General features: G+C 71.6%; 49 protein-coding genes (1 of these 49 running past the window's edge). 27 read left to right on the top strand and 22 right to left on the bottom strand.

Translation table 11 applies throughout. The annotated features are described in order from the left end of the window. From ACFUN8_RS01205 to ACFUN8_RS01195, 3 genes are all read left to right on the top strand, one after another. On the top strand, positions 1–966 hold the 3' portion of the coding sequence (locus tag ACFUN8_RS01205; protein WP_383629861.1) for a cytochrome P450. Its footprint begins 393 nt before the window's first position; only the last 966 of its 1,359 coding nucleotides appear in the window; its start codon lies beyond the left edge, outside the window; the stop codon is at positions 964–966. Further along, entirely contained in the window at positions 963–1,937 is a 975-nt protein-coding gene (locus ACFUN8_RS01200) for a terpene synthase family protein (RefSeq protein ID WP_383629859.1), read from the top strand. Before ACFUN8_RS01205 ends, ACFUN8_RS01200 begins: the two co-directional genes overlap by 4 nt. A 102-nt stretch (positions 1,938–2,039) precedes the next feature. Then, on the top strand, positions 2,040–3,041 hold the full coding sequence (locus tag ACFUN8_RS01195; protein ID WP_383629857.1) for an ArsR/SmtB family transcription factor: 1,002 nt from the start codon (positions 2,040–2,042) through the stop codon (positions 3,039–3,041). A 44-nt stretch (positions 3,042–3,085) separates the two neighbouring features. On the opposite strand, the gene ACFUN8_RS01190 is transcribed toward ACFUN8_RS01195, so the two are convergent. Continuing rightward, the gene (locus ACFUN8_RS01190) at positions 3,086–4,483 is read right to left on the bottom strand and encodes an N-acetylmuramoyl-L-alanine amidase (protein WP_383629855.1); all 1,398 of its coding nucleotides are present in this window, start codon (positions 4,481–4,483) and stop codon (positions 3,086–3,088) included. Between the two features lie 344 nt (positions 4,484–4,827). On the opposite strand from ACFUN8_RS01190, the gene ACFUN8_RS01185 reads away from it, so the two are divergent. Further along, a complete protein-coding gene (locus ACFUN8_RS01185; protein WP_383629853.1) occupies positions 4,828–5,661 on the top strand; it encodes a M23 family metallopeptidase in 834 nt (277 codons plus the stop codon). A gap of 35 nt (positions 5,662–5,696) precedes the next feature. On the opposite strand, the gene ACFUN8_RS01180 is transcribed toward ACFUN8_RS01185, so the two are convergent. The 4 genes from ACFUN8_RS01180 to ACFUN8_RS01165 all read right to left on the bottom strand — a co-directional run bounded on the left by ACFUN8_RS01180 (position 5,697) and on the right by ACFUN8_RS01165 (position 8,376). Continuing rightward, positions 5,697–5,918 (bottom strand): hypothetical protein, encoded by a 222-nt coding sequence (locus ACFUN8_RS01180; RefSeq protein WP_383629851.1) that lies wholly within the window; start codon positions 5,916–5,918, stop codon positions 5,697–5,699. Between the two features lie 136 nt (positions 5,919–6,054). Then, on the bottom strand, positions 6,055–6,675 hold the full coding sequence (locus ACFUN8_RS01175) for a GPP34 family phosphoprotein (RefSeq protein WP_383629849.1): 621 nt from the start codon (positions 6,673–6,675) through the stop codon (positions 6,055–6,057). A 118-nt stretch (positions 6,676–6,793) separates the two neighbouring features. Then, entirely contained in the window at positions 6,794–7,276 is a 483-nt protein-coding gene (locus tag ACFUN8_RS01170) for a DUF456 domain-containing protein (RefSeq protein WP_383629847.1), read from the bottom strand. A gap of 86 nt (positions 7,277–7,362) precedes the next feature. Next, a complete protein-coding gene (locus ACFUN8_RS01165) occupies positions 7,363–8,376 on the bottom strand; it encodes a helix-turn-helix domain-containing protein (RefSeq protein ID WP_383629845.1) in 1,014 nt (337 codons plus the stop codon). Positions 8,377–8,839: 463 nt separating this feature from the next. On the opposite strand from ACFUN8_RS01165, the gene ACFUN8_RS01160 reads away from it, so the two are divergent. Then, entirely contained in the window at positions 8,840–10,423 is a 1,584-nt protein-coding gene (locus ACFUN8_RS01160; protein ID WP_383629843.1) for a protein phosphatase 2C domain-containing protein, read from the top strand. A 98-nt stretch (positions 10,424–10,521) separates the two neighbouring features. Beyond that, positions 10,522–12,270 carry a pyruvate dehydrogenase gene (locus tag ACFUN8_RS01155; RefSeq protein WP_383629841.1) on the top strand — a complete coding sequence of 583 codons (1,749 nt, stop codon included), beginning with the start codon at positions 10,522–10,524 and terminating at the stop codon, positions 12,268–12,270. 17 nt (positions 12,271–12,287) lie between these two features. On the opposite strand, the gene ACFUN8_RS01150 is transcribed toward ACFUN8_RS01155, so the two are convergent. Continuing rightward, a complete protein-coding gene (locus tag ACFUN8_RS01150; protein WP_383629839.1) occupies positions 12,288–15,461 on the bottom strand; it encodes an alpha-mannosidase in 3,174 nt (1,057 codons plus the stop codon). Between the two features lie 219 nt (positions 15,462–15,680). Here ACFUN8_RS01150 and ACFUN8_RS01145 point away from each other — a divergent pair, with 219 nt between their 5' ends. Then, positions 15,681–16,100: an ATP-binding protein gene (locus tag ACFUN8_RS01145; RefSeq protein ID WP_383629837.1), complete on the top strand. Its 420-nt coding sequence runs from the start codon at positions 15,681–15,683 to the stop codon at positions 16,098–16,100. Between the two features lie 140 nt (positions 16,101–16,240). Here ACFUN8_RS01145 and ACFUN8_RS01140 read toward each other — a convergent pair whose 3' ends face one another. Both ACFUN8_RS01140 and ACFUN8_RS01135 read right to left on the bottom strand, forming a co-directional pair. Next, positions 16,241–17,320 carry a DUF2637 domain-containing protein gene (locus tag ACFUN8_RS01140; protein WP_383629835.1) on the bottom strand — a complete coding sequence of 360 codons (1,080 nt, stop codon included), beginning with the start codon at positions 17,318–17,320 and terminating at the stop codon, positions 16,241–16,243. Between the two features lie 225 nt (positions 17,321–17,545). Next, entirely contained in the window at positions 17,546–18,397 is an 852-nt protein-coding gene (locus tag ACFUN8_RS01135) for a (2Fe-2S)-binding protein (protein WP_383629833.1), read from the bottom strand. 167 nt (positions 18,398–18,564) lie between these two features. On the opposite strand from ACFUN8_RS01135, the gene ACFUN8_RS01130 reads away from it, so the two are divergent. After that, positions 18,565–19,380: a GntR family transcriptional regulator gene (locus tag ACFUN8_RS01130; RefSeq protein WP_383629831.1), complete on the top strand. Its 816-nt coding sequence runs from the start codon at positions 18,565–18,567 to the stop codon at positions 19,378–19,380. Positions 19,381–19,456: 76 nt separating this feature from the next. Here ACFUN8_RS01130 and ACFUN8_RS01125 read toward each other — a convergent pair whose 3' ends face one another. Further along, positions 19,457–20,215 (bottom strand): hypothetical protein, encoded by a 759-nt coding sequence (locus tag ACFUN8_RS01125; protein WP_382560686.1) that lies wholly within the window; start codon positions 20,213–20,215, stop codon positions 19,457–19,459. A 369-nt stretch (positions 20,216–20,584) separates the two neighbouring features. After that, positions 20,585–22,333 carry a PucR family transcriptional regulator gene (locus ACFUN8_RS01120; protein WP_383629828.1) on the bottom strand — a complete coding sequence of 583 codons (1,749 nt, stop codon included), beginning with the start codon at positions 22,331–22,333 and terminating at the stop codon, positions 20,585–20,587. A 319-nt stretch (positions 22,334–22,652) separates the two neighbouring features. Here ACFUN8_RS01120 and ACFUN8_RS01115 point away from each other — a divergent pair, with 319 nt between their 5' ends. The 5 genes from ACFUN8_RS01115 to ACFUN8_RS01095 all read left to right on the top strand — a co-directional run bounded on the left by ACFUN8_RS01115 (position 22,653) and on the right by ACFUN8_RS01095 (position 29,461). Beyond that, entirely contained in the window at positions 22,653–23,543 is an 891-nt protein-coding gene (locus tag ACFUN8_RS01115; protein ID WP_383629826.1) for an FAD binding domain-containing protein, read from the top strand. A gap of 2 nt (positions 23,544–23,545) precedes the next feature. Beyond that, on the top strand, positions 23,546–24,151 hold the full coding sequence (locus tag ACFUN8_RS01110) for a (2Fe-2S)-binding protein (protein ID WP_383629824.1): 606 nt from the start codon (positions 23,546–23,548) through the stop codon (positions 24,149–24,151). A gap of 2 nt (positions 24,152–24,153) precedes the next feature. Next, on the top strand, positions 24,154–26,538 hold the full coding sequence (locus ACFUN8_RS01105) for a xanthine dehydrogenase family protein molybdopterin-binding subunit (protein ID WP_383629822.1): 2,385 nt from the start codon (positions 24,154–24,156) through the stop codon (positions 26,536–26,538). A 205-nt stretch (positions 26,539–26,743) separates the two neighbouring features. Then, positions 26,744–28,204 (top strand): NCS2 family permease, encoded by a 1,461-nt coding sequence (locus ACFUN8_RS01100; protein WP_383629820.1) that lies wholly within the window; start codon positions 26,744–26,746, stop codon positions 28,202–28,204. Between the two features lie 105 nt (positions 28,205–28,309). Next, complete coding sequence (locus tag ACFUN8_RS01095; RefSeq protein WP_383629818.1) at positions 28,310–29,461, top strand: XdhC family protein; 1,152 nt, start codon at positions 28,310–28,312, stop codon at positions 29,459–29,461. Between the two features lie 3 nt (positions 29,462–29,464). On the opposite strand, the gene ACFUN8_RS01090 is transcribed toward ACFUN8_RS01095, so the two are convergent. Beyond that, positions 29,465–30,985: a serine hydrolase domain-containing protein gene (locus ACFUN8_RS01090; RefSeq protein WP_383629816.1), complete on the bottom strand. Its 1,521-nt coding sequence runs from the start codon at positions 30,983–30,985 to the stop codon at positions 29,465–29,467. 109 nt (positions 30,986–31,094) lie between these two features. On the opposite strand from ACFUN8_RS01090, the gene ACFUN8_RS01085 reads away from it, so the two are divergent. Next, positions 31,095–32,315, top strand: coding sequence for a sensor domain-containing protein (locus tag ACFUN8_RS01085; RefSeq protein WP_383629814.1), 1,221 nt, complete (start codon positions 31,095–31,097; stop codon positions 32,313–32,315). Next, the gene (locus ACFUN8_RS01080) at positions 32,306–32,953 is read left to right on the top strand and encodes a response regulator (RefSeq protein ID WP_383629812.1); all 648 of its coding nucleotides are present in this window, start codon (positions 32,306–32,308) and stop codon (positions 32,951–32,953) included. The genes ACFUN8_RS01085 and ACFUN8_RS01080 overlap by 10 nt, the downstream gene beginning before the upstream one ends. Before the next feature lie 25 nt (positions 32,954–32,978). On the opposite strand, the gene ACFUN8_RS01075 is transcribed toward ACFUN8_RS01080, so the two are convergent. After that, the gene (locus tag ACFUN8_RS01075) at positions 32,979–33,389 is read right to left on the bottom strand and encodes a hypothetical protein (protein ID WP_383629810.1); all 411 of its coding nucleotides are present in this window, start codon (positions 33,387–33,389) and stop codon (positions 32,979–32,981) included. A gap of 131 nt (positions 33,390–33,520) precedes the next feature. Here ACFUN8_RS01075 and ACFUN8_RS01070 point away from each other — a divergent pair, with 131 nt between their 5' ends. Further along, entirely contained in the window at positions 33,521–35,323 is a 1,803-nt protein-coding gene (locus tag ACFUN8_RS01070; RefSeq protein ID WP_383629808.1) for a glycoside hydrolase family 9 protein, read from the top strand. Positions 35,324–35,343: 20 nt separating this feature from the next. On the opposite strand, the gene ACFUN8_RS01065 is transcribed toward ACFUN8_RS01070, so the two are convergent. After that, positions 35,344–36,378: a LacI family DNA-binding transcriptional regulator gene (locus tag ACFUN8_RS01065; protein WP_383629806.1), complete on the bottom strand. Its 1,035-nt coding sequence runs from the start codon at positions 36,376–36,378 to the stop codon at positions 35,344–35,346. 213 nt (positions 36,379–36,591) lie between these two features. Here ACFUN8_RS01065 and ACFUN8_RS01060 point away from each other — a divergent pair, with 213 nt between their 5' ends. Next, entirely contained in the window at positions 36,592–37,365 is a 774-nt protein-coding gene (locus ACFUN8_RS01060) for a VOC family protein (protein ID WP_383629804.1), read from the top strand. Between the two features lie 65 nt (positions 37,366–37,430). Beyond that, positions 37,431–38,600 (top strand): winged helix DNA-binding domain-containing protein, encoded by a 1,170-nt coding sequence (locus ACFUN8_RS01055; protein ID WP_383629802.1) that lies wholly within the window; start codon positions 37,431–37,433, stop codon positions 38,598–38,600. Positions 38,601–38,662: 62 nt separating this feature from the next. Here the strand turns inward: ACFUN8_RS01055 and lysA are convergent, their stop codons facing one another. The 3 genes from lysA to ACFUN8_RS01040 all read right to left on the bottom strand — a co-directional run bounded on the left by lysA (position 38,663) and on the right by ACFUN8_RS01040 (position 41,392). Beyond that, complete coding sequence (gene lysA / locus ACFUN8_RS01050) at positions 38,663–39,994, bottom strand: diaminopimelate decarboxylase (protein ID WP_383629800.1); 1,332 nt, start codon at positions 39,992–39,994, stop codon at positions 38,663–38,665. Continuing rightward, positions 39,991–40,401, bottom strand: coding sequence for an SAV_915 family protein (locus tag ACFUN8_RS01045; protein WP_383629798.1), 411 nt, complete (start codon positions 40,399–40,401; stop codon positions 39,991–39,993). The genes lysA and ACFUN8_RS01045 overlap by 4 nt, the downstream gene beginning before the upstream one ends. Before the next feature lie 169 nt (positions 40,402–40,570). Next, the gene (locus tag ACFUN8_RS01040) at positions 40,571–41,392 is read right to left on the bottom strand and encodes a response regulator transcription factor (RefSeq protein WP_383630067.1); all 822 of its coding nucleotides are present in this window, start codon (positions 41,390–41,392) and stop codon (positions 40,571–40,573) included. A gap of 154 nt (positions 41,393–41,546) precedes the next feature. Between ACFUN8_RS01040 and ACFUN8_RS01035 the strand changes: the two genes are divergently transcribed. Beyond that, complete coding sequence (locus tag ACFUN8_RS01035; RefSeq protein ID WP_383629796.1) at positions 41,547–43,238, top strand: AMP-binding protein; 1,692 nt, start codon at positions 41,547–41,549, stop codon at positions 43,236–43,238. Positions 43,239–43,261: 23 nt separating this feature from the next. Here the strand turns inward: ACFUN8_RS01035 and ACFUN8_RS01030 are convergent, their stop codons facing one another. Next, positions 43,262–43,777 carry a GNAT family N-acetyltransferase gene (locus ACFUN8_RS01030; protein ID WP_383629794.1) on the bottom strand — a complete coding sequence of 172 codons (516 nt, stop codon included), beginning with the start codon at positions 43,775–43,777 and terminating at the stop codon, positions 43,262–43,264. A gap of 45 nt (positions 43,778–43,822) precedes the next feature. Further along, positions 43,823–44,470, bottom strand: coding sequence for a hypothetical protein (locus ACFUN8_RS01025; RefSeq protein ID WP_383629792.1), 648 nt, complete (start codon positions 44,468–44,470; stop codon positions 43,823–43,825). Positions 44,471–44,659: 189 nt separating this feature from the next. Here ACFUN8_RS01025 and gcl point away from each other — a divergent pair, with 189 nt between their 5' ends. Then, entirely contained in the window at positions 44,660–46,435 is a 1,776-nt protein-coding gene (gene gcl / locus ACFUN8_RS01020; protein WP_383629790.1) for a glyoxylate carboligase, read from the top strand. An 83-nt stretch (positions 46,436–46,518) separates the two neighbouring features. Here gcl and ACFUN8_RS01015 read toward each other — a convergent pair whose 3' ends face one another. The 4 genes from ACFUN8_RS01015 to ACFUN8_RS01000 form a co-directional block, all read right to left on the bottom strand. Next, complete coding sequence (locus ACFUN8_RS01015) at positions 46,519–46,839, bottom strand: hypothetical protein (protein ID WP_383629788.1); 321 nt, start codon at positions 46,837–46,839, stop codon at positions 46,519–46,521. A 383-nt stretch (positions 46,840–47,222) separates the two neighbouring features. After that, positions 47,223–48,680, bottom strand: coding sequence for a catalase (locus tag ACFUN8_RS01010; protein WP_383629786.1), 1,458 nt, complete (start codon positions 48,678–48,680; stop codon positions 47,223–47,225). Between the two features lie 152 nt (positions 48,681–48,832). After that, entirely contained in the window at positions 48,833–49,723 is an 891-nt protein-coding gene (locus ACFUN8_RS01005) for a 2-hydroxy-3-oxopropionate reductase (RefSeq protein ID WP_383629784.1), read from the bottom strand. 72 nt (positions 49,724–49,795) lie between these two features. After that, the gene (locus ACFUN8_RS01000) at positions 49,796–50,662 is read right to left on the bottom strand and encodes a TIM barrel protein (RefSeq protein WP_383629782.1); all 867 of its coding nucleotides are present in this window, start codon (positions 50,660–50,662) and stop codon (positions 49,796–49,798) included. Between the two features lie 137 nt (positions 50,663–50,799). On the opposite strand from ACFUN8_RS01000, the gene ACFUN8_RS00995 reads away from it, so the two are divergent. The 7 genes from ACFUN8_RS00995 to ACFUN8_RS00965 all read left to right on the top strand — a co-directional run bounded on the left by ACFUN8_RS00995 (position 50,800) and on the right by ACFUN8_RS00965 (position 57,012). Beyond that, positions 50,800–51,051 (top strand): hypothetical protein, encoded by a 252-nt coding sequence (locus ACFUN8_RS00995; protein ID WP_383629780.1) that lies wholly within the window; start codon positions 50,800–50,802, stop codon positions 51,049–51,051. Between the two features lie 68 nt (positions 51,052–51,119). Continuing rightward, on the top strand, positions 51,120–51,515 hold the full coding sequence (locus tag ACFUN8_RS00990) for a helix-turn-helix domain-containing protein (RefSeq protein ID WP_383630065.1): 396 nt from the start codon (positions 51,120–51,122) through the stop codon (positions 51,513–51,515). Positions 51,516–51,633: 118 nt separating this feature from the next. Next, complete coding sequence (uraD, locus tag ACFUN8_RS00985; protein ID WP_383629778.1) at positions 51,634–52,158, top strand: 2-oxo-4-hydroxy-4-carboxy-5-ureidoimidazoline decarboxylase; 525 nt, start codon at positions 51,634–51,636, stop codon at positions 52,156–52,158. 13 nt (positions 52,159–52,171) lie between these two features. Continuing rightward, positions 52,172–52,570, top strand: a complete 399-nt coding sequence (gene uraH / locus ACFUN8_RS00980) for a hydroxyisourate hydrolase (RefSeq protein ID WP_383629776.1) — start codon at positions 52,172–52,174, stop codon at positions 52,568–52,570. A gap of 3 nt (positions 52,571–52,573) precedes the next feature. Beyond that, entirely contained in the window at positions 52,574–53,497 is a 924-nt protein-coding gene (gene pucL, locus ACFUN8_RS00975; RefSeq protein WP_383629774.1) for a factor-independent urate hydroxylase, read from the top strand. 345 nt (positions 53,498–53,842) lie between these two features. Further along, the gene (locus ACFUN8_RS00970) at positions 53,843–55,219 is read left to right on the top strand and encodes an 8-oxoguanine deaminase (protein ID WP_383629771.1); all 1,377 of its coding nucleotides are present in this window, start codon (positions 53,843–53,845) and stop codon (positions 55,217–55,219) included. A 311-nt stretch (positions 55,220–55,530) separates the two neighbouring features. Then, positions 55,531–57,012 carry a nucleobase:cation symporter-2 family protein gene (locus ACFUN8_RS00965; RefSeq protein ID WP_383629769.1) on the top strand — a complete coding sequence of 494 codons (1,482 nt, stop codon included), beginning with the start codon at positions 55,531–55,533 and terminating at the stop codon, positions 57,010–57,012. Positions 57,013–57,104: the final 92 nt, after the last annotated feature.

Raw genomic sequence — 57,104 nt, 5'->3', positions numbered from 1 at the left:
GGCGGAGCCCCGATCGACCTGAAGACCGAGATGCAGCTCATGACCCAGGGCGTCGTCATGTCGGCCCTGTTCTCCTCGACGCCCCGGCGTGCTCCCGCCCACCAGATCCTCAACAGCGTCGACACCGTCTTCAGGACCGCCCTCCAGCGTGCCCTGCTGCCCGTCTCCGCCCTGGAGCGACTGCCCACCCGGGGCAATCGGAAGGCCCGGGCGGCCGGCGTCGCGCTGCGCAGCGCGGTCGCCGAGATCATCGCCGAACACCGGGCGCACCCCGACGCGTACGACGACATCGTCTCGCTGCTGCTGACCGCCAGGGACGAGACCGGCGCGACACTGCCCGACGACGAGATCCTCGCGGAGGTCACCGGACTGCTCGCCGCGGGCTCCGAGACCACCGCCGTCGTCCTCGCCTGGCTCTTCCACGAACTGGGCCGAAACCCCGAGCTGGAGCGCCAACTCCACGAGGAGGTCGACTCCGTCCTCGCCGAAGGTCCGCTCACCGCCGAGCGCGTTCCCCGCCTCGTCCTCACCCGCAGACTCGTCAGCGAGACCCTGCGGCTGTACAGCCCCGCCTGGCTCGTGACCCGGCAGGCCATCTCGGACGTGAGACTCGGCGAGTTCCTGCTGCCGGCCGGCTCGGACGTGATCTGGAGCGCCTACGCCGTACACCGGGATCCCGCCCTCTACCCCGATCCGCTGCGCTTCGACCCCGACCGCTGGCTGCCGGACCGCCCCCAGCCGCCCAAGGGCGCCTTCATCCCCTTCGGTTCCGGCAAACGCATGTGCATGGGCGACGCGTTCGCCTGGACGGAGGCGACCATCATCACCGCGCTGGTCGCGTCCCGCTGGCGGCTTCGGCCGACACCCGGCACCGTACGCCCGGTCGGAGCGATCACCACGCACCCCTCGTCCCTGCGCATGGTGCCCGAACTCAGACAGCACACCCTCGCGGGGAAGGCCCGATGAACGACGCGACCCGCACGACCGCGCCCACCCTGCCGATGCCCGACCTGCGGGACTCCTTCCCCGGTCCCTTCCCGGCGAGCCCGTACGCCGACGACATCGAGCGGCACGCCACCGGATGGCTCCGGACGTTCCCGCTCGTCGGCCCGCCGCGCAAACTGGCCGCCCTGGCGAACATCACCGGCCAGGGGATGGCCCGCACCTTCCCGACGGCCGACCGGGACGGCCTGTTCCTCTGCGCCGACCTCTTCCTGTGGCTCACCGCGTTCGACGACACGCACGGCGAGGCGGAGGGGGCCCGCGACCCGGCCCGCCTGGTCCGCACGATCAGTGAGTACGTCCACGTCCTCGCCGGCCACGACGAGCCACCGGGCGGACCGAGCGCCTTCGGCGCCGCGCTGCGCGACGTCCTGGCCCGGTTCGGCGAACGGGCCACTCCCACCCAGTACCTGCGGCTCACCGCGGACCTGCGGGACAACCTCATGGGCGTCCTCTGGGAGGCGCACCACCTCGACAGGCCGGACCACGTCACCCTGTCCGACTACCGCGCGATGCGTCCGCACACCGTCTTCATACGGACCCTGACGACCACGGCCGAGGTCGCCCTCGGGTACGAACTGACCGACCCGGAAAGGTCCTCGGCGCCGGTCCGGGAACTCCAGGCGGCCGTCGCGGACTTCGCCGGCTGGATCAACGACCTCGCCTCGTACGCGAAGGAGACCGCCCACGACGGGTCGGGCTCGCTCAACCTGCTGTCACTCCTGATGCGGGAGCGCGGGTGCGACCTCGAAGAGGCGTACCGGCTCGCTTCCCGCATGTGCGAACAGCGGGCCGCCGTGGCCGCCGCCCGCATCGCCGAACTGACGGTCGGCGCGGGCCCGCTCGCCGCCCACGCGGGGGCCCTCGGGTCCATCGTGTCCTCCTACGTCTGGCACATCGACCACTCCCGCTACCGCACGCCGGACCGCGCCTAGGTCCTGTCGTCCGGAGCACACCGTGCTCGACCGCAATCACTCCGCAACCCGGCCCCGCTACAATCCGGGCCTGAACGCACAGGCTTTCCGGGGGAGTCCAACGTGCTGCGAGTCGATCTCCGTGGACGGGAGCTGAACCGGCTGCGCGTGGCGGACGGGGCCGACGCTCTGTGGGAGGCCGCGCTCAGCCTGCATCTGCTCCAGAACCAGCATGTCCCACCGGCCTTCGCGCCTTGGCGGCGCGAGGTCCGCACGGCCCTGGAGCGGGCCGGACTCGCCTCGGCGGTACGGGAGTTGATGCTGCTCTGCCCCTCGGCGGAGTACTTCCCCGACTTCCTCACCCCCGGCCGCGGCGAGCTGGACCTCGACATCGGTGTGGACCAGTTGCTGTCAACTCCCCGTCGGCGCCTGGTCGCCGAACTCGCGCGACTCTACGCGCGGAGACCCGGTCCGGTACCGGCCACCGTACGGCGGCTGGCCGACGGTGATGTGGAGGCGCTGCGCTGGCTCGGGGCGACGCTGCGGCGCTACTACTCGGTCGCCGTGGTGCCCTATCTGCCCGCCATCCGGGCCCAGGCCGCGGCCGACCGCGCCCGCCGCGCCGAGGCCGCCCTGAGCGGGGGATCGGAGGGGCTGCTGGCCAGTTACGAGGAGATGCCCGGCTGGCGCTGCGAGGAGGGGATCCTGCGCACGCCGTACCCGGTCAGCCGTGAACTCCTGTTGTCCGGGCAGACGTTGACCCTGGTGCCGGGCTTCTTCTGTGTCGGTACGCCGCTGGCCCTGGTGGACGACGAGCTGCCCCCGGTGCTGGTCCACCCGCTCTCCCCGGCACCCGGCTGGCTGGCGCGCCACCGGCAGGGTGAGGCGACGCCACCGGTGGCCCAGCTGATCGGCACCTCGCGCGCCCGGCTGCTCGAACTGCTCGACCGGCCGATGACGACGACGGGTCTGGCGGGGGCGCTGCGGATGGCTCCCTCGACGGCGAGCCGGCACGCCTCCGTACTCCGCGAGGCGGGCCTGCTCACCTCGCACCGGCACGGCAACCGGATGATGCACCACCGCACCCAGCTGGGCAAGGCCCTGTTGGACGGCCCCGCCCCCTGAGGCGGTGATGCATTACTGACGGAGTGTCAACTATCGCTGCGTACTCAACAGTTGGGCACGCCCGGCAGCCACGCGTCCGAGACATCGATGAAGATGTTCGAGATGTAGCCGCCGTAGTCCGGCAGATAGGACCAGGCGTCGTTGCTGTACCCCTGGTAGTTGACCAGCTGGCCGCGCTTCTGGCACTGGACCTTGACGGTCGTCGGTCCCGCCAGGCTGGCGACCTGCGCCGAGGTGGTCGTCGTGTCCTGACGGATGCTCACGCCGGTGCCCCACGTCGGGAACGAGGTGCCGGGGCCGGGGCCCGGGTCACCGCTGCCGCCGTTGACGAGCGACATGTAGTAGGTCCAGTTCCAGTTCGCCCCGGGGTCGGTGTGGTCGTTGCCCGGCACCTCGCTGTGGCCGACGACGCCCGTACGGGTGCGCGGGATGCCGTACTTCGCGGTGAGGTGGCGCGTCAGCGCGGCCGACGAGCGGTACATCGAGTCGGTGAACCAGGACGGGTCGGCGACGAAGCCCTCGTGCTCGATGCCGATGGAGCTGGCGTTGGCCGAGCGCGCGTGCCACGCGGTGTTGGCGTCCCGGACCATCTGGGTGACCTGGCCGTCCGAGGACCGGATCACATAGTGCGCGCTGACCTGCGACGACGGGTTCTGGAACCAGCTGATGGAGCCGGCGTACGACCCCTGGGTGACATGCACGACGACCTTGTTGATCGCCGCCGTACGTCCGGTCTGGTAGTTCGACGTGCTCGCCGGGACCCAGAGCGCCGCCGGGTAGTCGTCGCTCAGCACGCCGAGGTCCGAGGCGATGCTCGCGTACTTGCCGCGGTCCGGCGTCACCTTGCGGGCCTTGACGAGGACCTGCTCGTTCCCGGCGGCCTGCGCGCGTAGACCCTTGTTGAGCAGGTCGTACGCGGTGTCCGCGTACAGCCGCGCCGTACGGTCGTTCGTCGCGGCGCCGTACTCGGCGGCGACCGGGTACCACTCGGCGAGCGAGTCGCGGTCGGTGGCGTCCAGGCCCTGCTCGTCGGCGACGGCGCGCAGCACGGCGGCGGCGCCGCGGATGTTGGCCGCGGTGTCCTTCTTGAGGTCGGTCACGGACTCGCCGGTGAGCTTCGCGGCCCGCTCCAGCGTCTTGTGCTTCGGCTGGCTGACCAGGTGCATCACACCGTAGCCGTTCGCCTGACTCGGTCTGCCGCCGTGACCGTCGAGGTGCGTCTCGCCGTAGCCGACGGCGACGAGCAGATCACGGGGTACGTCGAACTCGGCGGCGGCCGCCGAGAACGCGGTGTTCATGGCGCCGGATCCGGCGTCCGGGGCGCCGCCGCCGCCGGGGTACGGCGCGGCGGTCGCCGGCTGGCCGGTGAGGGCCAGCGTCGCGGCGACCAGGGTGCCGAGGAGCGCGGCCTGGCCGCGCTTCCAGCCTGTCGTCAAGGTCATCGATCTTCTCTCCGCTCTGTGGTGCGCGGGTCCGGGACCTACGCGCACAAGTGGGGGCAAGGCGGGGTGAGGAGCTGTCAACCACTCCTCCGCAGAGGTGACTTGTGCAGTTGTACGGGTGTGGCGGGTGGGGGTGGGGCGAGGCACGACGCACTCTGCCGCACGGGCGGCGTCCGACGCCATGGTGGTGTGCCGACTTGTCAGGAGCAAGACATTTCATCTCCGACGAAAGGCGCTGCCCGGTCGTTGTGAGGAGGAGCGCCCCTCGCTACTTTTGCCGGGTCTCGCAGCGGTCGACGGCTCGCCGCCCGATCGCCTGCATTCCCCCACACCCGGGAGCACTCGTGACCCGTCTCAGACGCCTATCGACCACATTCGCCGGTGCGCTCCTCGTACTCGTCGGGATTCTGACGGTACCCGCCGGAGCAGCCGAAACGGCCGAAGCGGGCGCCTCCGACACGGCCGCCGCGGCCGCGGGGCCCAACTTCAAGGCCCCCTACCCGTGCGGCCAGCGGTGGACCTACAGCCACCACTCCGCCGAGGTCCGCCGCGCGCTGGACTTCGTCCGCGCGGACGGCGGCACCACCAACGGAACCCCGGCCCTCGCGTCGGCCGCCGGCACCGCGACCCGGCACAGCCAGCCGAGCGGCGCCGGCAACTACATCTCCATCGACCACGGCGGCGGCTGGCAGACGTACTACTTCCACCTCGGCTCCTTCTCGGTGGCCAGCGGACAGTTCGTCAACCAGGGTCAGCAGATCGGCACCACGGGCTCCAGCGGCAACTCCTCCGGCCCCCATCTGCACTACGAGCAGCTGCTCAACGGTGTCGGGCAGAACATCGTCATCAACGGCGGCGGCCTCCCCTACCCGGGCAGCTACAACCAGCAGTACCTCACCAGTGACAACGGCTGTGGCGGAGGCGGCGGCGGCACCCCCTTCTCCACCTGGGGCACCGGTGTCAGCGTCCGCGCGGACGCCCGGCTGAACGCCGCCGTCGTGACCCGGCTGGCCGGTCCCACCAACGTCCATGTCCTCTGCCAGAAGCAGGGCGACACCGTGAACGCCGAGGGATACAGCAACAACTGGTGGAGCAAGCTGCGCGACCAGGGCGGCTTCATCTCCAACATCTACATCGACCACCCCGCGGCGCAACTCCCCGGCGTACCGATCTGCTGACGGCACCTCGGTAGGGCACGAGCAGGACCGGCGGCTCAGGTGGGCAGACCCCACCGGGCCGCCGGAGCGTTCGGCCGGACCGGCCGGACGCGGAGGTCCGGCCGGTCACCGGCCGCGGTGATCAGCGCCGCGTCGCCCTTGCCCAGGGGGATCCGCACGGACCCGTCGGCCGTCTCCTCGCAGGGGAGCGCCGCCGGCGAGGACGTCTCGTCGGGACGGGGTCGTTGCCATTGGTGCCTCCCGGGCAGGTGATTCATCCGAGCTATCCCTGGACGGAAGGTAGGGGTGAGGCTGAGGCGCGTCAATGCAGGAGGAGAGATCCGATGTGTAGGGAGAGGTGGGGGCCTCTCCGCGAGGGCGGCCCGGTCTGTCCGGCAGGCCGTCGGGGCGGCGTCACGGACCCCGCCAGACGTTGTCGAAGGCCGCCTGCTCGATGGAACGCTTCTGCCGTTCCGCCTCCAGGTCCCTCAGCGCGTCATGGACGGCGTCCAGCACCGTCGCCACCGCCTCGTCGGCCACCTCGTCGGCCACCTCGGGGGCACCCTCGGGCGGCTCGTCGCGGATTCCGACAGCGGCACCGAGTGTGGCGAGGACCGGCTCGTCCGCCGTCCAGCGTTCGAGCGCCGAGCGGCGCGCGGGGGTATCGGCGGGCACGGTGCGGCCGGTCACGAAGGGCAGCCGGCGGAAACGGCGTTGCTGGGTGATCAGCCCCTCCGACCCGAGGGCCGTGAGGTAGACGTCCGCCAGGCCGCGGCCCCTGCGCCACAGCCAGTCCTCGATCGTCTCGAACGGCTCCTGCCGGGCGAGCGACGCCGACGCCTCGTCCAGCAGACGCTCGCCGACCGCCCGGTTGTCGCCCGGCACGACGTACTCGTCCCGCAGCCTCGCGGCCCGCGCCTCCAAGAGGTCGATCAGCTCGGCGCCGGCGAGCGCGAGCGACAGATCGCCCCGGCCCGGAGGGCGATCGGACGCCACCTCCAAGGCAATGATCAACAAGTCCCGCGGTGTGTTCATCAACGTCTCCACATGGGATGCGCGGTCGCACCACCGGCTTCCAGCGTACGGAGCGCGGGCCGCGGCGGCATCCCGCGCCGCCCAGCGGGGCACGGTCGTGCGCGACCGGCCGGCGGGTTCAGCCCCAGACCGTCGCGCCCAGCCACGCGCCCGCCACCAGCAGACAGCAGAACAGCTCGACCAGCACCGGATAGCCCGCCGACCGCATCACCGCGCGCGTCGACGCCCAGCCGTCCCGGTGGCTGCCCAGCCGTACGCGCTCCACCGCGTAGATCCCGCCGACGAAACCCACGACCGCGCCCACCACCGGCACCACGAAGAAACCCACGATCCCCGCGAGCCCGCCGGCCAGCAGCGTGCGCCGCCGCGTCCCTGTCTCGCGCGTCCGCCGGGACGGCAGCAGCGGTCTGAGAGCCTGGCTGAGCAGCAGTACGGCCGTGGAGCCGATCAGCACCGCCCAGGCCGTGCCCGAGGTGTCGCTCAGCGCCCACCAGACCACGGCGGCCCAGACGATGGCGGGGCCGGGCACCCCGGGAATCAGCACACCGATGACGCCCAGCAGCATGACCAGACCCACCAGCACGAGCTGCCACACGTCCATCTGCCAAGAGTGCAGGATCCCCGTCGAAGCGGCACGCGGGGCGGGGAGTGAGGTGGGGAGCGGGGTGGGGATGGGAATCCGGTCCCTTACTCCCGCAGGTCGCGGGCCACCCAGCCCTTCTCGTACGCGTGCCAGCCCAGTTGGAGCCGCGTCGTCACGCCCGCCAGTTCCATCAGGCCCTTCACCCGGCGCTGCACCGTCCGCAGTCCCAGATCCAGCTGTTTGGCGACACTCGCGTCCGTCATCCCCGCGAGCAGCAGCGAGAGCACCTCCAGATCGGTCTCGCCCGGCCCGTCGACCGCGTCCTCCAGCACCGCCGCCTCGTCGTCCCGGCCGTCCACGCCCGGGAACAGCCGCAGGGGCAGCGCGTCGCGCCAGACCGCCTCGAAGAGCCCCGACAGCGACTCCAACAGCCCACTCGCGTGCACCACCAGGGCCGCCGGCTCCGCGTCGCCCGCCGTCAGCGGCACCATCGCCAGCGCCCGGTCGGCGATCATCAGCTTCGTCGGCACCCGGTCCACGACCCGTACCTGCTCGTCACGGCCCAGGGCCGCCGACACCTCGTTGATCCCGTCGGGCAGCGACAGCACCTCGCGTTCGATCACCACGCGGTAGCGGACGCCCCGCGTCACCACCCGCTCCTCGGACTCGTTGTCCGTCCCCGTCACCACCACCGGCCTGCCGGTCACCAGCGCGCGGATCTCCTCCGTCGCCCCGAGCTGAAGTTGGTGGAAACGGTGCGCCACCGCGCTCGCACCCGTCACCACCTCGACCAGATCGTGCACGGCGGGACCCGCCGACTCGGCGCGGTACTCCTCGGCCAGCAGTACGGCGGCCAGCTCCGCCCGCTCCAGCTCGTGGCGCTGCTGGGTGAGCAGCGCGCCCAGCGCCACCGCCGGCGGCGCGGCCACCCAGCGCCCGGTCCTGGCCGACGACTGCGCGGCCAGGCCCTGTTGCTCCAGCCGGCGCAGCGCGCGTTCGGTGTCCTGCTCGGGTATCGCGAGCCGATGCGCGAGATCGGCGGCCTCGGCGGCGCCGAGCGCCACCAGCGCGCGATACGCGGACTCCTGTCTCTCGTCGAGACCTATTGCTCCCAGCACCCCTGCACCCCTCCCCGGACACACGTATCAAAACCGGCGAACCGTGGCGGATACCGGCCACGGCGTAAACCCGCCGCCCACATCATCCCCGTACCACGCGTCACTCTGCCAATGTGGCGACATTGCCGGATCAACAGGCCGCAGGGATATGCCTCGGTGTCATTGGTGTGAGCCCGGCTCCTTATGCCGGATAAGCTGACTACCCGGACGTTCCCGTCGAACCCCGACGAGTCGCTACGATTCGAATCGGCGTACGGTCGTCGTACGGCCGGTCTCCGGCCCGGAATCTTGGTCGGCGCACCTGGTGCGCTCCGGCCAGCCGAACGTCCGCCGGGCGTCCTTCCCGTGGGGGGTGGGGCCGCCCGGCGGACTCTGGCCACGCGGCGGTGACGTCATCCCGCCATGCCTCTTATTTTTCGGGCTGTCCCGTTTTCTGACGCCCCGTGCGGTCGACAATAGGAGCATGAGCCAGCAGGGGGACCGGCCCGCCACCACCGACGACTGGTGGGGCCGGCTGTACGACGAGTCCGCACCCGACACCGGTCCGGCCGAGACGCCGGACGACACGATCGACGACCGTTTCGACTCGGCGGCGGACACTCTCGGCGGGAACGACGTGCCGTCGCCGAGGCAGTACGGGCACGTGATCGACGTGGACGACGAAGACGACGCGGGTGAGGACGACGAGGACGTGGGGGCCGCCGACGGTGGGCCCCTCTCGCGACCGCTGGCCTGGTGGGAGGCGCGCGGCGCGCACCCGGTGATCCAGGCGCCGGGCCCGGCGCCGGAGCCCTCACCCGCACCCGGGCCCGCGTTCGTATCGCCCCCGCCCCCTCCGCCGCCCACGATGGCCGACACCCCCCTCACACCCCGGCCACGGGCGCCGTGGGAGCCGCCGCCCGCCGCGTTCGACCCCACCGACGCCGCGGCGCTGCCGGACGCCGTCGCCGATCCGGCGCCCCGGGACCCGCGCACCACCGACCACAAGCCGACGCCCCCGGCCCCGCCTCCGACCAGCCCCACACCCGCGCCCGCTGCCGCCGTCCGTCTCGGTCACGTCGGTGACAGCCCGCCCACCTACGACGCGGAGCCCACCGCCCTGCCCGCCGCCGACGCCGACGGACTCGACCAGCTCGTCGCCGACACCGCCCTCGACGGCGCCCAGTACGGCACGTACACCCTCCGCGCCGCCTCCATGCGCGGCGACTCGGCGCGCTACCGGGGCGAGCCCCGCAGGGACGCCCTGCTCACCGCCCGCTTCGGTGCGGGACCGGGCGCCCTCGTCCTGGTGGCCGTGGCCACCGGCGCCCGCGCCACCGAGGGCGCCCACCTGTCCGCCGCCGACGCCTGCCGCTGGATCGGCGGCGCCGTCGGCCGCAGCCACAGCAGGCTGGCCGAGGACATAAGAGCCGGCCGCCGGGGCGACCTGAAGTCCGGTCTGCACCGGCTCACCGACCGTACGTACGGCAAGCTGCGCGCCCGCGCGGCCGAGTTGGGCCGCGACCCGGAGGACTACACCGCGAGCCTGCGCTGTCTGCTGCTCTCCGCCGACCCCGACTGCCGGACCCGCGTCTTCTTCGGCGTCGGCGGCGGGGGCCTGTTCCGGCTGAGGGACGGCGCCTGGCAGGACCTGGAGCCGCTGGTCCCCGAGCCCTCCGACATCCGGGGCGAACCGGTCCTCGGCTTCGGCTCCCCGCCCGCCGGGGCTCTCGCCGAGGCCGCCGCCGAACAGACCGCCGAGGGCGACCGCCTCACGATGGATCTGGAGATCACCAAACCGCCGGGGCCGGTCGTGGAGGATCCCGTACCGCCTCCGCCCGAGCCGTTCCGCTTCCGCGCCTCGGTCGCCCGGCCGGGGGACACGCTCCTGCTGACCAGCGTCGGGCTGGCCGAGCCGCTCCGCGGCGTACCGGCCCTGGGCGACGAACTGGCCGCGCGCTGGGCCTCCGGCGAGCCGCCGGGGCTCGCCACGTATCTGGCGGACGTCGGACTGCGGGCGAAGGGGTACGCCGACGACCGGACGGCCGTCGGGGTCTGGGAGGCGTAACAGCGCGGGGCATGGGTTGATGGACAGCGGGTACCGGACGGGACCCCGGGCCGAGGGTGGCCCGCACGGATCCCCGGACAGCAGAAGGGCGCGCTTCCATGGCCAAGCAGAACGTGGCGGAGCAGTTCGTCGACATCCTCGCCCGCGCGGGTGTCCAGCGGCTGTACGGGGTCGTCGGCGACAGCCTCAACCCCGTCGTGGACGCCATCCGGCGCAACGCGGCCATCGACTGGGTCCAGGTCAGGCACGAGGAGGCGGCGGCCTTCGCGGCGGGCGCCGAGGCGCAGGTCACCGGCAAGCTCGCCGCCTGCGCCGGGTCCTGCGGCCCCGGCAATCTGCATCTGATCAACGGTCTGTACGACGCGCACCGCTCCATGGCCCCGGTCCTCGCGCTCGCCTCGCACATCCCGACGGCCGAGATCGGCCTCGGCTACTTCCAGGAGACGCACCCGGAGCGGCTGTTCGAGGAGTGCAGCCACTACAACGAGATGATCTCCAGCCCGCAGCAGATGCCCCGGCTCGTCCAGACGGCCATCCAGCACGCGGTCGGCCGGGGCGGCGTCAGCGTGGTGACGCTGCCCGGTGACATCGCCTCCCAGCCGGCTCCCACCAGGGCGATCGAGCACGCCCTGGTGACCTCCAGGCCGACGGTGCGGCCCGGCGACCTGGAGATCGACAAGCTGGTCTCGATGATCGACGAGGCGGACCGGGTCACGCTCTTCTGCGGCAGCGGCACGGCCGGGGCGCACGCCGAGGTCATGGAGTTCGCCGAGCGGATCAAGTCCCCGATCGGCCACGCCCTGCGCGGCAAGGAGTGGATCCAGTACGACAACAAGTTCGACGTCGGCATGAGCGGACTGCTCGGTTACGGCGCCGCGTACGAGGCCACCCACGAGTGCGATCTGCTCATCCTGCTCGGCACCGACTTCCCGTACAACGCCTTCCTCCCCGACGGCACCGACGTCAAGATCGTCCAGGTCGACGTCCGGCCCGAACGGCTCGGCCGCCGCTCGCAGTTGGACCTCGCGGTCTGGGGCGACGTACGCGAGACGCTGCGCTGTCTGACGCCGCGCGTACGGATGAAGAACGACCGCCGCTTCCTGGACAAGATGCTCAAGAAGCACGCCGACGCGCTCGAAGGCGTCGTCAAGGCGTACACCCGCAAGGTCGACAAGCACGTCCCGATCCACCCCGAGTACGTCGCGTCCGTGCTGGACGAAGTGGCCGACGACGACGCGGTCTTCACCGTCGACACCGGCATGTGCAACGTCTGGGCCGCCCGCTATCTGTCCCCCAACGGCCGCCGCCGTGTGATCGGTTCGTTCAGCCACGGCTCGATGGCCAACGCCATGCCGCAGGCGATCGGCGCGCAGTTCGTCGACCGCGGGCGCCAGGTCGTCTCCATGTCGGGCGACGGCGGATTCAGCATGCTGATGGGCGACTTCCTCACCCTCGTCCAGTACGAACTGCCGGTGAAGATCGTCCTGTTCAACAACTCCTCCCTCGGCATGGTCGAGTTGGAGATGATGGTGGCCGGTCTGCCGGCGTACGGCACGACGAACCACAACCCCGACTTCGCCGCCATCGCCCGCGCCGCCGGGGCGTTCGGCGTCCGGGTCGAGAAGCCCAAACAGCTCGCGGGAGCGCTCAAGGACGCCTTCAAGCACCAGGGTCCCGCGCTGGTCGACGTGGTCACCGACCCGAACGCCCTGTCCATGCCGCCGAAGATCAGCGCCGACATGGTCCAGGGCTTCGCGCTCTCCGCCGGGAAGATCGTGCTGGACGGTGGGGTGGGCCGCATGGTCCAGATGGCACGCTCCAACCTGCGTAACGTGCCGCGACCCTGACCCCCCGCCCGCCGGTCCTACGCCGGCGTGAACCGCAGCGTCAGGATCTGGAACGGCCGCAGCGCGACCCGCAGACCGTCCGCCCCCGTCCCCGCCTCGTGCAGCGGACGCTCCAACAGATCGGTGACCTGGGCCGATACGACGGGGAAGCCGGTCCGCAGCAGGCCCGACGCGCGGTTGCCGGCCGACTCGTAGAGCCGTACCACCACATCGCCGCTACGGTCCTCGGCCAGCTTCACCGACTCCACCGTGATCGCCGGATGGTCGACGGCGACCAGCGGCGCCGACGGGGGAGCGGCGGCGACCCGCAGCGGCAGATTGAGCGCCAGGCCCTCACGGACCGCGTCGGTCACCTCGGCGCCGGGCGCCAGCGCGTAGCTGAACCTGTGCGTGCCCAGGTCCGTCTCCGGGTCCGGGCTGTGCGGGGCCCGCAGCAGCGTCAGCCGTACCGTCGTCCCCAGCCCCTCGCCGTGCGCGCTGCGCGTCACGTCGTGGCCGTACGTCGAGTCGTTGACCACCGCCACGCCGTACCCGGGCTCGGCGACCCGCAGCCAGCGGTGCGCGCAGATCTCGAACCGGGCCGCGTCCCAACTGGTGTTGGTGTGCGTGGCGCGGTGCACATGGCCGAACTGGATCTCGGCGGTGGACCGTTCGGCGTGCACGTCCAGCGGGAACGCCGCCTTCAGGACCTTCTCCGACTCCTGCCAGTCGACCTCCGTGACGACGTCCACACGCCGGCTGCCGGCCGCGAGCCGGATCTCCTGCACGATCCACGACGAGCCGAACGTACGGACCACCCGGACCGTCGCCCGCAGCGGACCCTGCTCGACCAACTGCACCGACTCCGCCTTCGTGAGGTCGGTGTGCCGGTTCCGGTAGTGCCGGTCGATGTCCCACGCGTCCCAGTGGTTGGGGTGGTCCGGGTGCAGCTGGAGCAGATTGCCCCGGCTGCCCGGCGCCAGCACCTCTCGGTCCGCCGTCAGATCGCGTACGGAGCTGAGCAGGCCGTCGCGGTCGACGGTGACCCGCAGCAGCCCGTTGTCGAGGGTGACCACGTCCGAGCCCTCGGCGCGCGTCGTGACGCCCGTGGTCCCGTCCGCCGGCTCGGCGGCGGCCAGCGTCGTCACGCCCAGCGCGGGCACGCGTACGGCGACGGCCGAGCGGCCGTGGCTGTTCAGCGCCTGCACCGCGCTGCCCTCGGGGATGTCGGCCGTGTCGGCCTCGACGATCTCGGTCCGTTCGTACGGCGAGGCGTTGAGCACCGCCGCACCGCCACCCGCACCGCTGTCACCCGCACCGCTGTCACTCGCCCCGCTGTCACCCGTGCCGCCACTCGTACCGCCGCCGAGCGCCGCGACGGCCGCCGCCGTGATCGCCGTCAGCTCCTCCCGTACCGCCGCGTAGGTGTCCCGCGCCTCCCGGTGCACCCACGCGATGGACGAGCCCGGCAGGATGTCGTGGAACTGGTGCAGCAGCACCGTCTTCCACAGCCGGTCCAGCTCCTCGTACGGATACGCGTACGACGGCGTCCGCAGCGCGGCGACCGTCGCCCACAACTCGGCCTCCCGCAGGAGGTGTTCACTGCGCCGGTTGCCCTGCTTGGTCTTCGCCTGCGTCGTGTACGTCGCCCGGTGCAGCTCCAGATACAGCTCGCCCGACCAGACCGGGGCCTTCTCCCCGTACTCCTCCTGGGCGGCGGCGAAGAACGCGGCGGGCTTCTCGATCTCCACGCGCGGCGAGCCCTCCAGGGACTTCAGCCGGCGCGCCTTCTCCAGCATCTCGCGGGTGGGACCACCACCGCCGTCGCCCCAGCCGAACGGGACCAGCGAGCGCGACGCCCGGCCCTTGTCGGCGAAGTTCCGCTCGGCGTGGGCCAGTTCGGACGCGTGGAACTGCGCGTTGTAGGTGTCGACCGGCGGGAAGTGTGTGAAGACCCTGGTGCCGTCGATGCCCTCCCACCAGAAGGTGTGGTGCGGCATCTTGTTGGACTGGTTCCACGACAGCTTCTGCGTGAGGAACCACTTCACCCCCGCCAGCTTGGCCAGTTGGGGGAACGCGGCCGTGTAGCCGAAGGAGTCCGGCAGCCAGATCTCCTCCGTCTCGACCCCCAACTCCTCCCGGAAGAAGCGCATTCCGTGCACGAGCTGCCGGGCCAGCGCCTCGCCGCCCGGCATGTTGGCGTCCGACTCCACCCACATCGAGCCCACCGGCGCCCAATTGCCGTCCGCCACGGCCTTCTTGATGCGCTCCCAGATGTGCGGCTGGTGCTCCTTGACCCATGCGTACTGCTGGGCCTGCGAACAGGCGAAGACCAGCTCCGGATACTCCTCGGCGAGCGCGGTGACGTTGGCGAACGTCCGCGACGCCTTCCGTACGGTCTCGCGCAGCGGCCACAGCCACGCCGAGTCGATGTGCGCGTGCCCGGCCGCCGAGACACGGTGCGCGCTGGGCGCGGCCGGACTCGCCAGGACCTCCGCCAGCTCGGCGCGGGCCGCCACCGCCGTACCCGCCACGTCGTGCAGGTCCAGCGCGTCCAGCATGTTCTCCAGGGCGCGCAGGATCTCGTGCCGCCGCGACCGGTCGACGGGCAGCTCCGCCATCAGCTCGGACAGCACCTCGATGTCGAGCACCAGATGCCACACGTTCTCGTCCAGCACCGCGATGTCGGCGGCGGCGAACGTGTACAGCGGGCTGTCACCGGCGGTCGTCACGTCCCCGAGAGCCGACGGCGTGAAGTCGCCCGGCATCGACGGGTTGGCCGCCGCCTCCAGGAGCAGATGGACCGCCTCGCCGCCGGTGGCGGGCGCGCCGACAGGGACGTGCCGGTTACGCGGGTGCACCCCCTTGATGGGCACACCGGCCGCGTCGTACACCATCCCCTCGGCCTGGAAGCCGGGCCCCTCGCCGGTGAAGCCCGGGTCGATCACGACCTCCACGCGCCGCCCGGCGTACTCGTGGGGGACGGTGCCCTCCAGCCGGAACCAGCTCGTGGACCAGGGCGGACCCCAGGGCGTACCGGTCTCGAACGGCGCGTACGTGCCCTGCAGAGCCTGCCCCACGGGCACCGGCTCGCCCGGCACCTCCCAGACCGAGAGGGCGAGCGGCGTCCTCGCCGCGTACTGCGCGGGCCGGATGAACTGGCGCAGGGCGCGGTCCAGACGTCCCTCCACCAGGGTGCGATCGTCGTGCATCAAGGCTCCTCAGGTCTACGGCTCAGCCTTCCGGAACGGCAGACTCCAGGTGTCCGGCCGATCTCGCAACCCCTCACTTCCCATGACGTGCGCCGGGCACTCGCTGTCACCATCCCGGATCGTCATGAGTGGCCGGTGGTGTGTGGGGCATGCATCTCGGGGAGAGCGTTCAAGAGAGGAAGCTCGTTCAAGCAATAGCGGCATGGGGGGACAGGAGACATGAAAGGCACGGGGGAGCAGGCGCGGCTGCTGCGCAAGCAGTTGCTCCGCAGAGTGGAGAGCGCCGATCTCACGGCGGTGCCGGAGGTGAGGCACGCGCTGCGCGAGCTGCTGAGCCACTGGCGAGCACGTGAATCGGCGGAGGTGGCGGAGCTGCTCACGAGCGAGCTGGTGACCAACGCGCTGGTGCACACGGAGTACGGGGCCGTGGTCAAGGCCACCGTCGCCGACTCCCAACTACGGGTGGAAGTACGGGACTTCGTCGAAGCGCCGCCGACGCCGAACGAGCCGACCGAGGACGACGGGACGCACGGACGGGGGCTGGTGCTGGTGCAGGGACTGGCCGACGCCTGGGGCGTACGGGCGCAGGGGCTGGGCAAGATGGTCTGGTTCGAGCTGAACGCCGGGACGGCCGCCTGAGCGATACCCGCGCCCTTGACCCACGCCCCCAACCACGCCCCCGATCCACGCCGTTGACCTGCGCCGTTGACCTGCGTCCTTGGGACGGCGAACCGGCGCGACGGTCTCCCGTCACGCCGGTCGCGTGTACATCTCGGTACTCAGCCGAACTGCTGCTCAAGGTCCTTGAGTTTGCGCTCCAGGGAGTCGAGCCGCGGCAGCGCCTGTGTGTCGTCCTCGGCGGTCAGGTCGACGGTGCGGCCCTCGGAACCCTTCACTGCCTGAAGGGAGGGCCGTGATCGTACGGGCAACTCGTCCGGCTCGCGGAGCGCGGGTATGACAGGCTCCGGCGCCGCCGGGCCCACCGCCGGCGGCGAACCGCTCCCGCCGCCCACGGCCGGTACGGCCGCCGCCCCCGCCATCTCGATCTGGCGGCCACGGCCACGCCCCCAGGCCCGGTGCTGCCGGTTGAGCGCCTTGATCCTCGCCCGGCCCAGCTTCTCCTGCTCGCGCCGCTGGTGCTTGTTCTGCGCCTTCTGCCTGCGGTCGTCACGTACCTCGTCGACCGCCTCGTCCAGCGTGCGTACGCCTTCGAGAAGCATCAGCGACCAGGCGCCGAACGTCTCACGGGGCGCCCGCAGCCAGCGGACGATCCGGATCTGCGGCAACGGACGGGGCACCAGGCCCTGTTCACGCAGCGCGGCACGCCGGGTCTGCTTCAGTGCCCGGTCGAAGAGCACGGCGGCCGAGAGCGACATGCCGGCGAAGAACTGCGGCGCTCCCGCGTGTTCCAGACCGCGCGGCGCGTGCACCCAGTTGAACCAGGCGGCGGCCCCGGCGAACGTCCACACCAGCAGCCGCGAGCCGAGAGCCGCGTCGCCGTGGCTGGCCTCGCGCACGGCCAGTACGGAGCAGAACATCGCCGCCCCGTCGAGGCCGAACGGGACGAGATACTCCCAGCCGCCCGTGAGGTTGAGGTTTTGCCGGCCGAAGCCGACGAGCCCGTGGAAGGAGAGCGCGGCGGCCACCGCGGCGCAGCAGAACAGCAGCACGTAGGAGGCGGTCCCGTAGACCGCTTCCTTCCGTCTGCGGCGTTCCTCGCTGCGTTCCCAGGAGTCCTCGGCCGCGGTCTTGACGCCGGCGCGCTTGCCGCGCGCGATCATTGCCACCGCCGCCAGGACCCCGACGAGCATCACGCCGCCCGGAAGCAGCCAGTTGAGCGTTATGTCGGTCAGTCGCATGCGGTGTCCCTTGCATCGCAGTGGGGCGTTTCGGGCGCCATATTGGCCGAACCGCGACCGTGCTCAGAGGGTTTCGGGACAAGAGAACGCCAACGAGGCGCAAGGACACGCGAATAGGGGCGATCTGCTCGAACGGACGCATGGAGAGGGCGAGTTGCGTTCGATTTCTGACCACCCCGATGCCACCTGGACGGGTGGCATGGTTCGACGAACCCCGCGGGAGCGTCAGTTGCTGTTTGCGGTCAGCCGGCGGACCCGGTCGGAGTCGCACGTACGCGGGCAGGTCACGCACGTGTCCTCGGGCCGCAGCGTGTAGAAGAGGCAGCAGCTCGCCCGGTCCCTGGTGGGCAGCGATTCGCCGCCGGGGCCGCGCAGTTCGCGGAAGCCCGCCGTACCGACGTACGGCTTCGTGGTGCCCGGCAGCAGCAGTTCGAGCTCGGCCATCGCGCGCCGCTCCTCGCCCAGCAGATGCGCGACGTACCAGAGGCCCTCGACGATCTCGTCCGTCGCCATGCCCCACAGGGCGTGGTTGCGGCGCCGCATACGCGGCCCGAAGCCGGCCAGCACCGGGCCGAGATGCTCGGCCACCGCCGACCGCACCTCCGCGCGCAGGGCCTCCTCGTCCGGGACGACCCTGGCGCCGGGCAGCGCGGCGGCCGGGTCGTCGGGCAGACAGGCGAACTCGTCGACGCGCACGGCCATCCGGCCCCGCGCCCGCTGGAAGGAGACGTGTTCGACGGGCACCCGCGGCACCCGGCGGCTCACGAACCACGGCACGGTGATCAACAGGCAGGCGGGCCAGGCGTAGCGGTGCAGTCCGAAGGTCGCGACCACGTCCGGGCGGGCCCGCTGTCCGTAGTCGCGGACCACCTGCGCGTCGTCCCAGGCGAGATAGGTGTCGACGGCGGGGCCGCCCGCCGCGAGGTCGGTGGCGCCGACCCAGCCGTCGCCCGTGGCCGGCCGCTCACTGCCCGTCAGCTCGTCGATGCCCAGCGAGGGGAACACCTCGGTCAGTCGCCGGTAGGCATCGGCGACCGGTGAGGTGAACCGGCCGGGCAGCAGAGCGTGCGCAGACATTCGTGGGGACCACCGAATCGCGATCGTTTGAAGGTGAGGCTTACCTTACCCGACACGATAGATGTTTGAACTGTCACCCTGTCCGCCTATGGTGCTCCGGGGGCTCGGTTCGCGCGAGCCGAGCCGGGATGAGCTGGCCGAACGCGGCAATCGGAGGAGGAGGCGCGGTGGAGCAGGGCAGAGCGCACGACGACGCCTCGGCGCCCTCCGGCACCCGGGATCAGGCGCCCTCACCCGTTCGGACGCAGGTCGGCGGCACCCCACGGGTACCCGAGCAGGCACGCGGGGAGCACACCCACGACGCGGCTCGCCCCGCGCCCGCTGCGTCCGCCACCCCCTCCGAGCCGGGCGTACGCCGTACGGTGCGTCGTCACTCTGTGCGCCGCCAGATCCTCGACGCGCTCCGTACCGCCCTCGTCAGCGGCGAGCTGGTGCCCGGCGAGGTCTACTCCGGCCCCGTACTCGGCGAGCGCTTCGGCGTGTCCGCCACCCCCGTGCGCGAGGCGATGCAGCAGCTCGTCCTGGAAGGCGCCGTCGAGGTCGTGCCCAACCGCGGCTTCCGGGTCACCGAGCGCACCGCCCGCGACCTGGCGGAGCTGGCCGAGGTACGCGCGCTGATCGAGGTCCCGGTGATGCTCGGACTGGCCCGTACCGTCGCCGCCGAGCGCTGGGCGGAACTGCGCCCGCTGGCCGAGGCGACCGTCACGGCGGCGGCGGGCGGCGACCTCGCCGCCTACGCCGACCACGACCGCGCCTTCCACGGCGCCCTCCTCGGCCTCTCCGGCAACCGGCAACTGGTCATGGTCGCCGCCGACCTGCACCGCCGCGCGCAGTGGCCGCTCGCCGGTGCCCCGAGGGCGATCAGGGCCGCGCTCGTCGCGGACGCCGCCGAGCACTCCGCCCTGCTGGACGCGCTGATCGCGGGGGATCTGCCGGTCGTGCGCACGCTCGCACGGGAGCACTTCATGGGCGGCGCGGGCTGACCGCTCAGCCCTGGCGCGCGGCACGTGTCCCCGGCTTCGGTGTCGCGCGCTTCCTCGCCGCGTGCGTCCGGAAGGCTCAGGCCGCCGTGCTCGGTGCGAGTTGTGCGGCCAGCCAGGTCGGGACGCCGTCCAGCAGGCGGAACAGCCGTCCCGCCTCCGCCCGCAGCCGGGTCGCCTCCGGTTCCGGTTCCGCGTCGGCCAGGGCCGCGAGGGCCGGAGCCGTGCCGACCAGATAGCCCAGCTCCTCGCGGATCCGCAGCGACTCCCCGAAGCCGTGCCGGGCCTCCGCCAACTCGCCCTCGCGCAGGGCGAGTCCGGCCAGATGGCGCCAGGTGAAGGAGAGCAGCAGGGTCTGTCCGTGCGCGGTGGCGCCCGCGTGGGCGCGGCGGTAGGCGGCGAGGGCCGACTGCGGGGAGTCCGAGAGGTGTTCGGCGATCAGGCCGCGGCGGAAGTCGAGCAGCGGCCGGCCGAGCGCCGTCGGTGTGAGCAGCGCGGCGGCCCTGCCGAGCGCGGCACGCGCCTCGTCGGCGCGGTCCCGTACGCCGAGGATCGTGGCCGCGTACGCGAGATGACCGCGCTCGCTGGCGGCGCCGCCCCGTTCGTCGTCCTCCCGGGCGGTGGCCTCCGCGACCCGGAGGGCGTCCTCGGCCTCGGGCCAGCCGTCCCCGGTGAACAGACAGCGCTCCACCAGCAGTGACGCTCGCTGGAGGGAGGGCGCGGCTCCCGGATGGGGTGCGAGCAGGGCGGCAGCGTCGGTCCAACAGCCGCGCGAGCGCAACCGCCATACCGCGGTCTGGAGTGGGTCGTCCCCGGCAGTGGATCCGGAACCAGACATGGCGGTATCCGCCACATTGCCCTCCCCGAGCGCGCCATTGTGCTGTTGAGTTCTCCCGCATCTCAGCACGGATCGGCACGCCGGGCCAATAGCTCAGGTGAAAAAATTCACAATGCCTTGGTCAACAAGGGGTCGACAACGGGCCGTTCGATGCTCCGTCAGGGCCTCCCAAAGCCCCCTCCGAGAGGCCGGTCGGGACCACCGTCACCCGGCCTGACCAGCGGGAGTCATCCTCCGGCGGACGGTGGGGAGTTCCCGGCGACGGCGGCCACGGGCCGGTCCACGTCGAACAGTTGGATCTCGTGGTGACCGCCACGGGTGACGGCGGTCAACCTGGCACGGGGTGACGGCCCGACGCCGCCCGCGCCCTCAGCTCATCCGGAGCGCCAGGAAGAAGTCCAGCTTGTCCTCCAGGCGGGACAGGTCGCGGCCCGTCAGCTGTTCGATACGGCCCACCCGGTACCGCAGCGTGTTCACATGCAGATGCAGTCGGGCCGCGCAGCGGGTCCAGGAGCCGTCGCAGTCGAGGAAGGACTCCAGCGTCGGGACCAGCTCGGCGCGGTGCCGGCGGTCGTAGTCCCGCAGCGGGTCGAGCAGCCGCGCGGTGAACGCGCGTCGTACGTCGTCCGGGACGAACGGCAGCAGCAGTACGTGCGAGGCCAGCTCGTGGTGCCCGGCCGCGCACACCCGGCCGGGGCGGGCCGCGGCCACCCGGCGGGCGTGGCGCGCCTCCTCCAGCGCGCCCCGCAGACCGTCCGCCGACCGCACGGCGGCGCTGACGCCCAGGGTCAGCCGGCCGTCGTCGGCGAGTCCGGCGGCCAGCGGTTCGCGTACGGCCGCCAGCAGCACGTCCGCCTGGAGACCCGCGTCCGCCGCCTTCTCCGCCGCCTTCTCCGCCGCCTTCGGATCCGTCCCGCCCTCGCCCGCGTCCTCGCCCTCCGCGTCAGCCGCGGGAGGCACCGGCGCCGGCATCGGTACCAGCGCGATCGCCTCGCCGCCCGTGTGCGCCACCGCGATCCGGTCGCCGGACTCCATGCCCGCCGCCGCCGGATCGACCAGGATCTCCTCAAGCAGCGACTGCGCGACCGCCCCCGCCTCGACCGCGCCGCCCTCGCCCTCCCAGTCGACCCGCGCCACCACGATCTGCCAGTGCGGGGCCGCCCCCTGGCCGGGCAGCAGCACCGGCGCCGCGACCCGCAGCCGCGCCGCGATCTCGGCGGGCGGGGCGCCCGTCTGGACGAGTTCCAGGATCTCCTGGGCGAGCCGGCGCCGTACCGTACGCGCCGCGTCCCGCCGGTCCCGTTCGACCGCGATCAACTGGGTGACGCCCTGGAGGAGATCCAGCCGGGGCGCGCCCCACTCACCGGCGTCCGCCTCGACGGCCAGCAGCCAGTCGGACAGGACGCTCTCCCGTACGTCCCGGGCCGGCCCGCCGGGCGGCGCGGCACGGCCCGGACCGCGTACCGGGAACAGCGAGTACGTCGTCCCGCCCAGAGCCACCCGGTGCGGCGCCCGCCGCCCGCCGCGCGTCGCCGTCAGATGCTCCGCGGCCAGCGCCGCGCCGGCCGCGGCGGACAGTGGCTCACCCGCGCCGGCGACCCGCCGCCCGGTGGGCGAGAGGACCCAGGCCCGCATGTCGAGGTCCGTACCGAGCAGGTCCAGTACGACCTCAGGACCGCCGCCGGTCGGGCCCGACGTCATCAGCCTGCGGTGCCGGTCGACGACGGCGGCCAGATCCCCGGCCCGCTCGCCGGACACCTGCCGCACCACGTACTCGGTGATCGACGCGAACGCGACGGTCTCGTTCACCGCGAAGAGCGGCAGCCGGTGCCGCGCGCACGCCCTGACCAGGTCGTCCGGGATCGCGCCCAGCTCCGCCTCACCGGCCGCGAGCCCCGCGACGCCGGCGCCCGCGATGAGCCGTACGAAAGGCTCGGAGTCCTCGGGGGTACGCCGCCACGCCAGACCGGTCAGGACCAGCTCACCGCCCGACAGATAGCGGCTCGGGTCCCGCAGGTCGGTGGTCATCACGCCGCGTACGGTCCGGTCCAGCTCGTCCTGGCCGCCGAGCAGCCGCAGGCCCAGCGCGTCGGTCTCCAGCAGTGCGCGCAGCCGCATCTCGTCGCCGCCGATCTGTGTCGTCGTTCGGGCTCGTGTCCCGGCTCGTGTCCCGGCTCGTCGTCCGGGTGGGCAAGGTGGGTGTGCGGCGTTCCGCGAGCGTCCGCCGCGGCGCCATTTGTTCGAATCTACAAGACCCGGAAGCCGCCCAGCCAACTCCTTCATGGTTTCGGTGACTGCACCGGACGGAGCACGGCCCGGTGTACTTGGGCCACGCAGCGTTAACAGCTAGTGAACAACCGCATGAGAAAAAGAAGCCGAGACTCCGGCCGTCCCCGGGCTCCAGTGAACGACCGATCACGAATGAAGAGAGCCACTCATGGACTTCCTTCGCCCCGCAGGCTGGGAGGAGGCGCTCGCCGCCAAGGCCGAGCACCCCACCGCCGTCCCCATCGCGGGTGGCACCGATGTCATGGTCGAGATCAACTTCGACCACCGGCGGCCCGAGTACCTCATGGACCTGAACCGCATCGGCGAACTGCGCGAATGGGCGGTCGGCGAGGAGCACGTCCGGCTGGGCGCCTCCGTCCCGTACACCGAGATCATGGAACACCTGCGGACCGAGCTGCCCGGACTGGCGCTCGCCTCGCACACCGTCGGCTCGCCCCAGATCCGCAATCGCGGCTCCGTCGGCGGCAACCTCGGCGCGGCCTCGCCCGCCGGGGACGCGCACCCCGCGCTGCTGTCCGCCGGCGCCGAGGTGGAGGTCGAATCGGTACGCGGCGTCCGCCGCATCCCCGTCGAGGAGTTCTACACGGGCGTGAAGCGCAACGCGCTGGCCCCGGACGAGCTGATCAAGTCCGTCCTCATCAAGAAGGCGTCCGGGCCGCAGCAGTTCTCCAAGGTCGGCACGCGCAACGCGATGGTCATCGCGGTCTGCGCGTTCGGCATCGCCCTGCACCCCGACTCCCGCACCGTGAAGACCGGCATCGGCTCCGCCGCGCCCACCCCGCTGCGGGCCCGCGCCGCCGAGGACTTCCTCGACGCGGCGCTGGAGGAGGGCGGCTTCTGGGACAACGGCAAGGTCATCACCCCCTCGATCGCCAAGCAGTTCGCCGACCTCGCGGCCGGCGCCTGCAACCCGATCGACGACGTGCGCGGCACCGCCAAGTACCGCCGCCACGCGGTGGGCATCATGGCCCGCCGCACGCTCGGCTGGACCTGGGAGCAGTACCGGGGCAACCGCAACACGCTTGAAGGAGCTGCATAACGATGCGCGTGAACTTCACGGTCAACGGCCGTCCGCAGGAGGCCGACGACGTCTGGGAGGGCGAGTCCCTGCTCTACGTCCTGCGTGAGCGCATGGGCCTGCCCGGCTCGAAGAACGCCTGCGAGCAGGGTGAATGCGGCTCCTGCACGGTCCGCCTCGACGGTGTGCCCGTCTGCGCGTGTCTCGTCGCGGCCGGCCAGGTCGAGGGCCGCGACGTGGTCACCGTCGAGGGTCTGGCCGACTACTCCAAGCACCGCGCCGACGCCCACCCCGGCGCCGGCTGCGCCCCCGCCGACGGCTGCGGTACGAGCGTCCAGCAGGCCCGGCAGTGGCAGGCCAAGGGTGCGCAGGGCACCGACTCCCAGACCGGCGAGGGCGGCGAACTCTCCGCCATCCAGGAGGCGTTCATCGACGCGGGCGCCGTCCAGTGCGGCTTCTGCACCCCCGGACTCCTGGTCACCGCCGACGAGATGCTGGAGCGCAACCCCTCGCCGTCCGACGCGGACATCCGCGAGGCGCTCTCCGGCAACCTCTGCCGCTGCACCGGCTACGAGAAGATCCTCGACGCGGTCCGCCTCGCGGCCGCCCGGCAGTCCGAGGCGGTCTGACCATGGCAACCACCGGTACACCCACGAACATCACCCAGGGCTCCACCACCAAGGGCGGCATCGGCGAGTCCACACTCCGCCCCGACGGCACCCTCAAGGTCACCGGCGAGTTCGCGTACTCCTCGGACATGTGGCACGAGGACATGCTCTGGGGCCACACCCTGCGCAGCACCGTCGCGCACGCCGAGATCCGCTCCATCGACACGGCCGAGGCGCTGGCCACCCCCGGCGTCTACGCCGTCCTCACCTACGACGACCTGCCGACCGAGGTGAAGCGGTACGGCCTGGAGTTCCAGGACACTCCCGTCCTCGCCCACGGCAAGGTCCGCCACCACGGCGAGCCCGTCGCGATCGTCGCCGCCGATCACCCCGAGACCGCGCGCCGCGCCGCCGCCAAGATCCGTATCGACTACGTCGACCTGCCGGTCGTCACGGACGAGGCGTCCGCCACGGCCGAGGGCGCGCCGCTGATCCACGAGAACCGCGACGACCACCACGCCGGCCATGTGTCGCACCCGAACATCGTGCACCGCCAGCCCATCGTGCGCGGCGACGCCGCGGCGGCCGCGGAGCGCGCCGACGTGATCGTCTCCGGCGACTACGTCTTCGGCATGCAGGACCAGGCGTTCCTCGGCCCGGAGTCCGGCCTCGCCGTGCCGGGCGAGGACGGCGGCGTCGACCTGTACGTCGCCACGCAGTGGCTGCACTCGGACCTCCGCCAGATCGCGCCCGTCCTCGGCCTGCCCGAGGACAAGGTCCGTATGACGCTCTCCGGCGTCGGCGGCGCCTTCGGCGGCCGTGAGGACCTGTCGATGCAGATCCACGCCTGCCTCCTCGCGCTCCGCACCGGCAAGCCCGTCAAGATCGTCTACAACCGCTTCGAGTCCTTCTTCGGGCACGTCCACCGCCACCCCGCGAAGCTCTGGTACGAGCACGGGGCCACCAAGGACGGCAAGCTCACCCATCTGAAGTGCCGGATCGTGCTGGACGGCGGCGCGTACGCCTCCGCGTCCCCTGCCGTCGTCGGCAACGCCTCGTCGCTCTCCGTCGGCCCCTACGTCGTCGAGGACGTCGACATCGAGGCCCTGGCGCTCTACACCAACAACCCGCCGTGCGGCGCGATGCGCGGCTTCGGAGCCGTACAGGCGTGCTTCGCCTACGAGGCGCAGATGGACAAGCTCGCCGCCGCACTCGACATGGACCCGGTGGAGTTCCGCCGCCTCAACGCCATGGAGCAGGGCACCCTCCTGCCGACCGGCCAGCGCGTCGACTCGCCCGCCCCCGTCGCCGAGTTGCTGCGCCGCGTCAAGGCGCGCCCGCTGCCGCCGGAGCAGCAGTGGCTCACGGCGGGCGAGGCCGCCGACGTACGGGCGCTGCCCGGCGGGCTCTCCAACACCACGCACGGCGAAGGTGTCGTACGGGGCGTGGGCTACGCGGTCGGCATCAAGAACGTCGGCTTCTCCGAGGGCTTCGACGACTACTCCACCGCCCGTGTGCGGATGGAGGTCATCAACGGCGAGCCGGTCGCCACCGTGCACACCGCGATGGCGGAGGTCGGCCAGGGCGGCGTCACCGTCCACGCGCAGATCGCCCGCACCGAACTGGGCGTCGCGCAGGTGACGATCCAGCCCGCCGACACCCGTGTGGGGTCCGCCGGTTCGACGTCCGCGTCCCGTCAGACGTATGTCACGGGCGGCGCGGTCAAGAACACCTGCGAGCACGTCCGCGAGCGGGTCCTGGAGATCGGCCGCGCCAAGTTCGGTACGTACCATCCCGCCTGGGCCACGGCCGAGCTGCTGCTGGAGAACGGCAAGGTCGTCACCGACGGCGGCGAGGTCCTGGCCGCTCTGGTGGACGTCCTGGAGGGCGAGTCGGTCGACCTCGAACGTGAGTGGCGCCACCGCCCCACCGAGGCGTTCGACCTGCGTACGGGGCAGGGCAACGGCCATGTCCAGTACTCGTTCGCCGCGCACCGCGCGGTGGTCGAGGTCGACACGGAGCTGGGCCTGGTCAAGGTGATCGAGCTGGCCGTCGCCCAGGACGTCGGCAAGGCGCTCAACCCGCTCTCCGTCCTCGGCCAGATCCAGGGTGGCACCACCCAGGGCCTGGGCGTGGCGGTCATGGAGGAGATCATCGTCGACCCGAAGACCGCGAAGGTGCGCAACCCGTCCTTCACGGACTATCTGATCCCCACCATCCTCGACACGCCGACGATCCCCGTCGATGTGCTCGAACTGGCCGACGAGCACGCGCCGTACGGGCTGCGTGGCATCGGCGAGGCCCCGACCCTGTCGTCGACTCCCGCCGTGCTCGCGGCGATCCGGAACGCGACGGGTCTGGAACTGAACAGGACACCGGTACGGCCGGAGCACCTCACCGGCACATGACCGGCCCGCTCCGGGCGGCGCTGTTCCCCACCGCCCGGAGCCCGTCACCGCCGCACCGCTCGCGGCGGCGAGGCACCACCACGTCAGTCAGGAAAACCCAGTTCGCCTCGGGCCGTCCCCCGGGTCGTGCAGCCCACGCACCATCCCAAATCCCGCATCTGAAATCACCACGCGGGTGCCCCTGTGAACCTTGGGAGTAGGCACCATGACCCAGCAGTCCGTGGAGCCCAGGACAACCGCCGAGGACGCCGGCTCAGGCTCGCGTCCCCCGGCCGGAAGGTCCTGGCTCGACCGGTATTTCCACATATCCCAGCGGGGATCCACCGTCGCGCGTGAAGTGCGCGGCGGCGTCACGACCTTCATGGCCATGGCGTACATCCTGCTGCTCAACCCGCTCATCCTGGGCGGCAAGGACGTCGCGGGCAATGCGCTCAGCCAGCCCGCGCTGATCACCGCCACCGTCGTCGCCGCGGCCGTCACCACGCTGCTGATGGGCTTCGTCGGCAAGGTGCCGCTGGCCCTCGCCGCCGGGCTCTCCGTCTCCGGCGTGATCTCCACGCAGGTCGCGCCCAACATGACGTGGCCGCAGGCCATGGGCATGTGTGTGATGTACGGCGTCGTGATCATGCTGCTGGTCGTCACCGGCCTGCGCGAGATGATCATGAACGCCATCCCGCTCGCGCTCAAGCACGCGATCACCATGGGCATCGGCACCTTCATCGCGCTGATCGGACTCGTCAAGGCGGGCTTCGTGCACGCCTCCCAGGGCGGCGGACCCGTCACCCTGGGCCCGGCCGGTGAACTGGCCGGCTGGCCCGTCCTGATCTTCGCCGCCACCCTCCTGCTGATCTTCATGCTCCAGGCCCGCGACGTGCCCGGCGCGATCCTGATCGGCATCGTCGTCGGCACGGTCGTCGCCGCCGTACTGAACGCCACCGGCGTCGTCGGCGCCAAGGCGTGGGCGAGCGGACCGCCCGAACTGACCGGCAGCGCCGTCTCCATGCCGGACTTCTCGCTCTTCGGGGACGTCGAGTTCGGCGGCTGGGGCGAGGTCGGCGCGATGACCGTCGGCATGATCGTCTTCACGCTCGTGCTGGCCGGCTTCTTCGACGCGATGGCCACCATCATCGGCGTCGGTACGGAGGCCAAGCTCGCCGACGACAAGGGCCGGATGCCCGGTCTGTCGAAGGCGCTGTTCATCGACGGCGCGGGCGGGGTCGTCGGCGGTGTCGCGGGCGGCTCCGGCCAGACCGTGTTCGTGGAGTCCGCGACCGGAGTCGGCGAGGGGGCCCGTACGGGCTTCGCCTCCGTCGTCACCGGCCTCTTCTTCGCCGCGTGCCTGTTCTTCAGCCCGATCACCCAGATCGTCCCCGGCGAGGTCGCGGCGGCCGCCCTGGTGGTCATCGGCGCGATGATGATGCAGAACGCCAGGCATGTGGACTGGAACGACCGGGCCGTCGCCGTACCGGTCTTCCTGACCGTCGTGATCATGCCGTTCACCTACCAGATCACCGCCGGGGTCGCCGCAGGCGTCATCTCCTACGTCGCCATCAGGATCGCCCAGGGGAAGGCCAGGGAGATCGGCGCGTTCATGTGGGGACTGACCGTGATCTTCCTCGTCTTCTTCGCGCTCCACCCGATCGAGGGCTGGCTCGGCGTGAGCTGACCCCGCCAGGCCCCGCCAGGCCCGCCAGGCCCCGCCCGGGCCCGCCGGCGCCGACGCGCCGCGACCCTCCGCACATCCGATACTGAGAGACCAGAGGAGGCCGACATGCTGGACATCGCCGAAGAACTGAACCGGTGGGTCGAGCAGGGACGTGACTTCGCCGTGGCCACCGTCGTGGCCGTCGGCGGCAGCGCGCCCCGGCAGCCGGGCGCCGCCCTCGCCGTGGACAGCGAGGGCACGGCGATCGGCTCGGTCTCCGGCGGATGTGTGGAGGGCGCGGTCTACGACCTGTGCCGGGAGTCCCTGGACGACGGCCGGACCGTCCTGAAGACCTTCGGCTACAGCGACGAGGACGCCTTCGCCGTGGGCCTGACCTGCGGCGGAGTCATCGACATCCTCGTCACCCCGGTACGCGCGGACTCTCCCGGCCGGGAAGTGTTCCGCGCCGCGCTGTCCGCCGCCGCCGGAGGGGAGGCGGCGGCCGTCGCCCGGCTCACCGACGGTCCGGCGGAGCTGCGGGGCCGGGCCCTCCTCGTACGCCCCGGGGGAGCGTACGAGGGGACGCTGGGCGGCCACCCGGCGCTGGACGACACGGCGGCGGGCGAGGCCCGCGCCCTGCTGGACGCGGGCCGTACCGGCACCGTCACGATCGGCGAGGACGGCTCGCGCTGCGGGCAGCCGCTGACGCTGTTCGTCGAGTCGAGCGTGCCCGCCCCGCGCATGATCGTCTTCGGCGCGATCGACTTCGCGTCCGCCCTGGTCAGGGTGGGGAAGTTCCTCGGTTACCACGTCACGGTATGTGACGCCCGCCCCGTGTTCGCCACCCGCGTCCGCTTCCCGGACGCCGACGAGATCGTCGTGGACTGGCCGCACCGCTACCTGGGGTCGGCGGAGACCGACGGGCGTACGGTGCTCTGCGTCCTGACCCACGACGCCAAGTTCGACGTCCCCCTGCTGGAACTCGCCCTCAAACTGCCCGTCGCCTACGTCGGCGCCATGGGCTCACGGCGCACGCACCTGGACCGCAACGAGCGGCTGCGCGGCGTCGGCGTCACCGAACTGGAACTGGCGAGGCTCCGCAGCCCCATCGGCCTGGACCTGGGCGCGCGTACGCCGGAGGAGACCGCCCTGTCGATCGCGGCGGAGATCGTCGCGAACCGGCGCGGCGGCACCGGCGTCTCCCTGACCGGCGCGCACACCCCGATCCACCACGACGGGAACCGGGCCCCCGCGCGCCGTATCGGCTCGGTCGCCTGAGCGTTACGAGGCGGCTGCCCGGCGCCGCCGGACCAGCCCACGGGTCAGGTGCGCACCCCGTACCGCGAGCACCACGGCCGAGGCCAGGGCCGCCGCCGCGACACACACGTACAGCGCGGGCCACACGTACAGCACCTGGTCGAGCGTGCCCTCGCGCCGCATCAGCAACCCCACCAGCTCCGGGAGCAACGGGAAGAGGGCGACCAGCCCCGCGTACGGCAGAGCCCGGGGAACCGCACGCCACAGCGGGCGCCCGGCCGCACGCCGCGCCCAGCCCGCCGCCCGTACGGTGCCGAGCGTGCCCAGCCCCAGGGCGAGCAGGGTGAGCGCGGCCAGGACATGGTCGGCGGTCATGGTGAACGGTTTCTCGATCTCCGGCGGGCGCCCCTCGGCCAGCTCACGCAGGCCGTCCGCGATCCCCGCGCTGTCGTCGCCGGAGATCATGCCGGTGTCGCTGACGACGGCGATGCCGATCCTCCGCTCCGGCAGCAGGATCTGGATGGCGTTCTGGGTCAGCAGCTCACCGGTGTGCCGGATCTCCCGCGGCCCGTCTCCTCCCTCCGCCTCGCCGAGCGACCAGCCCATCGCGTACTCCTCGCCCTTCGGCGGCGTGTGCGTGGTGGCCACGCTCCGGGCCGAGGCGACGCGTCGCCCGTCCGCGCCGACACCGCCGTTGTTCTGCGCGATCAGCCAGCGCGCGAGATCGTCGGCGGTGGTGACGACCCCGTGCCCGCCCGCCGTGAACCAGCGCGGATGCGCGCGCTCGATCACACGGCCGTAGGCCCGTACGTACCCCCGCGCGTCCTCGGGCATGTCGGTCGTGGAATCGACGGAGCGCGAGTCCGCCATCCGCAGGGGTGCGAACACGTGCGTGCGGAGGCGGTCGGCGAACGGCTCCCCTGTGACGACCTCCACCAGCCGGGCCGCGACGAAGTAGTTCGGGTTGTGGTAGCTCCACCGGGTCCCCGGCTCGGCGGCGAGACGCGCGCCGCGCATCCGCGCGACCGCTCCCTTCAGCGTGTGCGCCTGCGGCAGCGTCAGATCGGGAAACGCCGAATCGGCCATGCCGGACGTCTGGTTGAGCAACTGCCGGACGGTGATCCGCTCCGCGCGCCCGTCGGCCATGGTGAATTCCGGCAGGTAGACGCGGACCGGCCGGTCGAGGTCGACCTTCCCCGCCTCGACGAGCTGCATGACGGCGAGCGCGGTCATGGACTTGGAGAGCGAGGCCACGGGCACCGGGGTCCGCCCGGTCATCGTCAGCCCGCCGGCGGTGTGCCCGTATCCGGCGGTGTGGACGACGTCGTCGCCCCGGGTCACGGCCACCACGGCACCCGGCAGGCCGGTCTCGTCCAGATAGTCGTTCAGGAAGCGGTCTATCGCGGCGGGCGTGAGGGACGCGGACACCGGTTCGGCGAAGGCGGCGGGCGGTTCGGCGACGGCGGCGGGCGAGAGGCCCGCCAGCGCCGCGACGGCGAGGCCGAGCGCCGGTATCAGGGCCTTCTTCTTCGTTCTGATCCACATGCCGCTCATCCCACCGCCGGCCGGGGGTCCGGCACATTGGCGTGCGTGGGAGTACGAAGGTAGTGCTGGTCCTACTGTCCGGACCGCGGCCCCCGGCTACGGTCGGTGTGTGCAGCACACAACAGCCTGGCGGGCCGTCTCCCGGAGCCCGTGGAAGTTCCTCACCTCGGCCTGGCCCTGGCGGTCGTTCCTCTACCTCCTCACCGGCGGTCTCTTCGGCGCGCTCGTCCTGGTGGTCCTGCTGGCGATGACCCTCGCCGGTGTCGTCTCGCTCGTCGTGGGCGTCGGAGCCGTCCTCCTGCTCGGGGTGAGCCTGTCCGGCATCGTCGTCAGCCGGGTCGAGCGCCGGCGGGTGCGGCTGATGGACCCCGACCCGCTCCCGGACCCGCACCGCCCGCCGGCCGGACCCGGACTGCGCGGCTGGCTGGCCACGCGGCTGCGGGAGCCCGCCACCTGGCGTGAACTGGGCTTCACCGCCGCGTCGTTGGCCGCGATGTGGTGGATGGACGTGCTGGTACTGGGACTCTCGCTCGCCGTCCCGGTGCTGCTCGCCACCTCACCCCTCGACGATCCGGGCGCCTGGCCGCTGGTGGTCGTCGCGGTGCTCCTGGTGCCCGTCGCGCCGTACACCATCACCGTCTGGGCCGCGGCGCGGGCCGCCATGACCCGGGCGATCCTCGCGCCCCGCGACGGTGAACTCGGCCGTCGGCTGACCGAGGTCCGGGCCTCGCGGGCCCGGCTGGTCGGCTCCTTCGACGCGGAGCGCCGCCGGATCGAGCGGGACCTGCACGACGGCGCCCAGCAGCGGCTCGTCTCGCTCAACGTCCGGCTCGGCATGGCCCGGCTGGACACGGAGCCGGGCTCGTCCCTCGCCCGGCAGCTCGACGCCGCGCAGGAGCAGGTCGCCCTGGCCGTCGACGAGTTGCGCGAGCTGAGCCGGGGCGTGCACCCCAAGGCGCTGACCGACCACGGACTGCCCGAGGCCGTCGGCAATCTCACCGCCCGCTCCGCCCTGCCGGTCACCGTCGACATCCGGCTGCCGCACCGCCCGCCCGCCGCCGTGGAGACGGCCGCGTACTTCGTCGTCGCCGAATCCCTCGCCAACGCGACCAAGCACAGCGCGGCCACCCGCGCGGAGGTGCACGCCCGGCTGCACGCCGACGTACTGACGCTCAGCATCACCGACAACGGTGTGGGCGGCGCCGATCCGGCGGCCGGGACCGGGCTGGTCGGCCTCGCCGACCGGATAGCGGCGGCCGACGGCCGACTCCGGATCTCCAGCCCCGCGGGCGGACCGACCCTGCTCCACGTGGAGATCCCATGTCGCTGACCATCGTGCTCGCCGAGGACTCCCCACTGATGCGGGACGGCCTGGTCGGCGTGCTGACCCGGTTCGGCCACCGGCTCGCCGCCGAGGTCGGCGACGCGAACAGCCTGGTCACGGCGGTCCGTACGCACCGGCCCGACATCGTCGTCACCGACATCCGCATGCCACCGGACCACTCGGACGACGGCCTGCGCGCCGCGGTCGCCCTGCGCCGCGAACATCCCGCGCTGCCCGTCCTGGTGCTCAGCCAGTACGTCGAACAGTCCTACGCCGCCCGGCTGCTCGACCTCGGCAGCGACGGCGGCGTCGGCTATCTCCTCAAGGACCGGGTCAGCGCGGTCACGGAATTCGTCGACGCGGTCACCCGCGTCGCCGCCGGCGAGACGGTGGTCGACCCGGAGGTCGTACGCCAACTCCTGCACCGGCGGCAGGATCCGCTCCGGCGGCTCACCCCCCGGGAGCGCGAAGTGCTCTCCCTCATGGCGGAGGGGCGCGCGAACGCGGCGATCGCGCGCCACTTGTACGTGACGGAGGCGGCGGTCAACAAGCACGTCAGCGCCATCCTCCAGAAACTGGACCTCCACGTGGACGGCGAGGGCCACCGCCGCGTACTCGCCGTCCTGGCGTATCTGCGCGCCTGATCCACGCGGGTCCGCGACAGCCCGTTCAGACCGTCGAGGCCGTCGGGCGCGGGCGTTCCCTCCGTAGCGCGACCCACATGGCGCCGCCGCCCAGTACGCCCGCGGCGACGTACATCCGGCGCAGCTCCGGTGACGCGCCGAGCGAGCAGAGCAGGATCGCCGCACAGCTGAGGACCACGACGGCCCACCTCCGCCGGATCCCTCCCCACGCACCCCTGATGCCCTCGCGAGTGCGTACGGCGACCACCAGCGCCCCCGCGAGCAGCGCCAGCGCGGCGCCCGCCGCCGCGGTGCCCAGGCGCGGCCAGGCGCCGTCCGGTGCGAGACCGGCGACGGTGAGGGCGGCGGCGACGAGCAGCCCCGACACGGGCGGCAGCCAGGTGGGGCGGTGGGCGGGGGCGGGTCGGGAGTTCATATCGGCCAGGATTTCAGCCACTTTCCGGAATCTCAAATGCCATCGGTGAGTGAAAGGCACAGGTCACCGGGGTGTCGATCCTATTTGCCGCGAATCATCCGTTACGTTCTGCGCGACCCGATCCCAGGTGTGCCGTACGGAGGAGTCGACCTGTGCGTACGTCCCTGTTCTTCCCGCTGTCGCTCGCCCTGGTCGCCGCCGTGGTGCCCGCCGAGCCCGGCCCCCGGCCCGCCGATTCCGGTCCCGGCCCCGTCCTCGTCAACCAGATCGGTTACGCCACCGGCGCCGACAAGATCGCGACCGTCGTCGCGGCGGCCACCAAGCCCCTCACGTGGCGGCTCAAGGACGACAAGGGCCGCACGGTCGCCTCCGGCGCCACCCGTGTCGTCGGTGCCGACAAGGCGTCCGGCGACCATGTCCACCAGGCCGACTTCTCGCGGGCCACCGGACAGGGGGTCCGGCGGCTCACGGTCGCGGGCGTCGGTACCAGCGTGGCGTTCACCGTCACCCGTAAGCCGCTCTACCCGGACCTCGGACGCGAGGCCATGCAGTACTTCTACTTCCACCGCATGGGCACCCCGGTCGAGGCCGAGTACCTCCAGCACGCCGCCCACGCGCACGCCGCGCTGCACCCCGGTGACACGTCCGTTCCCTGCTACAAGAACTGGTGCGGCAAGAGCGGGGGCAAGGCGCAGCGGCTGAATGTCGTGGGCTCCTGGGCCGACGCCGGCGACTTCGGCGTCTACCCCGTCAACCACGCCATCTCCGCCTGGACGCTGCTGAACCTCTACGAGCGCGAGCACACCGCGTACGCGGACGGCAGCCTGGCCGTACCGGAGCGCGCCAACGGCGTGCCCGACCTCATCGACGAGGTCGCCCACGGCTCACGCTTCATGTCCGGCATGCTGCCCAGGACCGGCCTGGCGTCGCACAAGGTGCACAACCACACCTGGAGCGCGTTCCCGGTCAAGGACATCGCCGCCGAGAACGCCCTGCCGCGCTCCGCGATGCCGCCGTCCACCAACGCCACCTACGCCGTGGCCCGTACGAACGCCCAACTGGCCCGCGTACTGCGCGAGTTCGACGCCAAGAGGGCCAACTCGCTCTGGGCGTCCGCGCAGGAAGCCTTCAAGCGCGCCGAGGCGCGCCCCGACGTCGACTACCCCGAGGCCAACGACGGCACCGACGCCGAGGGTGGCGGCGACTATCCCGACACCCAGAACAGCGACGACCGTTACGCGGCGGCCGCCGAGCTGTACCTCACCGCCGAGCAGCGTGCCGACCGCGCCGCCAAGGGCTACCGGAACGCCGTGACCGGCTCCCCGCACTACGGCGAGATCGGCCCCGTCGACTGGGGCCGGGTCGCCGCCGCCGGCAGCCTCTCCCTCCTCGCCGTGCCCAACGCACTGCCCGCCGCCGACCTGGCCCGGATGCGCGCGAACCTGCGCACCGCCGCCGACGAACTGGTCAACACCCAGCAGCGGGAGGGCTATCCGGCCCTGCTCTCCGGCGCCGAGCCCTACCCGTGGGGCTCCAACTCCGCCATCGTCAACCGGATGATGCTGCTCGGCACCGCGTACGACATCGGCCACGACCGTCGCCATCTGAAGGCGATGCACCGGGCCATGGACTATCTGCTCGGCACCAACGCCATGCGGATCTCGTACGTGACCGGCTACGGCCCGCACCGGGAGACCGACCTGCACGACCGGCTCGCCTGGGGGCAGTACCCCAAGACCCCGTACCCCAAGGGCTGGCTCTCCGGCGGACCGAACAGCGCCCTCATCAACGACCCGGTCACCCCCACCGGACGCCCCGCCGCCAAGTCCTACGCCGGGCCCGGTACGGCGCCGAGCGCCTGGGGCTCCAAGGAGAACACCATCAACTGGAACGCGCCGCTCGTCTGGGTGGCGACCTACCTCAAGTCGACCGCCCCGGACCTGACTTCACGCTGACGCCGAACGCCGGCCCGCGCTCAGGACGACGCGCGCCGCACCAACTCCGTCGGCAGCACGACGTGTTGGTGCGGCGCCCCGGGGTCGTCGATCCCCTCCAGCAGCACCCGCGCCATCGCCCTTCCCATCTCCTCCACCGGCTGCCGCACCGAGGTGAGTCCGGGATCGGTGTGCGCCGCGACGGGGGAGTCGTCGAAGCCGACGACGGCCACGTCCTCGGGCACCCGCCGCCCCGCCGCCCGCAGCGAGTGCAGCGCGCCCGCCGCCATCACGTCGGACGCGGCGAACACCGCGTCCAGATCCGGGTGCCGCGCCAGCAGTTCGGTCATCGCCCGCCGCCCGCTCTCCTCGGTGAAGTCCCCGTGCGCCGTCCACGACGGATCCGCGTCACCCCCGGCGCCCGCCACGGCCTCCTGATACCCGCCGAGCCGGCACTGCGCCACGTACATGTCCAGCGGTCCGGTGACGGTGGCGATCCGCCGCCGCCCGGTCTCCACCAGGTGCCGCACGGCGGAGCGCGCGCCGCCGACGTTGTCGGAGTCCACGTAACTCACCGACTCGTCGGCCGAGCGACGGCCGCTCAGTACGGTCGGCAGGCCCATCTCCGCGAGCAGATCCGGCAGTGGGTCGCTGCCGTGCACGGACACCAGCAGCACGCCGTCGACCCGGCCGGCCCGCGCGTACTGGAGGAAGCGCGCACGCTCCTTCTCGGTCCGTACGAGCGTGAGCAGCAACTGCATCTCGGTGTCGGCGAGTCCCGTGCCGACACCGTGGAGCACGTCCGAGAAGTACGGCTCCGCGAAGAACCGCTTCTCGGTCTCCGGGATCACCAGCGCCACCGCGTCGGTACGGCTCCCGGCCAGGGCGCGGGCCGCCCGGTTGGGTATGTAGCCCAGCTCGTTGATGGCCTGCTGGACGAGTTGTCTGGTGGAGTCACGGACCCGGGGCGAGTTGTTGATGACGCGGGAGACGGTGCCCCGCCCCACGCCCGCGTGAGCGGCCACCTCTTCGAGCGTGGGCTGGCCGGGCCGGCTCGTACGTCCCCTTGCCACCATCGTGCGACCTCCATCGGGGCTCCGTCGGGGGACCGTCATCCAATCATTGGGAGCGCTCCCACAATAAGTGGTTGATCATATCGCGGACAGCCTCGGGCCGCCGTGCTGCATTACCTTCAAATACATTCAAAGGTGTCTGTCGTGTACGTAAGGGCACTAGCCTTCCGGTGCGGTCGTACGGGAAGGCAGTGGTTCTCAATGAAACGGAGCGGGATGCCGAAAGCACAGGGAGTCGCCGGAGCGCCATGCTGGGTGAGCCTGCTGGCACGTGAACTGCCGGGCGCCCAGGACTTCTACGCCAAGGTCCTCGGCTGGACCTACCGGCGCGCGGGACTCGGTGACGACTTCTCCGTGGCGCTCATCGACGGACTGCCCGTCGCCGGCATCGGAGCACTCGCCTCCTCGCTCCAGGTCGCCGTCTCCTGGACCCCGTACTTCAACGTCACGGACGTGGACGAGGCCGCGGCCCGGATCAGGGAGCGCGGTGGCACGGTCGGGGTCGGCCCGATCGCCTTCCACACCGGCCGCGCCGCGCTCGCCGTCGACCCGGACGGCGCGGTCTTCGGTATCTGGGAAGGCGCCGTGCGCTCCGACTGGTCGATGGGGCGCGGGGCCGGCTCGGCCTCGCTGGAGCTGCGGACCAGGGAAGCGGCCACGGCCGGGCGCTTCTACTCGCTCACGCTCGGCTGGGAGCCGGAGGGCGAGGGGAAGCTGCGGCTGGCGCACGAGGCGGACCAGTCGGTGCTCCTCGACGGCGACGAGCCGCTGGCACGGATCAAGGGCGGCGCCGTACAGGCGGCTCCCGACCCGCAGATCCGGCCGCGCTGGCACGTGCACTTCAACGTGAAGGACGTGGCGGCGGCGGTCGGGACGGCGCTCGCCGCCGGCGGCTCCCTCGTCCTGCGGTCGGACGCGTCGGCCGGGGTGGACGAGGCGACGCTGCGGGACCCGGACGGCGCGCTGTTCACGGTCACCGCCGCGGCGTGACATGACACAGCAGGACTCGGGCTTGCGGACAGGGGATGTCCGCAAGCCCGCGTACGGTGCGGAGCATGGCCTCGAAGACGGCGGACCGCGTCCGGCACCACCCCGTGCTCACCGCTCGCGCGCTCAACCGCGCCACCCTCGCCCGGCAGCTCCTGCTGCGGCGCGCGGCCATGTCCGCCAAGGACGCCGTGACACATCTGGTCGGGCTCCAGGCGCAGAACGTGAAGCCGCCGTACGTCCAACTCGCCGCCAGGCTCGACGGGTTCGCCCCCGAGGCGCTGTCCGGGCTGATGGCCTCCCGCGAGGTCGGCCGGATGGTCACGCTCCGCTCCACCATCCACACCCACACCGCCGAGGACTGCCTGGCGCTGCGCCCGTTCGCCCAGGCCCCGATCGAGCGTGAACTGCGCAACTTCCGCGCCGGTCTGGTCGGGGTGGACCTGGACCGTCTCGCCGCCCAGGCCGAGGAACTGGTCGAGGAACGGCCCCTCCCGCTCAAGGAGTTGAAGGCGGCCCTGGCCGAGCGGTGGCCCGCCGCCGACCCGCTCGCCCTGTCCGCCGCCGCGCGGTGCCTGCTGCCGCTCGTACAGGTCACGCCGCGCGGGCTGTGGGGCCGCAGCGGTCAGGTCACGCTCACGACGGCGCGGAAGTGGTTCGCGGCGGTTGCCACCACCGACGGGGCGGCGGCGGGCATCGCACCGGACGACGCCGCCCTGCGCTACCTCGCCGCCTTCGGGCCCGCCTCCGTCCAGGACATGCAGACCTGGTGCCGACTGACCCGGCTCGCCCCGGTCTTCGAGCGGCTGCGGGACCGGCTCGTCACGTTCCAGGACGAGAACGGCGTCGAGCTGTTCGACCTCCCCGACGCGCCGAGGCCGGCCGCGGACACCCCGGCCCCGCCCCGTTTCCTCCCCGAGTTCGACAACCTGCTGCTCTCCCACGCCGACCGCACCCGCGTCGTCCCCCTCGCCTACCGCAAGCGCGCCTGGAACGGCAACCAGGGTCACCGCACGCTCCTGGTCGACGGATTCCTCGCCGGAATCTGGCGGTTGACGGACGGCGTCGAGGGTGACGAGCGCGGGACGCTGACGGTCCAGACCTTCGACCCGCTCACGCGCGCACAGCGCGACGCGGTGGCCGAGGAGGGCGAGCGGATGCTCACCTCCCTGTCCTCGGCCACCGCCCCCACGTACGCCGTTCGCTTCGCGGACTTCGCCCAATTCGCCGACGCATAGGCCCTGTTCGGGAGCGAGCGCGGTGGCCGGGCCGCCCGGTCGGTGGGCCGCCGCCCCCGCGCTCAGAGCCCCACGTCGCGCCGCCGTTGGTCGTCGAACGTCTCGCGTCGTACCAGCAGGCGTGACCGGCCGGCGGCGACCGCCACCACCGGTGGGCGGCCGGTCATGTTGTAGCCCGACGCCATCGACACCTGGTACGCCCCCGACGCGGGCACCGCGAGTACGTCGCCGGGCCGTACGTCCTCCGGCAGCTCCACCCCGTCGGCGAGCACGTCGCCCGCCTCGCAGTGCCGGCCGACGACCGTGGCCGCCCGCATCGGCGCCGTCGAGGCGCGACCGATCCGGCGGACCGTGTAGCGGGCGCCGTACAGCGCGGGGCGCGGGTTGTCGCTCATGCCGCCGTCCACGGCGACGAAGACCCGGCCGCCCGAGCGCTTCACCGCGAGCACCCGGTACAGCGCGATCCCGGCGGGCGCCATGATCGAGCGGCCGGGCTCCACGGTCAGCCGTGGGACCGGCAGGCCCGCCTCGGCGCAGGCGCCGGTCAGCGCCTGCCTGATCCGCCGTCCGTACACGGCGGGCGCCGGGGCCGCGTCGCCCGGCAGATACGCCGCGGCGAAGCCGCCGCCCAGGTCCAGCTCGGGCAGGACGACGCCGAACCGGTCGCGGATCCGTACGAGGAAGGAGACCAGTTCGTGTACGGCCCTCTCGTACGGCTCGGGCGAGGTGATCTGCGAGCCCAAGTGGCAGTGCGGTCCGGCCAGTTCGAGCTGCGGCTGGCCCAGGATCCTGGCCACGGCGTCCTCCGCGTCCCCGTTCGCGATCGACAGCCCGAACTTCTGGCCCTCGGCCCCCGTACGGATCTTCGGATGGGCGCCCGCCTCGATCCCCGGCAGCACGCGGACCATCACCCGCTGCGCGTCGTGCGCCGGCACCTGCGCGGCGAGCCGCGCTATCTCGCAGCCGGAGTCGATGACGATCCTGCCGACGCCGAGCCGCAGCGCCGTCCGCAGATCCTCCGGCGACTTGGCGTTGCCGTGCAGCACGATCCGCTCGCTCGGGAAGCCCCGTGTGGCCGCCAGCTCCAGCTCGCCCGCCGAACAGACGTCGAGGCCCAGGCCCTCCTCCGCCATCCAGTCCACGACGGCGCGGCACAGGAACGCCTTCGCCGCGTAGACGATCTCCGCCTCGGGCAGCGCGTGCAGCCAGGCCCGGGCGCGGGACCGTACCTCGCCCTCGTCGAGTACGTAGGTGGGAGTGCCGTAGCGCTCGGCCAGCTCCAGGAGGGAGACACCCGCGACGGAGAGGTCGCCGCCGGGCGCGGAGACGGCCGACGCGGGCCAGACCGACGGGGTGCTCAACTCGTTGACGACGAGCAGCGGTTCGGTGGTCACGCGCTCACCGCCAGCGGCACGTCGCCCGCGTGGCGCAGACACGGCCTGACCGTCGTGCGGGTGGGGGCGTGGGTGAGCGGGGGCGTGCGTGTGGGCGCGGATGTGGGTGTCCCGTGGACGACCGGCGGGGCCGCGAGCCGCGGGTCGACCGTCACGAGGACGACGCCGAGCGGTTCCGAGAGCGCCCGCAGGCAGGTCTCGGCGAGTCTGATGTACGGCTGCCGCGCGCCGAACGCGGCGGTCAGCCGCCGGGCGCTGGTGAAGCCGACGGCGGTCCGCGCGCCGAGCGGTGTACGCATGAAGCGCAGTTGCCGCCCCCCGGCGGAGCCGAGCCGTACAGGTACGTACAGCGGCCCCGCCGGCCTGCGTTCTTCGGGGTCCGCGTCTTCGAGAGTGGTGCTCACCATGGTGTCCTCCACAGGGGAGTCGTCGCTGTCTGACACCAGGAAGCTATGCCCGGTCGGCGACCGTTCGGGCACGTCATGACGCGGCGTTGATCGGCGGACCCGGTTATTTGACGCCTCCCTTACGGCGCCGCCCGTGGACCCGCCCGTGGACCCGCCCGCACCCCCGGTCCTACGGCAGCAGCCCGGCCCGGCGCGCCGCCACCACCGCCTCCAGGCGGGTGTGGGCGCCCAGTTTCCGCATCGCGGCCCGCAAGTACCCCTTCACGGTCTCCGGCCGCAGCCCCAGCCGCTCCGCCGCCGCCGCGTTCGTCGAGCCCGCCGCCACACACGCCAGCACGTCCACCTCGCGCGGCGTCAGCGTCACGGCGCGCCGCTCACGGTGATCGCGCCGATCGCGCGCGGTACCGCCCGCGCCCTCCAACCGGCCGCAGACGGCGTGCAGTTCGCCGCGCAGCCCGGCGTCGACGATGCGCGGCGCGAGCGCCCGCAGTTCGCTGTGCGCCTCGCGGACCTCCTCCCACGCCTCGGGCCGCCCGTACACCGGCTCACGCGTCACGGCGAGCAGCCGCTGCACCTCGTCCCGGACGACCAGCGCCTGCTCCACGTCGCGGGCCGCCGCGACAGCGGCATCGAACGTGCGTTCGCCCATCGGCAGCGGGTCGCGCAGCGCGCCGTACAGCACGCCCCGGACCCTGCGCCGCACGATCACGGGAACGGCGACCACGGAGCGCAGCCCCTCGGCGGCGACCGCCGCGTCGTACTCGTGGCTGATGTGCCGCGCCTGCCGGTAGTCGGTGACCGCGCACGGCCGCTGGAGGGCGATCGACTTGCCGCCCAGCCCGTTCCCGACGCAGATCGCGAGGCCCCGCAACGCGTTCGTCGCCGTGCCGTTCAGCTCCGCGATGCGTACCTGCCGCGTACCGTGCAGCATCCCGCCGAACGCGACCGGCAGCCCGGTGGCCCGGCGCAGCGTCAGCAGCGCCGAGCGCATCTCGACCGCCTCGATCGCCTCAATCACAGCGACTTCCTTCTCTCGGGTCTCTCCGCCGGCGGGGCGTCCGTCGATTTACCCCCGTCAGGGGGTGGTGAGACGTACGTCACCGGTTACACGATGCTAGTGAACGGACGAGTGATGAGGAGGGCACATGAGAGCAGTCGACGCGACCGAGCAGTTCCGCGCCGCCAGGGATTTCCTGCTGCGGCACCGTGAGGACTACACGGCGGCGTACGAAGGCTTCGCCTGGCCCCGGCCCGCGCTCTTCAACTGGGCGCTCGACTGGTTCGACGTCATCGCCGAGGGCAACGACCGGCCCGCGCTCCACATCGTGGAGGAGGACGGCACCGAGAGCGTCACCTCCTTCGCGACGATGGCCACCCGTTCCGACCAGGTGGCCAACTGGCTGCGGGCCCAGGGGGTCGAGGCCGGCGACCGTGTTCTCGTCATGCTCGGCAACCAGACGGAGCTGTGGGAGACGGCGCTCGCCGTCATGAAACTCCGGGCCGTCGTCATCCCGGCGACACCGCTGCTCGGCCCGTCGGACCTGCGCGACCGGATCGAGCGCGGCCAGGTGCGGCACATCGTCGTCCGGGCCGGTGACACCGCGAAGTTCGCCGAGGCGCCGGGGGAGTACACCCGGATCGTGGTCGGTGGCGAAGGCGCCGATGTTGACGAGGACGGCTGGCGGGCGTACGAGGCGTCCCACCGGTCGCCCACGGACTTCGAGCCGGACGGGGTCACCCGCGCCGACGACACCCTGATGCTCTACTTCACCTCCGGCACCACCGCCCACCCCAAGCTGGTCGAACACACCCATGTCTCGTACCCGATCGGCCATCTCGCGACGATGTACTGGATCGGGCTCAAGCCCGGCGACGTGCATCTGAACATCTCCTCACCCGGCTGGGCCAAGCACGCCTGGTCCAACCTCTTCGCCCCCTGGAACGCCGAGGCGACCGTCTTCATCCACAACTACACCCGCTTCGACGCCACTCGGCTCATGGCCGAGATGGACCGCGCCAGGGTGACCAGCTTCTGCGCGCCGCCCACCGTGTGGCGGATGCTCATCCAGGCCGACCTCACCCAGCTGCGCAACCGCCCGCGCGAGGTCGTCGCCGCCGGTGAACCGCTCAACCCCGAGGTCATCGAGACCGTACGCAGGGAGTGGGGCGTGACGATCAGGGACGGCTTCGGCCAGACCGAGACGGCCGTCCAGGTCGCCAACTCGCCGGGGCAGCTGCTCAAGGCCGGCTCGATGGGCCGGCCGACCCCCGGCTATGTCGTGGAGCTGCTCGACCCGGTCACCGGCGTGCCGGGCGCCACCGAGGGCGAGATCGCGCTGGACCTCGCCAACGCCCCCGTCGGGCTGATGACCGGCTACCACGGCGACCCGGAGCGTACGGCCGAGGCCATGGCGGACGGCTACTACCGCACCGGCGACATCGGCTCGCGCGACGCCGACGGCTACATCACCTTCAGCGGCAGGCGGGACGAGGTCTTCAAGGCGTCCGACTACAAGATCTCGCCGTTCGAACTGGAGAGCGCGCTGCTGGAACACCCGGCGGTGGCCGAGGCCGCCGTCGTCCCGGCGCCGGACCCGGTGAGGCTCAACGTGCCGAAGGCGTATGTCGTCCTGGCGGCCGGCTGGGAGCCGGGCCCGGACACGGCGAAGCTGCTCTTCGCCCACTCGCGCGCGGTGCTCTCCCCGTACAAGCGCGTACGCCGCATCGAGTTCGCCGAACTGCCCAAGACGGTCTCCGGCAAGATCCGTCGCATCGAACTGCGCGAGCGCACGGCGAAGGGCTCGGCGGCGGAGTACGAGGAAAGCGACCTGAGTTGAGCGGCGCGCGGCGCCCTCGGACCTCAACTCGCCGTCGTGGCGCGGCGCATGCAGACGCGGGGCCAGTGGTCGAGGCCGTGGGCGGCCTCGGCGCGTCTGATCTCCCGTAGGCCGTCGGTGAGTTCGTCCTCCGCGAGGGTGCGGAAGCCGAGCCGGGTGTAGTACGGCGCGTTCCACGGGACGTCCGCGAAGGTGGTCAGGGTGAGTCCCGCCAGGCCCGCGTTCGCCGCCCGGCCGGCCAAATGCTCGATGAGAGCGCGGCCCACTCCGCGCCCCGAGGCCGCGGGGTGGACGGAGACCTGCTCGATATGGGCGGCGCCGTCGATCTCGTCGTAGATCAGATACGCGACCGGGTGGCCCGTGTCGTCGTCGGTCACCCAGGCGTGGCCCGCGCGCAGATAGCGGTCGAGGAGGTCGATGCCCGGGGGTTCGTCGTCGGCGACCGCGGCCATGCCGACGGCGCGGAAGGGTTCACCGGCGGCCCTCTCGATGTTCTGCAGAAGGGGGAGGTCGGCGGGGACCGCGGGGCGGATTCGCATGGAGAAAGTATGCCCGCGCGGGTCGCGCGCGGTCCGGGAATCCGGTCAGGCGTGTGAGCGATCCAGTTCGTCCGCAGGGCCGTTGACCGGTTGCGGTGCGCCCGTCGGGTCCAGGACGAAGAGCGGCACCCCGAGGTCGTCGGCGCGGTCGCGGGCCTCGTCCGCGTAACCGGCCAGGGAGAAGAAGGCGCTCACCGCCGACTCGCTCAGCGCGTTGAGCCACAGGCACTCCACGGCGCGCAGATCGGCCGGGCGCGCGCCCGGCTCCACTTGGGCGACGAGTCCGGGACCGCGCAGATCGACACCTGCCTCCGGCTCCCCCTCGCACCGGACGACGTCCCGGAAGCCGATCTCGCGCAGATAGAGCGCGGCGGCGTTCACGGCGTCGTGCTTCGTGCCGACCGTCACGGGCCTGACGGGCACCCGCAGCACCGCCCCGCACTGGCAGCCCAGCTCCGGGTGGGGCCACTGGTCGCGCCGGCCGCATCCGGAGCAGCCGACGGTCACCCACTCGTCGTCCCAGGACCGGCGCACCACACGGGTGGCCGGCGCGCCGGTGATCAGGGGCGCCGAGACGGCCGAGCCACAGGGGCAGGGGTAGGCCGGCGCCGTGAACTGATGGCCGTGTCCGCAGTCGGGACAGCGGACAGTGACGCTCTTCCCCACGTTCGCCACCCCCCTTCCGCCGCCCATCGTCCAACACCGGGCCCGCGTTGGGGAGGGTCTTGGGCCATCCCTTGACGCCGTCAGGAAGGCACTTTAGATTGATTCCACATAGCAGAACATGAATTCCGCATCGTGGAAATGAAGGAATCGACGGAATCGACGCTCTCAGGTGGCGCGACAGAGCCCGAGTCCACCAGGCTGAAGCAGGAGCACCCCATGCCTCGTATGACCGCTGCCCGAGCGGCAGTTGAGATCCTCAAGCGCGAAGGCGTCACCGACGCGTTCGGTGTGCCGGGCGCGGCGATCAACCCCTTCTACAAGGCCCTCGAACAGGCCGGCGGCATCGACCACACGCTCGCCCGCCATGTGGAGGGCGCCTCCCACATGGCCGAGGGCTACACCCGTACGCATGCGGGCAACATCGGTGTCTGCATCGGCACGTCCGGCCCGGCCGGCACCGACATGATCACCGGCCTGTACTCCGCGATCGGTGACTCCATCCCGATCCTGTGCATCACCGGCCAGGCCCCGGTCGCGGTGATCCACAAGGAGGACTTCCAGGCCGTCGACATCGCGTCCATCGCCAAGCCCGTCACGAAGGCCGCCACCACCGTCCTGGAGGCCGCGCAGGTCCCCGGTGTCTTCCAGCAGGCGTTCCATCTGATGCGCTCCGGCCGGCCCGGCCCGGTCCTCATCGACCTGCCGATCGACGTGCAGCTGACCGAGATCGAGTTCGACATCGAGACGTACGAGCCGCTGCCGGTCTACAAGCCGTCCGCGACCCGCGCGCAGATCGCCAAGGCGCTCACCATGCTGACCGCCTCGGAGCGTCCGCTGATCGTCGCCGGCGGCGGTGTCATCAACGCCGACGCGTCCGAACTGCTCGTGGAATTCGCCGAGTTGACCGGTACGCCGGTCGTCCCGACCCTGATGGGCTGGGGCACCATCGCCGACGACCACGACCTCAACGCGGGCATGGTCGGCATCCAGACCTCGCACCGCTACGGCAACGAGACGTTCCTGGCCTCGGACTTCGTCCTCGGCATCGGCAATCGCTGGGCCAACCGGCACACCGGCGCGCTCGACGTCTACACCGCGGGCCGCACCTTCGTCCACGTCGACATCGAGCCCACCCAGATCGGCAAGATCTTCGCGCCGGACTACGGGATCGCCTCGGACGCCAAGGACGCGCTGACGCTCTTCGTCGAGGTGGCGAAGGAGCTGAAGGCGGCGGGTCAGCTGCCCGACCGCGCCGAGTGGATCGAGTCGGTGCTGGAGCGCAAGGGCACCCTGCACCGCAGGACGCACTTCGACAACGTGCCGCTGAAGCCGCAGCGCGTGTACGAGGAGATGAACCGCGCCTTCGGTCCCGACACCCGGTACGTCACCACCATCGGTCTCTCGCAGATCGCCGGCGCGCAGATGCTGCACGTCTACAAGCCGCGCCACTGGATCAACTGCGGCCAGGCGGGACCGCTCGGCTGGACGATCCCTGCCGCGCTCGGTGTCGCGAAGGCCGATCCGGACACGACGGTGGTCGCGCTCTCCGGCGACTACGACTTCCAGTTCATGCTCGAAGAGCTGGCCGTCGGCGCGCAGCACAGGATCCCGTACGTGCATGTGCTCGTGAACAACGCCTACTTGGGGCTCATCCGGCAGGCGCAGCGCAATCTCGACATCAACTTCCAGGTCAACCTGGAGTTCGAGAACCTCAACTCACCGGAGCTGGGCGTCTACGGGGTCGACCATGTCAAGGTCGTCGAGGGCCTGGGCTGCAAGGCGATCCGGGTCACCGAGCCCGACCAGCTGCTGCCGGCCTTCGAGCAGGCGAAGAAGCTCGCGGCCGAGTACCGGGTGCCGGTGGTCGTCGAGGCCATCCTGGAGCGGGTCACCAACATCTCGATGGGCGTGCGGATCGACAAGGTGAACGAGTGGGAGGAGCTCGCCACCGAGCCCGGTCACGCGCCGACGGAGGTCAGGCCGCTCGTCTGACGGCAACTGACCGGCGGTCAGGACACTCACGGCAGGGCGCCCCCGTCCGGAACTCCGGGCGGGGGCGCCGCCGTGCGCGTACGTCAGGCCTCGCAGCCTCCACAGCCCCCGCATCCGCCGTCCTCCTCCGCACCGCGGGCGTCCGCCTTGCCGTCGCCCGGCGCGTGCCCGTCGGCCCACCAACTGGCCGCGGTGACAGCCCCGGTGGCACCGACGGCGCCTCCCGCCGCCGCGCCGGTGACCGGCCGCCGTACCGCCGCCTTCGGGGCCTTGCTCGTCGCGAACGGGGAGAGCCCCAGGAACAGGAACACGGAGACCGGCGCGAGCAGCCAGGAGTAGTCCCGCTGGACGACGGCGATGGTGATCGCCGCGGCGGTCAGGGCGAGGAACGCGAGAAGACGCATCCCTTCAGTGTGCAGACCCGGTGAGGTCGCACAAGAGCCCGGCCGGGGAATCGGCCGGGCTCTTGTCTCTGGTATGCGGCGTTGAAGACCGTCCGACGGTGCGAGGCCGGCGCGACGGGACATTCGCACCGCCGGACGGCGTATGGCGGAGCCTCAGGAGAGGCTGTGGGACCGCGGCGACGGCGACGGGAAGCGCGGGCGCACCTTCCTTCAGGTCAGAAAGGTGACCCCCGCTCCCCTCACCACCGCACTGGCTCGCGCGCCGCCGCGGTCCCGGGGATGTCCCTCCCGCCGGCCACCCCTCACGAGGGCCGACGGGAGGGACGGCTGTTGGCCGCTTCGCGCGGCTGTCGTCGCCCGGTTCTGTTGCCCGGCGTTGTCGCTCAGTCCTCGCGCAGCGCGCGGACCGCCGCCTCGACGCGGGTGCCGTACGCGGTGTCGGCGGCGTGGAAGTGCGCGATGTTCTTCTCGATCACGTCGTCGCGCGTCACCTGGGAGAGCCCGCCCGCGATGTTCGCGACGAGCCGGGACCTCTCCTCCTCCGACATCAGCCGGTACAGCTCACCGGCCTGGAAGAAGTCGTCGTCCTTGGTGTGGGCCGGCGCCTCGTGGGTGCCGGTCCAGCCGTGGACCGCGAGCGGCGCGGAGTGCGCGGCGCCGCTCTGCGCCGGTCCGTCGTACGAGTTGGGCTCGTAGTTCTTGTCGTGGCGCGAGCCGTTGCGGGTGGCCATGAGCCCGTCCCGGCCGTAGTTCACGGCGGCGGTCGCCCTGGGCGCGTTCACCGGCAGCAGGGTGTGGTTGACGCCCAGCCGGTAGCGGTGCGCGTCGGCGTACGCGAAGAGGCGGCCCTGGAGCATCTTGTCCGGCGAAGGGCCGATACCGGGAACGAAGTTGTTCGGCGAGAACGCCGCCTGCTCGACCTCCGCGAAGACGTTGTCCGGATTCCGGTCGAGGACCAGCCGGCCCACCCGGCGCAGCGGGTAGTCGCTGTGCGGCCACACCTTCGTGAGGTCGAACGGGTTGAAGCGGTACGCGGCGGCGTCGGCCGCCGGCATCACCTGGACGTGCAGCGTCCACGACGGATTCACACCGCGCTCGATGGCCTGGAGCAGATCCGTCTGGTGCGAGCCCGCGTCCCTGCCCGCGAGTTCGGCCGCCTGGTCGCTGCTCAGACAGCGCACACCCTGGTTGGTCCTGAAGTGGTACTTGACGAAGAAGGCCGCGCCTTCGGCGTTCGTCCACTGGTAGGTGTGCGAGCCGTAGCCGTTCATGTGCCGGTACGAGGCGGGGATGCCGCGGTCGCCCATCAGCCACGTCACCTGGTGCGTCGCCTCGGGGGAGTGCGCCCAGAAGTCCCAGACGTTGTCCGGCTCCTGACGGCCCGTGAACGGGTCGCGCTTCTGCGAGTGGATGAAGTCGGGGAACTTCAGCGGGTCCTTGATGAAGAAGACCGGCGTGTTGTTGCCGACGAGGTCGTAATTGCCGTCCGTCGTATAGAACTTCACCGCGAAGCCGCGCGGGTCACGGACGGCGTCCGCGCCGCCGAGCGAGTCGGCGACGGTCGAGAAGCGCAGGAACGTCTCGGTGCGCCGGCCCACCTGGGCCAGGAAGTCGGCGCTGGTGAAGCCGGTGACATCGTCGGTCACCTCGAAGTACCCGTACGCGCCGGAGCCGCGGGCGTGCACGACCCGCTCCGGGATGCGCTCCCGGTTGAACCGGGCGAGCTTCTCCAGCAGGTGCTGGTCCTGGAGGAGAAGGGGGCCGCCGGCACCGGCGGTGGCGGAGTTCTGGTTGTCGGCGACCGGGGCGCCTGACTCGGTCGTGAGCACACGCTGCGTCATGGTGGCGGGTGGGACCTTCCGTACGGGAGAGCTGTTCGCTGAAAGTGGTGCGGGAGCGGGAAGTGGTTCCCGGGCTGCGGCGGCACCTGGGCGCGACAGGACAGGTGTCAGCGCCGCCGCAACCCGGAGTCTGTGGGCCGGGCCGGGGCAGGTCAGACCTGGTTGCCGGACAGCCGCTCGACGGCACGCAGCAGCGCCGAGTGGTCGAGACCGCCGTCGCCCTGCGCGCGCAGCGAGGCGACCAGCTGCGCGACGACCGCGCCGACCGGCAGCGCGGCGCCGACGTTGCGGGCGGCGTCGGTGACGATGCCCATGTCCTTGTGGTGCAGGTCGATCCGGAAGCCGGGCGCGAAGTCGCGGTTGATGAAGTTGTCCTTCTTACGGGTCAGGACGGTCGAGCCGGCCAGACCACCGTTAAGGACGTCCAGCGCGGCGTTCAGGTCCACGCCGGACTTCTCCAGGAAGACCACGGCCTCGGCGCACGCCTGGATGTTGACGGCGACGATCAGCTGGTTGGCCGCCTTCACCGTCTGACCGGCGCCGTGCGGACCGCACAGGACGATGGTCTTGCCCAGTACGTCGAAGAGCGGCTTGGCCTGGTCGAAGTCGGCCTGCTCGCCGCCGACCATGATCGACAGGACCGCCTCGACGGCCCCCGCCTCACCGCCGGACACCGGCGCGTCGAGGACGCGGACGCCCTTGGCCCGGCCGGCCTCGGCCAGGTCGATCGACGTCTGCGGGGTGATCGACGACATGTCGATCAGCAGGGCGCCCTCCTTGGCGTTGGCCAGGATGCCGTCCTCGCCGTAGGCGATGGCCTCGACCTGGGGAGAGGCGGGCACCATCGTGATGATGACGTCCGCTCCCTCGACGGCCTCGCCGATCGAGGGAGCCACCGAGCCGCCGTTGGCCGCCAGCCGGTCCAGCTTCTCCCGCTCCAGCGTGAAGCCGGTCACGGAGTATCCGGCCTTGATCAGATTCTCGGCCATGGGGGACCCCATGATGCCGAGGCCGATCCATGCCACCTTGGGAAGTGTGCTCATCGGGGGTGCCTCTCTCGCATACGTGTGTGCGTCCTGTTCGGGTCGGGGCGCCCGGACACCGGGTGTCCGGGTTCAGCGTGCGGCGCGCGCCTCGTCCGGCAGCCACGCGAAGGACTCGGCGCTCGGGCGGTCGCCGGGCTTGTACTCAAGGCCGACCCAGCCCTCGTAACCGGCCTTGCGGAGCCGGTCGAGCAGGTCCCGCAGCGGGAGCGTGCCCGTCCCGGGCGCGCCGCGGCCGGGGTTGTCGGCGATCTGTACGTGACCGGTCCTGTCGGCGTACGTGTCGATGACCTCGGCCAGCGCCTCGGCGTCCAGACCGTTCATCGACAGGTGGTAGATGTCGAGGAGGAACGCGGCGTTGCCGAGCCCCGTGGCGGCGTTGACCCGGTCCACGACCTCGATCGCGGCCTCGGCGCTCACCAGCGGATAGCGCGGGGACTCCGGCCTGTTGAGCGCCTCGATCAGCAGGGTCGCCCCGACGCGGTCGGCCGCGCGGGCGGCGAGGACCAGATTCTCCAGGGCGAGCTTGTCCTGCGCCTGCGGCTCGAGGCCCTCGACGCGGTTCCCGTACAGCGCGTTGAGCGCCTTGCAGCCCACCGAGGCGGCGAAGTCGGCCGCCACGTCGATGTTCGCGCGGAAGCGGTCCGACTCCTCGCCGGGCAGCGAGAGCGCGCCGCGGTCGGGGCCGGGCAGTTGGCCGGCGTAGAAGTTCAGTCCCACGAGCTGGGTGCCCGCGTCGTCGAGGGCCTTCTTCAGGGCGTCCAGCTCGGCCTGCGGCGGGGTGGGGGTCTCGATCCAGGGCCACCACAGCTCGACCGCGGTGAAGCCCGCCGCGGCGGCTGCCGCGGGGCGCTCCAGGAGCGGGAGTTCGGTGAAGAGGATCGACAGGTTCACATTGAAGCGCTGCTCGGAGCCGGGCTTGTTCGTGAAGGGGGCCATGAGGGGTTCTGCGCTCCTTCCGTATCGCGGAAGTTAGTTTCTGCTTAATGGAAGATTGCCTGGGATTCGGGAGGGCTGTCAAGAGGGCGGCCCCGATTTCGGGCAAGGGCCGGCCTTTCCCGCAGTAGGTTGTGCGCGTGCGACTGAGAGTGGAATTCACGACCGAGCCGTTCGACCTGGACGAGGCCCCCGGCCATGCCGTGGTGGCCCGCGAGGTCATCCAGGCGGCCGAACTGGACGCCGTGGACGTCGGACCGTTCGGCAACACCGCCGAGGGCGGCGCCGACGCCGTCATCTCGGCCGTCGACGCCCTGCTCCGCCGCTCCCTGGAGGCCGGTGCCACCCGTGTCTCGCTCCAGGTGAACGTGATCGCGGAGGACGGGAAGTGACCGAGCCGTCGGGGGTTGCCGAGCCATCGGGTGTGACCGGGCCGTCTGATGTGGCCGGGCCGTCGGGGATGGCCGATTCGTCGCGTGCGGCAGAGCTGTCGGGCGTGTCCGGCCATCCGCTGCTCGCGGCGGTGAAGCCGCTCGTCGACGCGATGGGCGCGGAGACCGTACGGCCCGACCAGGCCCGGCCCGACGATGTCGTCCTGAGCTGGGAGGGCCAGGACGTCGTCGCCGTACGCCTCCCGCAGCTCTCCGAATCGCTGGACCACATCCTCGTCGCGCTGGAGCGCCGGCACGGGATGCCCCTGTCGGAACTCGACCGCAAGGCCAAGCAGTCGGTGGTCCGCTCGCTGGAGGCGCGCGGGGCCTTCTCCGTACGGCACGGTGTGGAGACCGTCGCCGGCGCCCTCGGGGTCAGCCGGTTCACCGTCTACAACTATCTGAACCGGTCGGAGACGGGCTGACGGGCGGGCTGACGCGCTTGAGCCCCGCCGCTCGAAAGAATTCAACAAAGTGTTGACGTGATGTTCGTGAAGGCGTTAGCTATCCCGCAGCCCGTCAAGCACAGCCACGGAGGCTCCCGTGACGACCGACCCGCCACCGGGCCTCACCCGGTTCAACACTTCCTCCGACAGCGCGGCGCTCGCCGCACTGCACGAGGTGTGCGCCAGTACGGCATGGGGGAGCGAACTGCTCGCCCACCGTCCGTACGCCACCGCCGACGCCCTCTTCGCCGCCAGTGACACCGCGACGGCGGGACTGACCGCCGACGATCTGGCGGAGGCGATGGCCGGGCACCCGCCCATCGGCCGGCCGAAGCCGGGCGACCCGACCTCGGCCCGCGAACAGCGGGGCATGGCCGGGGCGTCCGACGAACTCAAGGCGGAACTGCTCGACTTGAACCTGGCCTACCAGGACAGGTTCGGACACGTCTTCCTGATCTGCGCCACCGGCAGGACCGGTGAGCAGATGCGGGACGCGGTCCGCATACGGATCGGCAACCCGCCCGAGCAGGAGCGGGCCGTCGTCCGCACCGAGCTGGGCAAGATCAACCGCATCCGGCTGACCCGCCTCGTACAAGAAGACGCGCCGAAGCAGCAGAAGTAGGAGAGTGATCCCCTTGAGCACGCGAACCACCGCCTCGGTGTCCACGCACATCCTGGACACCAGCGTCGGCCGCCCCGCCGGGTCCGTCGCCGTCTCGCTCTCCGCCCGCAGCGGCGGCCGCGAGCAGTGGGTGGTCCTGGGCCGGTCGGCGACCGACGCGGACGGGCGCTGCAAGGACCTGCCGGCGCTGCCGGAAGGAACGACCCATGTACGTCTCGACTTCGAGACCGAGGCGTACTTCCACACTCAGAGTCAGAAGCAAGCCGAGGCACAGCAGGATGCCCCCGCGCTACGGGACAGCGGTGCGTTCTTCCCGGAAGTGGCGATCACCTTCGCCGTCACTCCCGGCGAACACTTCCATGTACCGCTGCTGCTCAACCCGTTCGGCTACTCCGTATACCGAGGGAGCTAGCAGATGCCGACCATTCTCGGCCAGAACCAGTACGGCAAAGCGGAGAACCGCGTCGTCAAGATCGTGCGGGACGGCGACACCCATCACATCAAGGACCTGAACGTCTCCGTCGCCCTCTCCGGCGACATGGAGGAGGTCCACTACTCCGGCTCCAACGCCAACGTCCTGCCGACCGACACCACCAAGAACACGGTGTACGCGTTCGCCAAGGAGCACGGCATCGAGTCCGCCGAGCAGTTCGGCATCCATCTCGCCCGGCACTTCGTCACCAGCCAGGACCCGATCCACCGGGCACGTATCCGGATCGAGGAGTACGCCTGGGAGCGCATCGCGACCTCCGACGCCAACTCCAAGTTCATCGGCGCCGACGAGGTCAAGCACTCCTTCGTCCGCAAGGGCCAGGAGACCCGCGTCTCGCAGATCACCTTCGACGGCGAGAAGTGGGAGATCATCTCCGGCCTCAAGGACCTGACGGTGCTGAACTCGACCAACTCCGAGTTCTGGGGCTACGTCAAGGACAAGTACACGACGCTCCGCGAGGCGTACGACCGCATACTCGCCACCGACGTGTCGGCCAGGTGGCGCTACAACTGGACCGACGACGCCGAGCGGATGCCCAACTGGGAGAAGTCCTACGAGCAGGCGCGCAAGCACATGCTCCAGGCGTTCGCCGAGACGTACTCCCTCTCGCTCCAGCAGACGCTCTACCAGATGGGCTCGCGGATCATCAACAGCCGCAGCGAGATCGACGAGATCCGGTTCTCGCTGCCCAACAACCACCACTTCCTGGTGGACCTCGAACCGTTCGGACTGAAGAACGACAACGAGGTCTACTTCGCCGCCGACCGCCCGTACGGCCTCATCGAGGCCACCGTGCTGCGCGACGGCGTCGAACCGCGGATCCCGCTCGACCTGACCACCCTCTAGGCCCTGTCTTCAAAGTCCCGCCTGGCCTGCGACGCCTGGCACGGCACCTCGCCGCGTTGTCGGAATCGCCCAAGTACGCCCAGTACGAGGCCGATCCTCCGCCTTGCGATGCACCGCACCAGCCGCCGCAGGCCCCGCCCTACGGGCGGACGGCGCTACTTTGAAGACAGGCCCTAGCACCACCTCGCCGTACCTCCGACGCGCGCGCCGGCGTCAAGCCCCTTCACAAGGCGGCGACATGGGGGAAGAGCGGGGGCATCTGCGCACCGACAGAACCGCGGTTCCGGTCGTCACCCCGCTCGACCCCCGGATCCGCCCACCCAATGGGAAGAACGAGGACCCGCCATGGCGGCTTCGCGCATCGTCATCGAGAACTGTGCCATCGCGACAGTGGACGCGAACGACACCGAGTACGCCTCGGGTCACGTCGTCGTCGCGGACAACCTCATCGAATCCGTGGGGCCCGGCCGGGCCCCCGCCGGGCTGGAGAACGTCGTACGGCGTGTCGACGGCACCGGCCATCTCGTCACCCCCGGCCTGGTCAACACCCACCACCACTTCTACCAGTGGATCACCCGCGGTCTGGCCACCGACCACAACCTGTTCAACTGGCTGGTGGCGCTCTACCCGACGTGGGCGCGCATCGACGAGTCCATGGTGCGCGCCGCCGCCCAGGGCTCCCTCGCGATGATGGCGCGCGGCGGGGTCACCACCGCGATGGACCACCACTACGTGTACCCCCGGGGCTCGGGCGATCTGTCCGGCGCCATCATCGGGGCCGCGTCGGAGACGGGCGTACGGTTCACGCTCGCCCGCGGCTCCATGGACCGCGGCCAGTCGGACGGCGGCCTGCCGCCGGACTTCGCCGTCGAGTCGCTGGAGGGCGCGCTCGCCGCCACCGAGGCGACCGTCGACCAGTACCACGACGCCTCGTTCGACGCGATGACCCAGATCGCCGTCGCGCCGTGCTCGCCGTTCTCGGTCTCCACCGAACTGATGCGCCAGGGAGCCGAGTTGGCGCGCCGCAAGGGCGTACGGCTGCACACCCACGGCAGCGAGACGGTCGAGGAGGAGCAGTTCTGCAAGGAGCTGTTCGGGATGGGCCCGACCGACTACTTCGAGTCGACGGGCTGGCTCGGCTCCGACGTATGGATGGCCCACTGCGTCCATATGAACGACTCCGACATCGCCGCCTTCGCCCGCACCGGCACGGGCGTGGCGCACTGCCCGTCCTCCAACGCCCGTCTCGCGGCCGGTATCGCGCGCGTACCCGACATGCTGAAGGCCGGCGTCCCCGTCGGCCTCGGCGTGGACGGCACCGCGTCCAACGAATCGGGCGAACTGCACACCGAGTTGCGCAACGCGCTGCTCATCAACCGCCTCGGCGCCCACCGCGAGTCCGCACTGACGGCCCGTCAGGCGCTGCGGCTCGGCACGTACGGTGGCGCCCAAGTCCTGGGCCGCGCCGACCAGATCGGCTCGATCGAGACCGGGAAGCTCGCCGACCTGGTGCTGTGGAAGCTGGACACCCTGGCCCACTCCTCCATCGCCGACCCGGTCATCGCCCTTGTCTTCGGGGCCGCCGCGCCCGTCACGCTCTCCCTCGTCAACGGCCGGACCGTCGTGGAGGACAACCACCTGACCACGGTGGACGAGGACGCCATCGCCCGCTCCACGCGGATCGAGGCGCGGCGCCTCGCGCGGATCGCGGCGGCGGGCTGACCGGGGCCGCCTGATCTGCCTGCCTGAGTTGACTGGCCGATCTGCCCGTCTGAATTTTCTGTCTGAACTTCCCGGAAGTCCGGTCGAGGGGGACGGCCCTCGACCGGCGGCCATGGGGCCCGAGCGGGGTTCCTGGCAGCCGTGTCCGGGTGGTGGCGTACCGCACAACGGTGCGCCACCACCCGGGACGGTGACTCGTGTACGTAACACGGGCTCGTTACTTTGCATGCCACCCGCATGATCGTCTCCGTCCCCAGCACCTCCCTGATACCCGCGTCGCCGCCGACGCGTAACCGACCGGAGGAACACCCGTGGCCGCCAAGCCCAGGCTTCGCAAAGACGCCCCCGCCGCCGATGAGATACCCGGCGAGATACCCGGCGAGGTATCCGGCGGGATACCCGACCAGGATCGCAAGCATCCGGTCGACGAGACACTGCCGCCCTTCAAGATGTTCACCAGCGGCCTGCAGCACGTGGCCGCCATGTACGCGGGCGTGGTGGCGCCGCCGATGATCGTCGGGCCCGCCGTGGGCCTGAACGCCCGGGACACCGCGTTCCTCATGGGCGCCAGCCTCTTCACCGCCGGCATCGCCACGCTGCTCCAGACCCTCGGGTTCTGGAAGGTCGGCGCGCGTCTGCCGTTCGTCAACGGCGTCTCGTTCGCCGGTGTGACACCGATGGTCGCCATCGGGCGGGAGCGCGGCGCCGAGGGCATCACCGTCATCTTCGGCGCGATCATCGTCGCCAGCGTGCTGGGATTCATCCTCACGCCGTACTTCTCCAAACTGGTCCGCTTCTTCCCACCCGTCGTCACCGGCACCGTCATCACCCTGATCGGTGTCTCCCTGCTCCCGGTGGCCTTCAACTGGTCCCAGGGCGGCGACGCCACGGCCGACGGCTACGGCTCCATGAAGAACATCGGGATGGCCGGGCTCACCCTGCTGATCGTCTTGGTCCTGCGGAAGCTGCTGCGCGGTTTTCTGCAGCAGATCGCCATCCTGCTCGGCCTGGTCGTCGGCACCGTCGTGGCGATCCCGATGAACATGACCAATTTCGACGCGATCAGGGACGCGGATCTCGTCGGCTTCCCGACGCCCTTCCACTTCGGGGCGCCGCAGTTCGAGATCGCGGCGATCATCTCCATGTGCATCGTGATGCTCGTCTGCATGACGGAGTCGACCGCCGACATGCTGGCGCTCGGCAAGATCGTGGACCGGCCGGCGGACGAGCGTGTCATCGAGGGCGGACTGCGCGCCGACACGCTGGGCAGCGCCATCAGCCCGCTCTTCAATGGCTTCATGTGCAGCGCCTTCGCGCAGAACATCGGACTGGTCGCCATGACCAAGGTCCGGAGCCGCTTCGTCGTCGCCGCGGGCGGCGGCATCCTCATTCTGCTGGGCCTGTGCCCGGTGCTGGCCTCGGTGATCGCGCTCGTCCCGCTGCCGGTACTCGGCGGCGCGGGCATCGTCCTCTTCGGCTCGGTCGCGGCGAGCGGCATCCAGACGCTGGCGACCGCCGCGCTGGAGAAGGGCGAGAACGCCCTGATAGTGGCCGCCGCCGTCGGCATCGGCCTGATACCGATCGCGGCGCCGGAGTTCTACCACGCGTTCCCGAAGGATCTGCTGGTGGTGCTCGACTCCGGGATCAGCACGGGGTGTGTGGTGGCGATCGTGCTGAACCTGGCCTTCAACCACTGGGGTGGCAAGGGGACTTCGGAGCCGGCGGAGGCCGTCGCCGCTTCCGCGGCCTCCGCCGAGGTCGGCAAGGCGCCGGCTCCCGCCGCGCCGCACTGAGCGCGGGCGCGGCGCCGGTTCGACACGGTCGCGGCGCCGGTTCGGCGCGGGTTCGCGACTGGCTCGGCACGGGCTCGGCGTCAGTGCGGCAC

Origin of the sequence: Streptomyces sp. NPDC057307, assembly GCF_042667665.1 — a bacterium.
Classification (GTDB): Bacteria; Actinomycetota; Actinomycetes; order Streptomycetales; family Streptomycetaceae; genus Streptomyces.
This window is presented reverse-complemented; position numbering and strand designations above follow the sequence as displayed.

Coding starts and splice junctions, on each gene's coding strand:
- ACFUN8_RS01200 (WP_383629859.1), top strand. CDS start 963: ATGAACGACGCGACCCGCACGACCGCGCCCACCCTGCCGATGCCCGAC.
- ACFUN8_RS01190 (WP_383629855.1), bottom strand. CDS start 4,483: ATGACCTTGACGACAGGCTGGAAGCGCGGCCAGGCCGCGCTCCTCGGC.
- ACFUN8_RS01180 (WP_383629851.1), bottom strand. CDS start 5,918: ATGAATCACCTGCCCGGGAGGCACCAATGGCAACGACCCCGTCCCGAC.
- ACFUN8_RS01175 (WP_383629849.1), bottom strand. CDS start 6,675: ATGAACACACCGCGGGACTTGTTGATCATTGCCTTGGAGGTGGCGTCC.
- ACFUN8_RS01170 (WP_383629847.1), bottom strand. CDS start 7,276: ATGGACGTGTGGCAGCTCGTGCTGGTGGGTCTGGTCATGCTGCTGGGC.
- ACFUN8_RS01160 (WP_383629843.1), top strand. CDS start 8,840: ATGAGCCAGCAGGGGGACCGGCCCGCCACCACCGACGACTGGTGGGGC.
- ACFUN8_RS01155 (WP_383629841.1), top strand. CDS start 10,522: ATGGCCAAGCAGAACGTGGCGGAGCAGTTCGTCGACATCCTCGCCCGC.
- ACFUN8_RS01150 (WP_383629839.1), bottom strand. CDS start 15,461: ATGCACGACGATCGCACCCTGGTGGAGGGACGTCTGGACCGCGCCCTG.
- ACFUN8_RS01145 (WP_383629837.1), top strand. CDS start 15,681: ATGAAAGGCACGGGGGAGCAGGCGCGGCTGCTGCGCAAGCAGTTGCTC.
- ACFUN8_RS01140 (WP_383629835.1), bottom strand. CDS start 17,320: ATGCGACTGACCGACATAACGCTCAACTGGCTGCTTCCGGGCGGCGTG.
- ACFUN8_RS01135 (WP_383629833.1), bottom strand. CDS start 18,397: ATGTCTGCGCACGCTCTGCTGCCCGGCCGGTTCACCTCACCGGTCGCC.
- ACFUN8_RS01125 (WP_382560686.1), bottom strand. CDS start 20,215: ATGTCTGGTTCCGGATCCACTGCCGGGGACGACCCACTCCAGACCGCG.
- ACFUN8_RS01120 (WP_383629828.1), bottom strand. CDS start 22,333: ATGCGGCTGCGCGCACTGCTGGAGACCGACGCGCTGGGCCTGCGGCTG.
- ACFUN8_RS01115 (WP_383629826.1), top strand. CDS start 22,653: ATGGACTTCCTTCGCCCCGCAGGCTGGGAGGAGGCGCTCGCCGCCAAG.
- ACFUN8_RS01110 (WP_383629824.1), top strand. CDS start 23,546: ATGCGCGTGAACTTCACGGTCAACGGCCGTCCGCAGGAGGCCGACGAC.
- ACFUN8_RS01105 (WP_383629822.1), top strand. CDS start 24,154: ATGGCAACCACCGGTACACCCACGAACATCACCCAGGGCTCCACCACC.
- ACFUN8_RS01100 (WP_383629820.1), top strand. CDS start 26,744: ATGACCCAGCAGTCCGTGGAGCCCAGGACAACCGCCGAGGACGCCGGC.
- ACFUN8_RS01095 (WP_383629818.1), top strand. CDS start 28,310: ATGCTGGACATCGCCGAAGAACTGAACCGGTGGGTCGAGCAGGGACGT.
- ACFUN8_RS01090 (WP_383629816.1), bottom strand. CDS start 30,985: ATGTGGATCAGAACGAAGAAGAAGGCCCTGATACCGGCGCTCGGCCTC.
- ACFUN8_RS01080 (WP_383629812.1), top strand. CDS start 32,306: ATGTCGCTGACCATCGTGCTCGCCGAGGACTCCCCACTGATGCGGGAC.
- ACFUN8_RS01065 (WP_383629806.1), bottom strand. CDS start 36,378: ATGGTGGCAAGGGGACGTACGAGCCGGCCCGGCCAGCCCACGCTCGAA.
- ACFUN8_RS01060 (WP_383629804.1), top strand. CDS start 36,592: ATGCCGAAAGCACAGGGAGTCGCCGGAGCGCCATGCTGGGTGAGCCTG.
- ACFUN8_RS01055 (WP_383629802.1), top strand. CDS start 37,431: ATGGCCTCGAAGACGGCGGACCGCGTCCGGCACCACCCCGTGCTCACC.
- ACFUN8_RS01045 (WP_383629798.1), bottom strand. CDS start 40,401: ATGGTGAGCACCACTCTCGAAGACGCGGACCCCGAAGAACGCAGGCCG.
- ACFUN8_RS01040 (WP_383630067.1), bottom strand. CDS start 41,392: ATGCGCTCGGCGCTGCTGACGCTGCGCCGGGCCACCGGGCTGCCGGTC.
- ACFUN8_RS01035 (WP_383629796.1), top strand. CDS start 41,547: ATGAGAGCAGTCGACGCGACCGAGCAGTTCCGCGCCGCCAGGGATTTC.
- ACFUN8_RS01030 (WP_383629794.1), bottom strand. CDS start 43,777: ATGCGAATCCGCCCCGCGGTCCCCGCCGACCTCCCCCTTCTGCAGAAC.
- ACFUN8_RS01025 (WP_383629792.1), bottom strand. CDS start 44,470: ATGGGCGGCGGAAGGGGGGTGGCGAACGTGGGGAAGAGCGTCACTGTC.
- gcl (WP_383629790.1), top strand. CDS start 44,660: ATGCCTCGTATGACCGCTGCCCGAGCGGCAGTTGAGATCCTCAAGCGC.
- ACFUN8_RS01015 (WP_383629788.1), bottom strand. CDS start 46,839: ATGCGTCTTCTCGCGTTCCTCGCCCTGACCGCCGCGGCGATCACCATC.
- ACFUN8_RS01010 (WP_383629786.1), bottom strand. CDS start 48,680: ATGACGCAGCGTGTGCTCACGACCGAGTCAGGCGCCCCGGTCGCCGAC.
- ACFUN8_RS01005 (WP_383629784.1), bottom strand. CDS start 49,723: ATGAGCACACTTCCCAAGGTGGCATGGATCGGCCTCGGCATCATGGGG.
- ACFUN8_RS01000 (WP_383629782.1), bottom strand. CDS start 50,662: ATGGCCCCCTTCACGAACAAGCCCGGCTCCGAGCAGCGCTTCAATGTG.
- ACFUN8_RS00990 (WP_383630065.1), top strand. CDS start 51,120: ATGGCCGATTCGTCGCGTGCGGCAGAGCTGTCGGGCGTGTCCGGCCAT.
- pucL (WP_383629774.1), top strand. CDS start 52,574: ATGCCGACCATTCTCGGCCAGAACCAGTACGGCAAAGCGGAGAACCGC.
- ACFUN8_RS00970 (WP_383629771.1), top strand. CDS start 53,843: ATGGCGGCTTCGCGCATCGTCATCGAGAACTGTGCCATCGCGACAGTG.